Annotated in this window: 52 protein-coding genes and 1 pseudogene (1 of these 53 cut by a window edge); 37 read left to right on the top strand and 16 right to left on the bottom strand. The window is 72.0% G+C overall.

The features are described 5' to 3' along the window. From ACWPOB_RS20445 to ACWPOB_RS20465, 5 genes are all read left to right on the top strand, one after another. Positions 1-3,565 (top strand): non-ribosomal peptide synthetase (locus ACWPOB_RS20445; protein WP_455401918.1); only part of this gene is annotated, 3,565 nt, incomplete at its 5' end. A gap of 32 nt (positions 3,566-3,597) precedes the next feature. Further along, positions 3,598-4,560, top strand: coding sequence for an ATP-binding cassette domain-containing protein (locus ACWPOB_RS20450; RefSeq protein ID WP_100058057.1), 963 nt, complete (start codon positions 3,598-3,600; stop codon positions 4,558-4,560). Continuing rightward, entirely contained in the window at positions 4,557-5,342 is a 786-nt protein-coding gene (locus ACWPOB_RS20455; protein ID WP_455401919.1) for an ABC transporter permease, read from the top strand. The genes ACWPOB_RS20450 and ACWPOB_RS20455 overlap by 4 nt, the downstream gene beginning before the upstream one ends. Further along, positions 5,339-6,130, top strand: coding sequence for an ABC transporter permease (locus tag ACWPOB_RS20460; RefSeq protein ID WP_455401920.1), 792 nt, complete (start codon positions 5,339-5,341; stop codon positions 6,128-6,130). The genes ACWPOB_RS20455 and ACWPOB_RS20460 overlap by 4 nt, the downstream gene beginning before the upstream one ends. Before the next feature lie 134 nt (positions 6,131-6,264). Further along, positions 6,265-6,522 carry a chorismate mutase gene (locus ACWPOB_RS20465; protein WP_455401921.1) on the top strand — a complete coding sequence of 86 codons (258 nt, stop codon included), beginning with the start codon at positions 6,265-6,267 and terminating at the stop codon, positions 6,520-6,522. A gap of 63 nt (positions 6,523-6,585) precedes the next feature. Here ACWPOB_RS20465 and ACWPOB_RS20470 read toward each other — a convergent pair whose 3' ends face one another. Beyond that, a complete protein-coding gene (locus ACWPOB_RS20470) occupies positions 6,586-6,975 on the bottom strand; it encodes a hypothetical protein (protein WP_455401922.1) in 390 nt (129 codons plus the stop codon). A 326-nt stretch (positions 6,976-7,301) separates the two neighbouring features. Here ACWPOB_RS20470 and ACWPOB_RS20475 point away from each other — a divergent pair, with 326 nt between their 5' ends. Then, the gene (locus ACWPOB_RS20475; RefSeq protein WP_455401923.1) at positions 7,302-7,547 is read left to right on the top strand and encodes a hypothetical protein; all 246 of its coding nucleotides are present in this window, start codon (positions 7,302-7,304) and stop codon (positions 7,545-7,547) included. An 80-nt stretch (positions 7,548-7,627) separates the two neighbouring features. Here ACWPOB_RS20475 and treY read toward each other — a convergent pair whose 3' ends face one another. Both treY and glgX read right to left on the bottom strand, forming a co-directional pair. Next, positions 7,628-9,988, bottom strand: a complete 2,361-nt coding sequence (treY, locus tag ACWPOB_RS20480) for a malto-oligosyltrehalose synthase (protein ID WP_455401924.1) — start codon at positions 9,986-9,988, stop codon at positions 7,628-7,630. Then, positions 9,985-12,378 carry a glycogen debranching protein GlgX gene (glgX, locus tag ACWPOB_RS20485; RefSeq protein ID WP_455401925.1) on the bottom strand — a complete coding sequence of 798 codons (2,394 nt, stop codon included), beginning with the start codon at positions 12,376-12,378 and terminating at the stop codon, positions 9,985-9,987. Before glgX ends, treY begins: the two co-directional genes overlap by 4 nt. A gap of 103 nt (positions 12,379-12,481) precedes the next feature. Here glgX and ACWPOB_RS20490 point away from each other — a divergent pair, with 103 nt between their 5' ends. The 6 genes from ACWPOB_RS20490 to ACWPOB_RS20515 all read left to right on the top strand — a co-directional run bounded on the left by ACWPOB_RS20490 (position 12,482) and on the right by ACWPOB_RS20515 (position 18,228). Continuing rightward, complete coding sequence (locus ACWPOB_RS20490; RefSeq protein ID WP_455401926.1) at positions 12,482-13,762, top strand: adenosylmethionine--8-amino-7-oxononanoate transaminase; 1,281 nt, start codon at positions 12,482-12,484, stop codon at positions 13,760-13,762. Positions 13,763-13,889: 127 nt separating this feature from the next. Continuing rightward, positions 13,890-15,029, top strand: a complete 1,140-nt coding sequence (locus tag ACWPOB_RS20495; RefSeq protein ID WP_455401927.1) for an 8-amino-7-oxononanoate synthase — start codon at positions 13,890-13,892, stop codon at positions 15,027-15,029. Further along, positions 15,026-15,721, top strand: a complete 696-nt coding sequence (gene bioD, locus ACWPOB_RS20500) for a dethiobiotin synthase (RefSeq protein WP_455401928.1) — start codon at positions 15,026-15,028, stop codon at positions 15,719-15,721. The genes ACWPOB_RS20495 and bioD overlap by 4 nt, the downstream gene beginning before the upstream one ends. Before the next feature lie 248 nt (positions 15,722-15,969). Then, entirely contained in the window at positions 15,970-17,259 is a 1,290-nt protein-coding gene (locus ACWPOB_RS20505; RefSeq protein ID WP_455401929.1) for a PP2C family protein-serine/threonine phosphatase, read from the top strand. A gap of 62 nt (positions 17,260-17,321) precedes the next feature. After that, positions 17,322-17,711: an STAS domain-containing protein gene (locus ACWPOB_RS20510; protein WP_100057091.1), complete on the top strand. Its 390-nt coding sequence runs from the start codon at positions 17,322-17,324 to the stop codon at positions 17,709-17,711. Positions 17,712-17,778: 67 nt separating this feature from the next. Next, positions 17,779-18,228 carry an ATP-binding protein gene (locus ACWPOB_RS20515; RefSeq protein WP_455401930.1) on the top strand — a complete coding sequence of 150 codons (450 nt, stop codon included), beginning with the start codon at positions 17,779-17,781 and terminating at the stop codon, positions 18,226-18,228. A gap of 109 nt (positions 18,229-18,337) precedes the next feature. Here the strand turns inward: ACWPOB_RS20515 and ACWPOB_RS20520 are convergent, their stop codons facing one another. Both ACWPOB_RS20520 and ACWPOB_RS20525 read right to left on the bottom strand, forming a co-directional pair. Beyond that, positions 18,338-18,766, bottom strand: coding sequence for a hypothetical protein (locus ACWPOB_RS20520; RefSeq protein WP_455401931.1), 429 nt, complete (start codon positions 18,764-18,766; stop codon positions 18,338-18,340). 35 nt (positions 18,767-18,801) lie between these two features. Continuing rightward, complete coding sequence (locus ACWPOB_RS20525) at positions 18,802-18,954, bottom strand: hypothetical protein (protein WP_455401932.1); 153 nt, start codon at positions 18,952-18,954, stop codon at positions 18,802-18,804. 268 nt (positions 18,955-19,222) lie between these two features. Between ACWPOB_RS20525 and ACWPOB_RS20530 the strand changes: the two genes are divergently transcribed. The 6 genes from ACWPOB_RS20530 (at position 19,223) to ACWPOB_RS20555 (ending at position 24,152) form a co-directional block, all read left to right on the top strand. Next, a complete protein-coding gene (locus tag ACWPOB_RS20530; RefSeq protein WP_006946170.1) occupies positions 19,223-19,507 on the top strand; it encodes a hypothetical protein in 285 nt (94 codons plus the stop codon). Then, positions 19,504-20,319: a hypothetical protein gene (locus tag ACWPOB_RS20535; protein ID WP_455401933.1), complete on the top strand. Its 816-nt coding sequence runs from the start codon at positions 19,504-19,506 to the stop codon at positions 20,317-20,319. Before ACWPOB_RS20530 ends, ACWPOB_RS20535 begins: the two co-directional genes overlap by 4 nt. 58 nt (positions 20,320-20,377) lie before the next feature. Then, on the top strand, positions 20,378-22,294 hold the full coding sequence (locus tag ACWPOB_RS20540) for a fumarate reductase/succinate dehydrogenase flavoprotein subunit (RefSeq protein ID WP_455401934.1): 1,917 nt from the start codon (positions 20,378-20,380) through the stop codon (positions 22,292-22,294). Positions 22,295-22,296: 2 nt separating this feature from the next. After that, a complete protein-coding gene (locus tag ACWPOB_RS20545; protein ID WP_455401935.1) occupies positions 22,297-23,043 on the top strand; it encodes a succinate dehydrogenase/fumarate reductase iron-sulfur subunit in 747 nt (248 codons plus the stop codon). Between the two features lie 99 nt (positions 23,044-23,142). Continuing rightward, positions 23,143-23,586 carry a hypothetical protein gene (locus ACWPOB_RS20550; protein ID WP_455401936.1) on the top strand — a complete coding sequence of 148 codons (444 nt, stop codon included), beginning with the start codon at positions 23,143-23,145 and terminating at the stop codon, positions 23,584-23,586. Then, a complete protein-coding gene (locus ACWPOB_RS20555) occupies positions 23,583-24,152 on the top strand; it encodes a hypothetical protein (protein WP_455401937.1) in 570 nt (189 codons plus the stop codon). The genes ACWPOB_RS20550 and ACWPOB_RS20555 overlap by 4 nt, the downstream gene beginning before the upstream one ends. A gap of 83 nt (positions 24,153-24,235) precedes the next feature. On the opposite strand, the gene ACWPOB_RS20560 is transcribed toward ACWPOB_RS20555, so the two are convergent. Beyond that, the gene (locus ACWPOB_RS20560; RefSeq protein WP_100057085.1) at positions 24,236-24,898 is read right to left on the bottom strand and encodes a TetR/AcrR family transcriptional regulator C-terminal domain-containing protein; all 663 of its coding nucleotides are present in this window, start codon (positions 24,896-24,898) and stop codon (positions 24,236-24,238) included. Between the two features lie 132 nt (positions 24,899-25,030). On the opposite strand from ACWPOB_RS20560, the gene bioB reads away from it, so the two are divergent. The 4 genes from bioB (at position 25,031) to ACWPOB_RS20580 (ending at position 32,453) form a co-directional block, all read left to right on the top strand. After that, positions 25,031-26,044 (top strand): biotin synthase BioB, encoded by a 1,014-nt coding sequence (gene bioB / locus ACWPOB_RS20565; RefSeq protein WP_100057093.1) that lies wholly within the window; start codon positions 25,031-25,033, stop codon positions 26,042-26,044. A gap of 9 nt (positions 26,045-26,053) precedes the next feature. After that, positions 26,054-26,248: a biotin synthase auxiliary protein BsaP gene (gene bsaP, locus ACWPOB_RS20570; protein ID WP_455401938.1), complete on the top strand. Its 195-nt coding sequence runs from the start codon at positions 26,054-26,056 to the stop codon at positions 26,246-26,248. A gap of 83 nt (positions 26,249-26,331) precedes the next feature. Beyond that, positions 26,332-27,630, top strand: a complete 1,299-nt coding sequence (locus ACWPOB_RS20575; protein ID WP_455401939.1) for a patatin-like phospholipase family protein — start codon at positions 26,332-26,334, stop codon at positions 27,628-27,630. Between the two features lie 404 nt (positions 27,631-28,034). Next, positions 28,035-32,453 carry an HAD-IC family P-type ATPase gene (locus tag ACWPOB_RS20580; protein WP_455401980.1) on the top strand — a complete coding sequence of 1,473 codons (4,419 nt, stop codon included), beginning with the start codon at positions 28,035-28,037 and terminating at the stop codon, positions 32,451-32,453. Here the strand turns inward: ACWPOB_RS20580 and ACWPOB_RS20585 are convergent. Beyond that, the gene (locus ACWPOB_RS20585) at positions 32,446-33,915 is read right to left on the bottom strand and encodes a CYTH and CHAD domain-containing protein (RefSeq protein ID WP_455401940.1); all 1,470 of its coding nucleotides are present in this window, start codon (positions 33,913-33,915) and stop codon (positions 32,446-32,448) included. The two genes, ACWPOB_RS20580 and ACWPOB_RS20585, sit on opposite strands and share 8 nt — an antisense overlap. 391 nt (positions 33,916-34,306) lie before the next feature. Here ACWPOB_RS20585 and ACWPOB_RS20590 point away from each other — a divergent pair, with 391 nt between their 5' ends. Then, a complete protein-coding gene (locus tag ACWPOB_RS20590; RefSeq protein ID WP_455401941.1) occupies positions 34,307-34,762 on the top strand; it encodes a hypothetical protein in 456 nt (151 codons plus the stop codon). A 42-nt stretch (positions 34,763-34,804) separates the two neighbouring features. Here the strand turns inward: ACWPOB_RS20590 and ACWPOB_RS20595 are convergent, their stop codons facing one another. After that, positions 34,805-34,936: a hypothetical protein gene (locus ACWPOB_RS20595; RefSeq protein WP_276613861.1), complete on the bottom strand. Its 132-nt coding sequence runs from the start codon at positions 34,934-34,936 to the stop codon at positions 34,805-34,807. 62 nt (positions 34,937-34,998) lie between these two features. Here ACWPOB_RS20595 and ACWPOB_RS20600 point away from each other — a divergent pair, with 62 nt between their 5' ends. The 7 genes and pseudogenes from ACWPOB_RS20600 to ACWPOB_RS20630 all read left to right on the top strand — a co-directional run bounded on the left by ACWPOB_RS20600 (position 34,999) and on the right by ACWPOB_RS20630 (position 41,485). Beyond that, positions 34,999-35,313 (top strand): hypothetical protein, encoded by a 315-nt coding sequence (locus ACWPOB_RS20600; RefSeq protein WP_455401942.1) that lies wholly within the window; start codon positions 34,999-35,001, stop codon positions 35,311-35,313. 395 nt (positions 35,314-35,708) lie between these two features. After that, the gene (locus ACWPOB_RS20605; protein WP_455401943.1) at positions 35,709-36,545 is read left to right on the top strand and encodes a thermonuclease family protein; all 837 of its coding nucleotides are present in this window, start codon (positions 35,709-35,711) and stop codon (positions 36,543-36,545) included. 289 nt (positions 36,546-36,834) lie between these two features. Next, positions 36,835-37,728 carry a universal stress protein gene (locus ACWPOB_RS20610; RefSeq protein WP_455401944.1) on the top strand — a complete coding sequence of 298 codons (894 nt, stop codon included), beginning with the start codon at positions 36,835-36,837 and terminating at the stop codon, positions 37,726-37,728. 283 nt (positions 37,729-38,011) lie between these two features. Further along, complete coding sequence (locus tag ACWPOB_RS20615; protein WP_455401945.1) at positions 38,012-40,882, top strand: cation-translocating P-type ATPase; 2,871 nt, start codon at positions 38,012-38,014, stop codon at positions 40,880-40,882. Next, complete coding sequence (locus ACWPOB_RS20620; RefSeq protein WP_455401946.1) at positions 40,882-41,094, top strand: three-helix bundle dimerization domain-containing protein; 213 nt, start codon at positions 40,882-40,884, stop codon at positions 41,092-41,094. The genes ACWPOB_RS20615 and ACWPOB_RS20620 overlap by 1 nt, the downstream gene beginning before the upstream one ends. Positions 41,095-41,274: 180 nt before the next feature. After that, positions 41,275-41,337 (top strand): annotated as a pseudogene (locus tag ACWPOB_RS20625) (three-helix bundle dimerization domain-containing protein); the annotation flags it as partial. 70 nt (positions 41,338-41,407) lie between these two features. Next, positions 41,408-41,485 carry a three-helix bundle dimerization domain-containing protein gene (locus ACWPOB_RS20630; protein ID WP_455401981.1) on the top strand — a complete coding sequence of 26 codons (78 nt, stop codon included), beginning with the start codon at positions 41,408-41,410 and terminating at the stop codon, positions 41,483-41,485. A gap of 279 nt (positions 41,486-41,764) precedes the next feature. On the opposite strand, the gene ACWPOB_RS20635 is transcribed toward ACWPOB_RS20630, so the two are convergent. Beyond that, positions 41,765-42,289 carry a hypothetical protein gene (locus tag ACWPOB_RS20635; RefSeq protein WP_455401947.1) on the bottom strand — a complete coding sequence of 175 codons (525 nt, stop codon included), beginning with the start codon at positions 42,287-42,289 and terminating at the stop codon, positions 41,765-41,767. A gap of 771 nt (positions 42,290-43,060) precedes the next feature. Here ACWPOB_RS20635 and ACWPOB_RS20640 point away from each other — a divergent pair. Next, entirely contained in the window at positions 43,061-44,047 is a 987-nt protein-coding gene (locus ACWPOB_RS20640) for a GNAT family N-acetyltransferase (RefSeq protein ID WP_455401948.1), read from the top strand. Between the two features lie 199 nt (positions 44,048-44,246). On the opposite strand, the gene ACWPOB_RS20645 is transcribed toward ACWPOB_RS20640, so the two are convergent. Continuing rightward, positions 44,247-44,951, bottom strand: a complete 705-nt coding sequence (locus ACWPOB_RS20645; RefSeq protein WP_100058040.1) for an NUDIX hydrolase — start codon at positions 44,949-44,951, stop codon at positions 44,247-44,249. 79 nt (positions 44,952-45,030) lie between these two features. Here ACWPOB_RS20645 and nadA point away from each other — a divergent pair, with 79 nt between their 5' ends. The 5 genes from nadA (at position 45,031) to ACWPOB_RS20670 (ending at position 50,417) form a co-directional block, all read left to right on the top strand. Beyond that, entirely contained in the window at positions 45,031-46,065 is a 1,035-nt protein-coding gene (gene nadA, locus ACWPOB_RS20650) for a quinolinate synthase NadA (RefSeq protein WP_050035344.1), read from the top strand. Between the two features lie 2 nt (positions 46,066-46,067). Further along, the gene (locus ACWPOB_RS20655; protein ID WP_455401949.1) at positions 46,068-47,666 is read left to right on the top strand and encodes an L-aspartate oxidase; all 1,599 of its coding nucleotides are present in this window, start codon (positions 46,068-46,070) and stop codon (positions 47,664-47,666) included. Next, positions 47,667-48,536, top strand: coding sequence for a carboxylating nicotinate-nucleotide diphosphorylase (nadC, locus tag ACWPOB_RS20660; protein ID WP_100059068.1), 870 nt, complete (start codon positions 47,667-47,669; stop codon positions 48,534-48,536). A gap of 164 nt (positions 48,537-48,700) precedes the next feature. After that, positions 48,701-50,104, top strand: coding sequence for a WS/DGAT/MGAT family O-acyltransferase (locus ACWPOB_RS20665; RefSeq protein ID WP_407107163.1), 1,404 nt, complete (start codon positions 48,701-48,703; stop codon positions 50,102-50,104). A gap of 16 nt (positions 50,105-50,120) precedes the next feature. Continuing rightward, the gene (locus ACWPOB_RS20670) at positions 50,121-50,417 is read left to right on the top strand and encodes a DUF2470 domain-containing protein (RefSeq protein ID WP_006941289.1); all 297 of its coding nucleotides are present in this window, start codon (positions 50,121-50,123) and stop codon (positions 50,415-50,417) included. A 7-nt stretch (positions 50,418-50,424) separates the two neighbouring features. On the opposite strand, the gene ACWPOB_RS20675 is transcribed toward ACWPOB_RS20670, so the two are convergent. From ACWPOB_RS20675 to ACWPOB_RS20700, 6 genes are all read right to left on the bottom strand, one after another. Then, positions 50,425-51,060 carry a LysE family transporter gene (locus tag ACWPOB_RS20675; protein ID WP_455401950.1) on the bottom strand — a complete coding sequence of 212 codons (636 nt, stop codon included), beginning with the start codon at positions 51,058-51,060 and terminating at the stop codon, positions 50,425-50,427. Positions 51,061-51,089: 29 nt separating this feature from the next. Further along, positions 51,090-52,280, bottom strand: coding sequence for a family 1 glycosylhydrolase (locus tag ACWPOB_RS20680; protein ID WP_455401982.1), 1,191 nt, complete (start codon positions 52,278-52,280; stop codon positions 51,090-51,092). A gap of 92 nt (positions 52,281-52,372) precedes the next feature. After that, a complete protein-coding gene (locus tag ACWPOB_RS20685) occupies positions 52,373-53,497 on the bottom strand; it encodes an esterase (protein ID WP_455401951.1) in 1,125 nt (374 codons plus the stop codon). 76 nt (positions 53,498-53,573) lie between these two features. After that, on the bottom strand, positions 53,574-53,990 hold the full coding sequence (locus tag ACWPOB_RS20690) for a hypothetical protein (protein ID WP_100057643.1): 417 nt from the start codon (positions 53,988-53,990) through the stop codon (positions 53,574-53,576). Positions 53,991-54,074: 84 nt separating this feature from the next. Beyond that, positions 54,075-55,763, bottom strand: a complete 1,689-nt coding sequence (locus ACWPOB_RS20695; protein WP_100057644.1) for a PHA/PHB synthase family protein — start codon at positions 55,761-55,763, stop codon at positions 54,075-54,077. A 174-nt stretch (positions 55,764-55,937) separates the two neighbouring features. Continuing rightward, positions 55,938-56,321 carry a helix-turn-helix domain-containing protein gene (locus tag ACWPOB_RS20700; RefSeq protein ID WP_100057648.1) on the bottom strand — a complete coding sequence of 128 codons (384 nt, stop codon included), beginning with the start codon at positions 56,319-56,321 and terminating at the stop codon, positions 55,938-55,940. Between the two features lie 130 nt (positions 56,322-56,451). On the opposite strand from ACWPOB_RS20700, the gene hisD reads away from it, so the two are divergent. Beyond that, a protein-coding gene (hisD, locus tag ACWPOB_RS20705) for a histidinol dehydrogenase (RefSeq protein ID WP_455401952.1) crosses the window boundary here: on the top strand, positions 56,452-57,025 show its start. Its footprint extends 821 nt past the window's final position; the window shows 574 of its 1,395 coding nt (coding positions 1-574); it begins with the start codon at positions 56,452-56,454; the stop codon falls past the right edge of the window.

Raw genomic sequence — 57,025 nt, forward strand, 5'->3', positions numbered from 1 at the left:
GGAGCACGTGCTGGTGCTGGTGTTGCACCACATCGCCGCGGACGGGGTGTCGGTGGCGCCGCTGGCCCGGGACCTGATCGCCGCGTACGCCGCCCGCACCGCGGGTGCGGCCCCGGCGTGGGCGCCGCTGCCGGTGCAGTACGCCGACTACACGCTGTGGCAGCGCGACATCCTCGGCGACGAGACCGACCCGCAGTCGACGGCCGCGCAACAGCGCGAATTCTGGGTGGAGACCCTCGCCGAGCTCCCGGACCGGATCACCCTGCCCACCGACCGGCCGCGCCCGGCCGTGCAGTCCATGGCGAGCGCCGACGTGGACCTCGCCGTCGACGCCGACGTGCACGCCCGGCTGCGGGCCGTCGCCGCCAGCGAACACGCCACGATGTTCATGACCCTGCACGCCGCGCTCGTGGCGCTGCTGTCCCGCCTCGGCGCCGGCGACGACATCGCGGTGGGCACCGCGGTGGCCGGCCGCGGCGCCGCCGAACTCGACGACCTGGTCGGGATGTTCGTCAACACCGTGGTCCTGCGCGCCACGGTGCGCCCGGACGTCGCCTTCGCCGACCTGGTGGCGCAGGTGCGCGAGGCCGACCTGGCCGCCTTCGCCCACGCAGACCTGCCGTTCGACCAGGTGGTCGAGGCGGTTCGCCCCGCCCGGTCCACCGCGCACCACCCGCTGTTCCAGGTCTCGCTCGCGCTGGCGAACTTCGAGGAGCCCGAGCTCGAGGTCGCGGGCCTGCGCATCGAGCTGCAGGACGTCGCCCACGAGGCCTCACCCTTCGACCTGAGCCTGACACTGCGCGAACGCACGACCGCCGACGGCGAACCCGCCGGTCTGGAGGTGACACTCGGTTACGCCACCGACCTGTTCGACGACGTCACCGCGCGGACCCTCGCCGCCCGCTTCGGCCGGCTGCTGACGGCGGTCGCCGAGAACCCGCACGCCGCGATCGGCGACGTCGACCTGCTCGACGCGCAGGAGGCCGACGACCTGCGCGGCAGCGCGGGCCCGCAGCCCGTCACCCCGGTGACCCTGCCCGAGCTGCTGCACGCCGCCGCGGCCGCGCGACCCGACGCCGTCGCCGTGGTCACCGACGACCGGCAGGTCACCTATCGCGAACTCGACGCCCGCGCGACGCTGCTCGCCGACGCGCTCACCGCGCGCGGCGCCGGTCCCGGCACCCTCGTCGCCCTGGCACTGACCCGATCGTTCGAATCGGTGCTCGCGGTCTGGGCGGTCGCACGGACCGGAGCGGCGTTCGTGCCCGTCGACCCGCGGCACCCGCAGGAACGGATCGAGTACATGCTCGCCGATTCCGGGGCCGCCCTGGGCGTGACCGTGACCGCGCACCACGACCGCCTGCCCGGCTCGCTCGGGTGGCTGGTGCTCGACGGCCCCGAGGCCGACACGCGCCTCGCGCTCGTCCCGCAGCGGCCGCGCGCCGCGGCCGTGCACGTGGACGATCCCGCCTACCTGATCTACACGTCCGGCTCGACCGGCACCCCGAAGGCGGTCACCGTCACCCACCGCGGACTGGGCAACCTCATTGCCGCGCAGCGGGAAACCCTGGCGCTGACCGCGCAGGCCCGGATCGCGCACATCGCCTCGCCGAGCTTCGACGCCGCGGTGTTCGAACAGCTCGCCGCGTTCGCTGTCGGCGCGCGGCTCGTGGTCGTACCGCCCACGGTGGTCGGCGGCGCCGAACTCGCCGACCGGCTTCGCGCGGCCCGGGTCAGCCACCTCGTCGTCACCCCCGCCGCGCTGTCGACGCTGGAGCCGGCGGCATTGACGTCGGTCGAGGTGCTGGCAGTGGCCGGGGAGGCGGTCGGTGCGGAGTTGGTGGACCGGTTCGCCGTGGGCCGGACGATGCTGAATCTGTACGGGCCGACGGAGGCGACGATCTGGGCGACGGCGTCGGCGGCGCTGACGCCGGGACGGGCGGTGACGATCGGATCGGCCGTGCGCGGAGTGACCTCCCTGGTGCTCGACGGGCGGTTGCGGCCGGCCCCGGTGGGGGTTGTGGGGGAGTTGTACCTGGCCGGGGACGGGCTGGCGCGGGGCTACCACGGGCGGGCGGGGTTGACCGCGAGCCGGTTCGTCGCGCATCCGCAGGTCCCGGGGGCGCGGTTGTATCGCACCGGCGACCTGGTGCGGTGGGTGCGGGCCGGAGGCCGGCTCGAACTCGAGTACCTCGGCCGCGGCGATCATCAGGTCAAGGTCCGCGGGATGCGGGTCGAGGTCGGGGAGATCGACGCGGCGCTCACGGGACTGCCCGAGGTCGACTATGCGGTCACTGTGGGGCGGCCCGGCCCGTCCGGCGCCCAGGTGCTCGTGTCGTACGTGCTCCCGGCTCCGGGGCAGGAACTCGACCCGGCCCGGGTGCAGCGCCGGACGGCCGAACGGCTGCCCGGACACCTGGTGCCCGCCGCGGTCGTCGTGCTCGACGCGCTGCCGCTGACCCCGGTGGGCAAGCTGGACCGGGCGGCGCTGCCCGAGCCGGTCTTCGCGGCCGGCTCGGGGCGCGCTCCGCGCACACCGACGGAGGAGGCGGTGGTCGCCGCGTTCGCGCAGGTGCTCGGCCTCGCGCAGGTCGGGATCGACGATTCGTTCTTCGACCTCGGCGGCAACTCCCTCGACGCCACCCGCGTCTGCGATCGGCTCGGCGCCGCCCTCGGGATCGCCGTGCCGGTGATCCAGCTGTTCTCGGCGCCCACCCCGGCGGCCCTGGCCGCCCGCATCGAGGACGCGGACACCGCCGGGCAGCCGGACTCACCGTTCGCGGTGCGGCTGCCGCTGCGCACCGAGGGCGACGGCGCCCCGCTGTTCTGCGTGCATCCGGCGGCCGGACTGGCCTGGTGCTACGCCGGGCTCGCCGCGCAACTCGCCCCCGGACGGCCGGTGTACGGACTGCAGTCCCCGCATCTCGACGGCCTCGAGGACGCCCCGGAAACGATCGCCGCGTACGCCGAGCGGTACGTCGACGAGATCCGCGCGGTCCAACCCACCGGCCCGTACCACCTGCTCGGCTGGTCCCTCGGCGGATTCATCGCGCACGCCGTCGCCGCGCGGCTGCGCGAGACCGGCGAGGAGGTGGCGCTGCTCGCGCTGCTCGACGCGGACCTGATCGCCCGCGACGTCGCCGCGCCGGAACCGCTGACGGTCGGCGAGCTCGTCGCCACTCTCGGTTCGTCGCTGGGCCTGCCCGACGCCGATCCGGCGCTGACGGCCGCCGAGGCCGCCGCGCTGATCCGGACCCACACCGGGGCCCCCGTCGACGCCGGTCACCTCGACCGGATGACCGCCGCCTACAACGGCTCGGCATCGCTGCTCGCCGGGTACCGGCCACCGCTCTACGACGGCGATCTCGTCTTCGTCACCGCGACGGCCGACAAGACGCACCACGCCGGGGGCTTCGCCGGCTGGCGGCCCTACGTCACCGGCGCGATGCACAACCACCTGCTCGACGTCGCGCACGACCGGATGACCGCCCCCGACGCGGTGCCCGCCCTGGCCACGGTGCTCGATCGGCACCTCGGCGACGACCGGTACCTCGCCGCGTCCTGATCCCGCAGTCCACCCCTTCCGAACGGAGCACCATGCCCCCCTCGACCCCAGCCGTCCTCGTCGACGCCGTCACCAAGAGCTTCGGGCCGGTCCCGGCCCTGTGCGGCGTGAGCTTCACCGCCGAGGCCGGTGAGGTCCTCGGCGTCCTCGGCCCGAACGGCGCCGGCAAGACCACCACCGTGAACATCCTGTCCACCCTGCTGCGGCCGGATTCCGGTCGCGCCGTCGTCGCCGGCCACGACGTCGTCGCCGACGCGGCCGGGGTGCGCCGCGCCGTGATGCTCACCGGTCAGTACGCCGCCCTCGACGACATGCTCACCGGCTTCGAGAACCTGGTCCTGTTCGCCCGGCTGCTCGGGCTGCGGCGCCGCGCGGCCCGCGCCCGGGCGCGGGAACTGCTCGCAGAATTCGACCTCGAGGACGCCGCCGACCGGCGGGTCGGCAAGTACTCCGGCGGCATGCGCCGCCGCATCGACATCGCCTGCGGGCTCGTCGTCCCGCCCCAGGTGGTGTTCCTCGACGAGCCGACCACCGGGCTCGATCCGCGCAGCCGCCAACGGGTCTGGGACCTGATCGCCGGCTTCAAATCCCAGGGCGTCACCACGCTGCTCACCACGCAGTACCTCGAGGAGGCCGACCTGCTCGCCGACCGGATCGTCGTCATCGACCGGGGCACCGTCGTCGCCGAGGGCACCCCCGCCCAGCTGAAGCAGCGCGTCGGCGCCACCTTCTGCGAGGTCGTCCCGGTGCGGGTGGCCGACGTGCCGGCCGTGGCGCACGTGCTCGGCCGGTTCGCGCCGGCCGCGGCGATCGAGGTCGCCGCCGACCGCGTCACGATCCCCGCCCCGCACGGCGCCGGCACCCTGGCGCAGGTCGCCACCGCCGTCGCCGCCCACGGCGTCGCCGTCTCCGACATCGCGCTGCGGCGACCGTCGCTGGACGAGGTCTTCCTCGCCCTCACTGCGGCGCGGCCGCGATTCGAGGTGGTGGCATGACCACGGCGACCGTCGCACCGGTTCCCTCGCCGCTCTACCAGTGGTGGGTGTTGTCCGTGCGCACCCTGATCCCGGCGATCCGCGGCGGCGAACTCGTCACCGCGCTCGTCGCGCCGCTCGTGTTCACCGTCGGGTTCTACGTGCCGCTGCAACGCGTGATCGCCCTGTTCACCGGCGGAACCGTCGATTACGGGCAGTTCCTGATGCCACTGATCGCGTTGCAGGCCGTGTCCTTCACCGCGATCTCCGCCGCCTTCCTGGCCGCGACCGACGCGGTGCACGGCATCGACCGCCGCTTCGCGACGATGCCGATCGCGGCGGCCGTACCGCTCGCCGCGCGCCTGTCGGCGAGCGCCGTCAAGTGCGCGCTGTCGCTGGCGGCGGCGATCGGCTGCGGGCACGTGATCGGGTTCCGGTTCGCCGGAACCGCCGCAGCCGTCGGGTTCTGCGCACTCGCGCTGACCGTCGGGATGGTCCTCACGCTCGGCGCCGACGTGATCGGCACCCTGTTCCGCAGCCCGGAAGCCACGACCCAGGCACTGATGCTGCCGCAGCTCGTGCTCGGGATGCTCTCCTGCGGCTTCGTCCCGATCGACCAGTTCCCGGCCTGGATCCAGCCGTTCGTCCGCAACCAGCCCGTCTCACAGTTCGCGTCGAGCCTGCGCGGTCTCGCCGACGGCACCGCCACCGCCACCGCGCTGACGCCGACGCTGCTGTGGCTCGGCGGGATCCTTCTGGTCGTCGTCCCCCTGGCGACCCGCACGAATCGGAGACAGCGATGAGCGCCACCGTGACCGCACCCGAGAATTCGGTACCCGCTCTCGTCAGGCACACCTGGCTGCAGGCGGGGCGCCTGCTCACCCGGTGGCGCCGGGATCCGATGACGATGCTGCAGAGCCTCGCCTACCCCGTGCTGCTGCTGCTCATGCTCGAGGCGGTGCTCGGCCGGCAGGTCTCGGCGTTCGCCGGGCACGACGCTCTGTACGGGACGGTGCCGATGGTCGTCGTGATGAGCGCCCTGCTCGGCTCGCTGGCCGGCGCCGTCACGCTCGGCCGCGAATGCGCGGCCGGGCTGCCCGCGCGGCTGTGGGTGCTGCCCGTTCACCGGGCGTCGGCGCTGGCGTCGCGGTTCCTCGCCGAGGCGGTGCGCATCGCCGTGACCACCGTCGTCATCGTCGCCGCCGGCTTCGTCCTCGGCTTCCGCTTCCAGCGGGGCCCGCTCGCCGCGATCGGCTTCCTCGCGGTGCCGGTGCTGTTCGGGGTGGCGTTCGCCGCGCTGGTCACCGCGGCCGCGCTCATGGCCGCGAAAACCGTGGTCATCGAATCGATCTCGCTGCTGTGCACGCTGATGCTGTTCTTCAACCCGGGTTTCGTGCCGATCGGTGCGTACCCGGAGGTGCTCGCGCCGGTGATCCGCAACCAGCCCATGACGAGTGCCGTCGAGACGATGCAGGCGCTCGCCCTCGGTGGCGCCGTCCAGGGGCCGCTGTTGCGCACCGTGGCCTGGTCGGTCGCCCTGCTCGCGGTGTGCGCCGTGCCGGTGATCCGCGGTTACCGGCGGGCACTGTGACCGGCTCCGTCGGGCGCGCCGGTGACCGTGACCCCGTCGGGGTGGCGAATCCGCCACCTGGGGTGGCTGTTACCCGCCGCGCCCGCGCGGGAGTATCGATGCAGCGAACACACCGAATCCCGAAGGGAGGCATCATGACCGCCGTTGCCGAACCAGGCACCACCGACTCCGAACTGCCCCGTCTGCGCGCCGACATCGACGGCCTCGACGCCGAGATCCTCGCCGTGGTGCGGCGCCGCATCGCGCTCGAACGACGGATCGGGCAGGTCCGGGTCGGGACGGGCGCGCCCCGCGTCACCCACGCCCACGACATGAGCGTGATCCGCCGATACGCCGCGGAGCTCGGCGAGGACGGTACGGCCCTGGCCCTGGTCCTGCTGCGCCTGCGTTAGCGGTGCGGAGCCCGCCTCGACGGTGCCGCGTGACACCCCTCGTCCCGGGCGTCGACATGGACCTCATTCGGTCGGCCACCGGCGGGGCAATCCCGGCTCCACACCCACAATCCGCAGGGCCGCCCGCTCGCCGTCCGAGAGATCACCCACCGTCGCGCCGCGCGCAAGGTCTTTCGCCGCTCGGAAGGCAACGCCCCGCACCGTGATCATCTCCAGCTCGTCGAAGCGCCGGCGCTTGCCGGACTCGAGGAGCCGGTGCACCCGCTCGGACCGGAGCAGGTCCGCATGCTCCTCCTCGAAACGCCTGGCTTCGCTCCTGGCGCACCGCCGAACTGCTCGGACGGCCTTGCGGGCGAGCAGCTCACAGACCCAGTCCGGCATGGGCTCCGCGCCGCGGAGCCAGCGCCCGGCGGTCGCGACGTCGAGTGGCCCCGCAACGGCGTGTGCGCGCATCGCCGCCGCCACATCAGCGACCCGAAGCCCCAAGGTGGCTGATACCGCGACCGGGCACAACGCGCGATCGGCACGGGCTTTCGCTTTCCGGGCAGACCGACGATCTCCCGTGGTACCCATCGGTTACCTCCTGCCCCTGCCGGAGAGCGAGGCCGACAATGCCACGACGTCATCCGTCAGCTCCTCTACCAGCGCTTTAGCGCCCCTGTCGCGCAGTACCTCGACGGTAGCCCCGACCGGTGACAAGCACCGCTCGGTCCGGGCCACGCCACGCCGAAGGGGGTCGACCCCTTCCGCCACACGATCCTGGGGTAACCCCAGGTCTGATGACCCAGACGTACGAGGGGATCGCATATCGAGTTCCGATGGTCACGGTCTACGAGTTCGATCGGTCGGCCCCGATCCGCCGGCTCCGCTCGTACTACGACAAGCTGGCCATCGAAGATCAGATCGCCGCGAGTCTTCCCAGGATCAAGGGATGGCTGTTGCGGAAGGCGATGCGCGTCCTCGTCGCGCAAGGACGCACAGGCCTCGAGACCCCCACGGGGCAACCTTCGACCGGCGTGAGCTGAACCGACGGCTCGTCCCGCCCGCCGTGTGCCCTCGGCCGGCGTCGCCGGCCGAGGGCTGTCCACCTCCGGGAGGAGAAGTCCTAGTCGCGGGCCAGCGCCGCAACGGGAAGATCCGCGAACACCTGCGCCGGCGACACCGTTCCCGACAGCCGCCGCCCGGTGAGCCGGTCCACCCAGAGTCCCGGCGGCAGGTCGAGCGTCGTGTCGCCCCACCCAGTTTCCTCCAGCGTGACAGTGTGCCGCGACGCGAGCGCCACCACGTCGACCTCGTCGGCCGCCGGGCCGCGCCCGAACCCGATCAGGTGACCGGCGGCCGGGCCCGACGCGGACAGCGGAACGTAGGCCCCGCCGACGAAGCTCGCCGGCCGCTCGCGGCGCAGGCGCAGCGCCGTCCGCACCACGGCGAGCTTCGCGGTGCCGGCGTCGTCCACGGCCGGCGGCGCGTCCTGTTCGAGCAGCCGGCGTCTCGTGGCGAAGTCCACGGGCCGCCGGTTGTCCGGGTCGACGAGCGAGTCCTCCCACAGTTCGGTGCCCTGGTACACATCGGGGATGCCGGGTCCGAGCAGTTGCAGCAGCTTCTGCCCGAGCGAATCCGCGGAGAAGTGAGGGGTCAGGGACGAGACGAACTCGGTCAGTGACGCGCCGACCGGCCCGTCGCACACCGCGTCGAGCCAGGCCGCCACCGCGCCCTCGAACTCCTCGTCCACCTCGGTCCAGGTGGTGCGCAAGCCGTTCTCCCGCAACGCCTTACGGGCGTATTCGCGCAGCCGCGACCGCAGTTCCCCGGTCACCACGCCGTCGCGCGGCCACGCGCCGAACAGGTTCTGCCACAGGAACAGCCCGGTGGCGGCGTCCGGCGGCGGGGCGACGGATTCCCATTCGGACAGGCACGCCGCCCACAGCTGCGGCACCTGGGAGAGCACCCCGATGCGGGCGCGGACGTCCTCGCCGCGCTTGGTGTCGTGCGTCGACAGCGACGTCATCGCCCGCGGCCACCGCCGCGCCCGCTCCGCCCACGCCAGGTGGAACTCGGCGACGGGCAACCCGAACCGTCCCGGGTGGCCACCGACCTCCTGCAGCGACACCAGCCGCGCCGCCCGGTAGAACAGGCAGTCCTCGACGGCCTTCGCCGTCGCGGCGCCGCACACCTGGCCGAACCGGGCCGCCGCCTCTCCGCCGCGGGCCAGGGCCCGGGCCAGCACCTCGAGGGCGGGTTCGAGCGCGGCGTCGGCGCGGGCGCGGTCACCCAGGATGCGGGGCAGCATCCCGCCCAGCGGCGCATAGTCCGACCGGTAGACGGGCAGTTCCGCCGCCACCGCGATCACCGCGTCGCGCAGCCGCTCGTCCGGGCAGGTCGCGTCGGCGGCATCTCGCCGCACCGCCCGCACCAGCCGCCGCACCTCCGGCGCCAGCCCCGCCTGCAGCACCGCGCGCTTGATCTGCTTCTCCTGCGCGTGCAGCCACTCCGCGTCGCCGGGGGTGCCGGTGCGGTCGAGCGACAGCGCGCTCAGGTCCTTCTCGCCCCGCGGATCGAGGAACACCGCACCGACCTCGCCGAGCGCGTCGTAGCCCGTGGTGCCGTCGACGGGCAGGGTTGCGTCGAGCGGTTCGCCGTCGCCGAGAATCTTCTCGATCACCAGCCACCGGTCCGGGCCGACGAGTCCGCGCAGCCGCTGCAGGTAGCCGGTCGGGTCGGCCAGGCCGTCCGGATGGTCCACGCGGACGCCGTCGGTGAGGTCGTCGTCCATCCACGACGCCACCTGGGCATGCACCGCGTCGAACACCGCGGGATCCTCCACCCGCACCGCGGCGAGGTCGTCGACGGTGAAGAACCGGCGGTACCCGATCAGGCCGCTGTCCCACGGCACCAGCTGATACGCCTGCCGCGCATGTACTTCCGCGCCGGTCCCGGCGTCGGTGCCCGGGGCGACGGGGAAGCGCCGCTCGTAGTAGGCCAGCGTCGGCTCGTCGCCGGTGCGGTCGAGGGTCAGCTCCTCGACGTCGGCCGCCGAACCCAGCACGGGCAGGGCGATCCGGCCGTCGGTGCCGTTGTCCGCGGCCCAGTCGACGTCGAAGTAGGTCGCGTACCGCGAGTCGCGGCCGTGCCGCAGCACGTCCCACCACCACGGGTTCTCGCGGGGATCGCCGACGCCGACGTGGTTGGGCACGATGTCGATCAGCAGACCCATCCCGCGGGAGCGGACCTCGCGGGCGAGGGCCTCGAGGCCCGCGCGGCCGCCGAGCGCCGCCGACACCGTGGTCGGGTCCACCACGTCGTAGCCGTGGGTCGATCCGGCCGCGGCGCTGAGCACGGGGGACAGGTACACGTGTGAGACCCCGAGCGCCTCGAGGTAGTCCACGAGCGCGATCGCGTCCGCGAAGGTCGTCCCGTCGCCGGTGAGCTGCAGCCGATACGTCGACGACACCGGGCGCGGGCTCATGCGGTCCTCCGCAGCACCAGCAGCGAACGGGCCTGCACCCGCACCGACCCCCCGGCGGTCACGAGCTGTTCACGCAGTCCGTCCGGCACGTCCGTGTCCAGCGCCACCGACCATTCCTGTGCGTGCGGACCGTCGGGGGTGACGAAGTCGATCGGCTCGTCGTGGGCGTTGAAGCACAGCAGGAACGAATCGTCGACGACGCGTTCGCCGCGCTGGTTCGGCTCGTGGATGCCCTCGCCGTTGAGGAACACCGACAGCGACTTGCCGAACCCGCTGTCCCAGTCCTCCGGGGTCATCTCCTCGCCCGCCGGGGTGCGCCACGCGATGTCGCGGGACTGCTCGCCGCTGCGGATCGGCCGGCCCTCGAAGAACCGCCGCCGCCGGAACACCGGGTGCGACCGGCGCAATGCGATCACGTTGCGGGTGAAGCCCAGCAGGTCCGCGTTCGTCTCCGCCAGCGACCAGTCCATCCAGGACAGCTCGTTGTCCTGGCAGTAGACGTTGTTGTTGCCCTGCTGCGTGCGCCCGAACTCGTCACCGTGCGCGATCATCGGGGTGCCCTGGGACAGCATCAGTGTCGCCAGGATGTTGCGGCTCTGCCGCTGCCGCAGGGCCAGCACCTCCGGGTCGTCGGTGGGGCCCTCGGCGCCGCAGTTCCACGAACGGTTGTGCGACTCGCCGTCCATGTTGTTCTCGCCGTTGGCGTCGTTGTGCTTCTCGTTGTAGGAGACGAGGTCGGCGAGGGTGAAGCCGTCGTGCGCGGTGACGAAGTTGATCGAGGCGCTCGGGCGGCGGCCGGTGGCCTCGTACAGGTCCGACGAGCCGGTGAGCCGGGAGGCGAACTCGCCGAGAGTGGCCGGTTCACCGCGCCAGTAGTCGCGGACCGTGTCGCGGTACTTGCCGTTCCACTCGGTCCACAGGCCGGGGAAGTTCCCCACCTGGTAGCCGCCCTCGCCGACGTCCCACGGTTCGGCGATCAGCTTGACCTGCGAGACGATCGGATCCTGCTGCACCAGGTCGAAGAACGCGGACAGCCGGTCCACGTCGTGCAGTTCGCGGGCCAGGGTGGAGGCCAGGTCGAAGCGGAAGCCGTCGACGTGCATCTCGGTCACCCAGTAGCGCAGCGAATCCATGATCAGCTGCAGGGTATGCGGGTGGCGGGCGTTGAGGCTGTTGCCGGTGCCGGTGTAGTCCATGTAGTAGGACTTGTCGTCGTCGACCAGCCGGTAGTAGGCGGCGTTGTCGATGCCGCGGAAGGAGATGGTCGGTCCCAGGTGGTTGCCCTCCGCGGTGTGGTTGTAGACCACGTCGAGGATCACCTCGATGCCTGCCTCGTGGTAGGCGCGCACCATCGCCTTGAACTCGGCGACGACGCCGCTCGGGTTGCTCGCCGACGAGTAGTCCAGGTGCGGGGCCAGGAAGCCGAAGGTGTTGTAGCCCCAGTAGTTCCGCAGCCCACGGTCCAGCAGGACCTGATCGTGCATGAACTGGTGCACGGGCATCAGTTCGATCGCGGTGACCCCGAGGCTCTGCAGGTGGTCGATGATCACCGGGTGTGCCAGTCCGGCGTAGGTGCCGCGCAGCTGCTCCGGCACGCCGGGGTGGGTCGCGGTCATGCCCTTCACGTGGGCTTCGTAGATGACGGTCTCGTAGTAGGGCCGGCGCGGGTGCCGGTCGGAGGCCCAGTCGAAGAACGGGTTGATCACCACGGTCGTCATCGTGTGCCCGAGCGAATCCAGCTGCGGGAAATCGGGATTCGCCGGTGCGGCGGGCTCGGGGGCGGACTCGGCCTCCGTGTCGCCCCCGGTCCCGTCGCCCCCGGTCCCGTCGCCCCCGGTCCCGTCGGAGTCGACCGCCTCGTCGGCGGCGGCACCGGGCGTGTCCTCGGCGGCCTCGGCGCCGGCGTCCTCCGCGGCCCGGGCCGCCGGCTCCGGTGCCGACCGGGCCTCCTCGGCTCCTGCCGAATGCTCCGGTTCGGACGGTGCCTCCTCGGCCCCGACCATCGCGTACGAGAACAGGGACGCATCGCCGTCGAACGCGCCGTCGTAGGCCTTGCCGTAGGGGTCGAGCAGCAGCTTGCTCGGATCGCAGCGCAGGCCCTGCGCCGGATCGTAGGGGCCGTGCACCCGATAGCCGTAGCGCTGGCCGGGGGTCACCGTGGGCAGGTAGACGTGCCAGACGTTGCCGTCGACCTCCTCGATCGGCACGCGGGTCTCGGTGCCGTCCTTGGCGATCAGGCACAGTTCGACCTTCTCGGCGACCTCGGAGAAGAGGGCGAAGTTCGTGCCCGCCCCGTCGTAGGTTGCGCCGAGCGGATATGCGCTCCCCGGCCACACCGGGATGTCGGCCGGGAGGGCCTCCGTGGACGTGCTCGGCTCGGTGGGTTCCATGACCGCAACCCTAACCGGATCGACGGTCGCGTACGGGGCGAGCAAGCCGCCCCGGCACAGGCGACGATCGGCCCCGGGGCAGGGACGCCTACAGTCGATCCCCGTGACCGTTCGTCGTCTGAGTCCCGACCGGGTCGCCGCGCTCGACGCGGCGCACCTGTGGCACCCCTACGGAGCCGTCCCTGCATCGACCGCGCCGCTCGTGGTCGACGAGGCGCACGGGACCCGGCTGCGGCTGGCCGACGGCCGGGAACTCGTCGACGGCATGAGCTCGTGGTGGGCCGCCGTGCACGGATACCGCCACCCGGTCCTCGACGCGGCGGTCACGCAGCAGCTGGGCCGGATGAGCCACGTCATGTTCGGGGGCCTCACCCACGAGCCGGCCGCGCGGCTCGCGGAGCTGCTCGTGGAGATCACCCCCGACGGTCTGGACAAGGTCTTCCTCGCCGATTCCGGGTCGGTGTCGGTGGAGGTCGCGGTCAAACTCGCACTGCAGTATCAGCGCGCGGCCGGCAGGCCGGGACGTCACCGGCTCATGACGTGGCGCGGCGGCTACCACGGCGACACGTTCGCGCCGATGAGCGTGTGCGACCCCGAGGGCGGCATGCACTCGATGTGGACCGGCGTGCTGCAGCGGCAGGTGTTCGCGCCGGCGCCGCCCCGCGAGTTCGATCCGGCGTACGTCGCCGAGTTCGAAGCGCGGCTCGAGGCCCATACGGACGAGCTGGCCGCCGTGATCGTCGAGCCGGTGGTCCAGGGGGCGGGCGGGATGCGCTTCCACGACCCCCGCTATCTGAACGAGCTGCGCCGGATGTGCGACGCACACGGCCTGCTGCTGATCTTCGACGAGATCGCCACCGGGTTCGGCCGTACCGGGGAGCTGTTCGCCGCCGACCACGCGGCCGTCGCGCCGGACGTCATGTGCGTCGGCAAGGCGTTGACCGGTGGCTATCTGACCCTGGCCGCGGTGCTGTGCACGTCGACCGTCGCCGAAGTGGTCAGCGCGGGCGAGGGCGGCGGCATCATGCACGGCCCGACGTTCATGGGCAATCCGCTCGCGTGCGCGGTTGCCGTCGCTGCCGTGGAGTTGCTGCTGTCGCGGGATTGGCGCGGCGAAGTGGCCGCGCTGGCCGCCGGCCTCGAGGCGGGCCTGGCGCCGGCGCGGGAGCTGCCGGGCGTGGTGGACGCGCGGGTGCTCGGCGGCATCGGCGTGCTCGAACTGGACCGGCCGGTGGACATGGGCGCCGCGACGGCGGCCGCCGTCGCGGCCGGTGTGTGGCTGCGCCCGTTCCGCAACCTGATCTACGCGATGCCGCCCTACGTCTGCAGCGCCGACGACGTGCAGCGGATCGCCGCGGGGATGCGCGCGGCGGCCCGGGCCTGATCCGGCCCGGCACGCCGGGTCACGAGCGGGGAACTCGCGGGGCGGCGGTCACCGCCGGCGGCCCCTGCACGGGGGAATCAGCCGCCCGGAGCGTCACTTGAACAGCGTTCAGGTATGGTCTGCCGACATGACCGCCTTCGCCAGCCTCCAGTGGCTCGACGACGTCGCCGACGCCCGTCGCGCGGCGGGCCTGCGCCGCACCCTGCATCCGCGCACCCCGGTACCGGGCACCGTCGACCTCGCCTCCAACGACTACCTCGGTCTCGTCCGGCACCCCGAGGTCCTCGCCGCCGCGACCGCCGCGCTGCGCCGGTGGGGCGGCGGCGCCACCGGATCCCGCCTCGTCACGGGCACCACCAGCGAGCACGAACTGCTCGAGTGTGAACTCGCCGAGTTCACCGGCGCCGAGTCCGGCCTCGTATTCGCCAGCGGCTACGCCGCCAACCTCGGCGCCGTCACCGCCCTCGCCGACCGCGACACCCTCGTGGTCTCCGATGCGGGCTGCCACGCGTCCCTGGTCGACGCATGCCGGCTGTCCCGCGCGCGGGTGCAGATCGCCCCGCACGCCGACGTCGACTTCGTGCGGACGGCCCTCGCCACCCGCACCGAGCGGCGCGCCCTCGTGCTCACCGACTCCGTGTTCAGCGCCGACGGAGACCTCGCGCCGCTGCCGGAACTGCATGCGGCGTGCCGCGCGCACGGCGCGCTGCTGCTCGTCGACGAGGCCCACGGGGTCGGAGTCCGCGGTGAGGGGGGCCGCGGACTCGTCCACGAGGCGGGTCTCGCCGGCGAACCCGACGTCGTGGTCACCGCCACGCTGTCGAAGTCCCTGGCCTCGCAGGGCGGCGTGGTCCTCGCCGACACCCGTGTGCGGGCCCACCTGATCGACGCCGCCCGCACCTTCATCTTCGACACCGGTCTCGCGCCCGCGGCCGTCGGCGCCGCCCGCGGTGCGCTGCGCGTGCTGCGCGACGAGCCGCAACGGGCCACCGCCGTGCTCGAGCGGGCCGCCGACCTGGCCCGGATCACCGGCGTCGCCGCCCCCACGTCGGCGGTGGTGTCGGTGATCCTCGGTGACCCGCAGGTCGCGTTCGACGCCGCCCAGGCGTGCCGCAGCCGGGGCGTCCACGTCGGCTGCTTCCGGCCGCCGTCCGTCCCCGAGGGCACGTCCCGGCTGCGGCTGACCGCGCGCGCGAATCTCGGCGCCGACGAGCTCGCCCGCATCGAAAGCGTCCTCACCGACGTGCTGGCCGGGGCGCGCGCATGACCGTCCTGTGTGTGACCGGCACCTCCACCGACGTGGGCAAGACCGTCGTCACGGCGGCCTACGCCGCCGTGGCCGCCGCGGCGGGCCTGCGGGTCGCCGTGTGCAAACCGGCGCAGACCGGCGTCGCCGACGACGCACCCGGCGACCTCGCCGAGATCGCCCGGCTCACCGGGCACCGGGTCCACACCGTCGAACTGGCCCGCTACCCGGAGCCGCTCGCACCGGACACCGCGGCGCGGCGCAGCGGCCGGCCGCCGCTGCACCTGCCCGACGTCGTCACCGCCGTGCGGGCACTCGCGGACGCGTACGACCTGGTGCTCGTCGAGGGGGCCGGCGGGCTGCTCGTCCGGCTGGGAGCGGACGGGTTCACCCTCCTCGACGTCGCCGCCGCGCTGAGCGCCCCCACCGTGGTGGTGGCGGCCCCCGCCCTGGGCACCCTGAACCACAGCGCGCTGACCGTCGCCGCGCTGCAGGCCGGCGGCGTCGAGTGCGTGGGCCTGGTGATCGGCGCGTGGCCGGAGCAGCCCGGTCTGGCCGAGCGGTGCAATCTGCAGGACCTGCCCGAGGTGACCGGCGTGCCCGTCGTCGGGCGCATCCCGGCGGGCAGTGGCGCCCTCGACGCCGTGGCCTTCGGCGAGCAGGCCGCACGCTGGCTGCCGGCCGACCGGATCGGGCTGCCGGTGCGATCCTGACGCCGCCCGTCGCGGTACGCGGTCGGCGCCCCGGCACGTTTCCTGCAGGTGAACGAATGTGCGAAGACGGCGAGTTCGGGTAGGGTGTCCGATGCGGTTGAGACACCAGCCGTAGTGCCTGTGAGGTACGCGTTCCGACTACGCGTCCCTACGTCAGTGCTACGCAGTGCTCGTCGCGTTGGGTGTCGACTGTTGCGTTTCACCGACCGAGGCAGGACCGGAAGTCGGTGTAGGAGACAGCGCAAGCGATGACGGTGCTCGATCACCAGCAGTGGGAGACTGCCCGCGTGCGGGCCGTCTCCCGCTACCACATTCTCGACACCCCGGCCGACGGCACGTTCGACCGGATCGCCCGGCTGGCTGCGTCCTGGTTCGGCACCCCGATCGCCACGGTGACGATCGTCGACGAGGACCGCATCTGGTTCAAGGCCGCCCACGGTCTCGAGGGAGTGCGGCAGATCGACCGCGCCCCGGGACTGTGCGTCTCTGCGATTCTCTGCGACCGCCCCTACGTGGTGGCCGATGCGCGGACCGACCCGCGGACCGCGCAGAATCCCCTCGTCCACGGCGAGCTGGGGGTGCGGTTCTACGCCGCCGCTCCCATCACCACCGCGGACGGCTACCGGCTCGGCACGGTCAACGTCCTCGACACCCGGCCCCGGGAGGTCTCCGCTGCGGACCTGTCCGTCCTCGAGGACCTCGCGTCGGTGGTGATGGACCAGCTCGAGCTGCGGTTGTCGGCGCTGACCACCGTCCGGGCCGAACGGGACCTGCGGCTGCAGGCCGAGCGCGACCGGCACGTGCTCGCCGAACTCGCCACGACCCTGCAGCGGACCCTGCTGCCGCCGTCGCTGCCGGCCATCGAGGGCATCGAGCTTGCGTGCCACTACCACGCGGCATCCAACCAGCAGGTCGGCGGCGACTTCTACGACGTGTTCCACCTCGGTGACGACCGGTGGGCGTTCTTCCTCGGGGACGTCGAGGGCCACGGCCCCGTCGCGGCGTCGGTCACCTCGCTGATCAGGTACACGCTGCGCGCCGCCGCCGTGCGATTCTCCGACCCGCGGCTGGCGCTGGCCGAACTCAACACCGTTCTGCTGCTCGACCCGCAGCAACACCGCTTCTGCACCGTGATGCTCGGGATCATCGAACCGAATCTCGAGGGTCGCGAGGGCGCCCGGGTGACCCTCGCCACCGGCGGGCATCCGCCCGCGCTGCTGCTGCGGCCGCGCTCGGGGGCGGTCTGCACTGCGGTCGGCGTCCGCGGCATGCTGGTGGGCGCCCTGCCCGAGGCCCGCTTCGGAGCGTGCACCGTCGACCTCGAGCCGGGGGAGACACTGCTGCTCTACACCGACGGACTCACCGAGGCCCGCCCCGACGGACGGGAGATCTTCGGGGAGGAGAGCGTCGTCGCATTCCTCTCCGCACGAGTGCCGGACGCCACCCCGATCCGCCTCGTCGCCGAGCTTTCCGAATTGATTCCCAGCCTGCGGGCGCAGGACGACATCGCCCTGCTCGCCGTGGGTGTACCCCGTTGACTTCCGATCCCAGGATCGGACCCGCTATCGCACAGGAGGACAGAGTCTTGCATGATGGACAGATGAACGAAGCGACTTCCGAACAGCCGATCATGGCCGTATCCCAGGCGTGGAGCGGCGACATCGCGGTGCTGTCGGTGGCCGGTGACGTGGATCTGGTCAGCGCCCCGCAGCTCGAGGAGGAAGCCGTCGCCACCCTGGGTAACGACAAGTGCCGGGGTCTGATCGTGGACCTGGGTGCCGTCAACTTCCTCGCCTCGGTGGGCATCGCCGTGCTGGTGGACCTGTCGAAGAAGACCGCCGGCACGATCCCCTACGCCGTCGTCGCGCAGGGCTCGGCCACCGCGCGGCCCCTGTCGCTGCTCGGGCTCGACGAGGTGTTCCCGATCCACAGCCGCCTCGACGAGGCGCTGGCCGCCCTGCAGGCCGACAAGGCCGGCACGGAGGCATGAGCCGGGCGGAGACCTGGTACGCGGGACACGAACCGGTCGGGGACCTGTCGACGACGAGGGAACGAGGATGCAGACGCGAGGCGTAGCACCAGCCTTTCTGACGACCGGACTGTACTACCGCGGCGTACGCGCGGAGGCCTCGCAGGTGACGATGCTGCGGCAGGCTCTCGATCGGTGGCTCAGCGGCCTGCGGCTCGCCGAGGCCGGCGGCCAGGACGTGCTGCTGGCCAGCTACGAGGCGCTCGCGAACGCGGTGGAGCACGCCTACGCCGACGGTGACGGCACGGTCGACCTCGAGGCGAAGTACTCGCCTCAGGACCGGTGCGTCGAGATCGTCGTCACCGACCACGGGCACTGGCGGGAATCGGCCACGCCGACGGCCGGGAGCTCGCGCGGGCACGGCCTGGCGCTGATCCGGAACCTGGCCGCGGACACCGACCTGGTCGTCAATCCCGACGGCACCGTGGTGGCGATGCGCTGGCACCTGCCGCAGGAGGCCTCGGCCTTCTCGGGTTGATCCGGGCCGCCCGGGCAGCGTCTCCTGCTCGCCCGACGGCTGCTCGACCGAACGGACTCCGGCCCCGGCGCACGAAGCGCCGGGGCCGGAGTCGATTTCGTGGACGGAGTCAGGCCGGTTGCGGGTCCCGGCGGGCACCGGCGCCACCGCTCAGGGCGAACACCGAGGTGCACACGGTCCCGGCGGGCACCGTGACGTCCTCGCGGGAACGGGTCACGGTGTCGCCGAGCAGGTCGTGCTCGGCGAGTGCCTCGAGGATTCGTTCGGGGGCGTCGTGCACGCAGACGCACGGGATGCCGGCGGCGCGCACGGACTGCATCGTCATCGCCTCGGCGGGAGAGCAGGCGCCGTCGAGCACCTCCTCGGTGACGATCGCGCACACCACCCGGTCCGCGGCGAACGTGTCGGTGAAACCGAGTCCGTGGTGACGCGCCCACGTCCGCAGCTCGGCACCGCGGGCGCCGTCGAGCACCCGGGAGCAGTCGCCGACGATCAGTAGTTCGCCGGCCGGTACCCCTTCGATCGATCCTGAACTCATCTGATCCCCTGCTTTCCACATCGACGTCGTCGACCTCATGCGCGCCCGGTGCTGGCCGACCGCTCGTCGGTGTGTGGTTCGGCGAACATCGCCTCGATGCGGCGCTTGATCTCCTCGGTGCTCATGGCCGAGCCGGCGGAGGCCATGGCGCGACGGGAGGCGGCGGAGGCGAACAAGGTGGTCTGCATGACGGTTTCGGTCCTTACTCTCTTCAGCGCGAGCTGTTTTCACACTGGCACCAAAGCTTTCCCGGATGCGGGATTTTCGAAACCTGTAGCAAAGATTTCACATTTCCTGGACTGAAATGTCCGGATCCGGGGCGGATCGGCCGCTCGGCAGGGTGTTTACGCGCCGATCGCCGGATTCGCGTGCGTCGCCGCGCGAATGTCGTACTGTGATAGCTGTCACATCGAGTCGGCAGGTGTCGACGTGCCGACCGCCCTCTCGGAGGTACGAATGTCCACCACCGAAATGCAGGAACTGCACCGCACCATCGGTCACCTTCGGCACTGCCTGACCTCGCTCCGGTCGAGGTACGGCGACGCCGCTGCGGTGCGCCGCCTGATCAACGACGTGGACCGGCTCGACATCGACGCGCAGGATCTGGCGGCCTCGCCGCCGCGCGAGACGTCCCGGCCGGCCGGCGAGCGGATTCCGATCCCCGACACCCCGTACGACGAGATCTTCCGCGGCGTCGACTGTGACGACGAGGGGCTCGGCGGCCTGCACGGCTCGCGGTGAGCGCCCCCGCGGCAGGCGCCGGCGTCCGGTCCTCGACGCGGGCCCGGATCGCGGCGCGCACGCTACGCACCGACCGGTGGTGGCAACCGCCTGTGCTGACCACGCTCGGGCTGGCCGTCTTCGTCGTCTACGCGACGATTCGGTCCTTCGTGCGCACCGCGTACTGGGTGGAGGAGTACCACTACCTCACGCCGTTCTACTCGCCGTGCGTCAGCGCGTCGTGCGTGCCCGGCGCCCGGCACTTCGGGACGTGGGTGGGCGAGCTGCCCATGTGGATCCCCCTAGCGTTCCTGTCGCTGCCGTTCCTGCTCGGATTCCGGCTGACGTGCTACTACTACCGCAAGGCCTACTACCGCTCGATCTGGCTGGCGCCGCCGGCCTGCGCCGTCGCCGAGCCGCACGCCCGGTACACGGGGGAGACGCGGCTGCCGCTGCTGATCCAGAACTCGCACCGCTACTTCTTCTACGTCGCGCTCGTCATCTCGGCGATCAACACCTACGATGCGATCGTCGCGTTCCACGGTTCCGGCGGCGGGTTCGGCTTCGGCCTCGGCAACCTCATCCTGGTGGGGAACGTGCTGCTCCTGTGGGCGTACACCGTCTCGTGCCACTCGTGTCGGCACGTCACCGGCGGCCGGCTCAAGCACTTCTCGAAACACCCGCTGCGTTACCGGATCTGGACGTCGGTTTCCCGGCTCAACACCCGGCACATGCAACTGGCGTGGACCACGCTGGGCACCCTGATGATCACGGATTTCTACATCATGCTCGTGGCGAGCGGCACCATCTCGGACCTGCGGTTCGTCGGCTGAGCCACGACGACGGCCCGGGCGCCGGCCACGGGCCGGCTCGGCAGCGAAGGAGGACTGGATGGCGGACGTCGAACGGCACAACTACGACGTGGTGGTCATCGGCGCGGGCGGAGCGGGGCTGCGCGCCGTCATCGAGGCGCGTCAACGCGGACTGCGGGTCGCGGTCGTGTGCAAGTCGCTGTTCGGCAAGGCGCACACCGTCATGGCGGAGGGCGGTTGCGCCGCCGCGATGGGCAACGCCAACCCGCACGACTCGTGGCAGGTGCACTTCCAGGACACCATGCGAGGAGGAAAGTTCCTCAACAACTGGCGCATGGCCGAACTGCACGCCCGCGAGGCGCCCGACCGGGTGTGGGAACTCGAGACCTACGGTGCGTTGTTCGACCGCACCCCCGACGGCCGGATCAGCCAGCGCAACTTCGGCGGTCACACCTATCCGCGGCTGGCGCACGTCGGTGACCGCACCGGCCTCGAGCTGATCCGCACGATGCAGCAGAAGATCGTGTCCCTGCAGCAGGAGGACCACGCCGCCACCGGCGACTACGACGCCCGGGTGCGGGTGTTCGCCGAATGCACCGTCACCGAACTGCTGAAGGACGCCGAGGGCCGCATCGCCGGTGCGTTCGGGTACTGGCGCGAGTCCGGCCGGTTCGTGCTGTTCGAGGCGCCCGCCGTCGTCGTCGCCACCGGCGGGATCGGCAAGTCCTGGAAGGTGACGTCGAACTCGTGGGAGTACACCGGCGACGGTCACGCTCTCGCCCTGCGGGCCGGGGCCGCCCTGATCAACATGGAGTTCGTCCAGTTCCACCCCACCGGGATGGTGTGGCCGCCGAGCGTCAAGGGCATCCTCGTCACCGAGGGTGTGCGCGGCGACGGCGGGGTCCTGAAGAACTCCGAGAACGATCGATTCATGTTCTCGTACATCCCGCCGGTGTTCAAAGGCCAGTACGCGGAGACGGAGGAGGAGGCCGACCGCTGGTACACCGACCAGGAGAACAACCGCCGCACTCCGGACCTGTTGCCGCGCGATGAGGTCGCCCGCGCCATCAATTCCGAGGTCAAGGCCGGTCGCGGCACCCCGCACGGTGGGGTGTTCCTCGACATCGCCTCGCGCATGCCCGCCGAGGAGATCGTCCGGCGGCTGCCGTCGATGCACCACCAGTTCAAGGAGCTCGCCGACGTCGACATCACCGCGGAGGCGATGGAGGTCGGCCCCACCTGCCATTACGTGATGGGCGGGATCGAGGTCGACCCGGAGACCGGTGCCGCGTCCGTACCCGGCCTGTTCGCCGCCGGCGAGTGCTCGGGCGGCATGCACGGGTCGAACCGGCTCGGCGGCAACTCCCTGTCGGATCTGCTGGTGTTCGGCCGGCGCGCCGGCCTCGGCGCCGCCGACTACGTGCAGGGCCTCGGGCACCGCCCGCGTGTCGCGGAGGCGGACGTCACGGCCGCGGCGCGCACGGCGCTGGCCCCGTTCGATCCCGCCGAGCCCGCGACGGCGGAGAACCCCTACACCCTGCACACCGGGTTGCAGCAGTCCATGCAGGACCTGGTGGGCATCATCCGGCGCGCCGACGAGATCGCCCGTGCCCTCGACGTCCTCGGCGCGTTGCGGGCGCGGATCCGGAACGTCGCCGTGGAGGGGCACCGGCAGTTCAATCCCGGCTGGCACCTCGCCCTGGACCTGCGCAACATGCTGCTCGTGAGCGAGTGCGTGGCCCGGGCGGCGTTGCTGCGCACCGAGAGCCGCGGCGGGCACACGCGCGACGATCATCCGTCGATGGACCCGAACTGGCGCCGGACGCTGCTGGTGTGCCGCACGGACGGTGGGGACGAGTCGATCCCGGATGTCACGGTGGCACCCGAACAGCAGGTGCCCATGCGACCGGATCTGTTGGCGCTGTTCGATTTCGAGGAACTCGCCAAGTACTACACCGACGACGAACTCGCGGAGCATCCGGGACGGAGGCCGTAGCCATGGGGTACCGGGCGGCATTCAAGATCTGGCGCGGTGACGGCGGGGGCGGTGAACTGCGCGACTACACCGTCGAGGTGAACGAGGGCGAGGTCGTCCTCGACATCGTCCACCGGCTGCAGGCGACCCAGGCTCCCGACCTGGCGGTGCGGTGGAACTGCAAGGCCGGCAAGTGCGGGTCCTGCTCGGCGGAGATCAACGGCCGTCCGCGGCTGCTGTGCATGACCCGGATGTCGGTCTTCGCCGAGGACGAGGTGGTCACCGTGACCCCGCTGCGCACCTTCCCGGTGGTTCGCGACCTGGTCACCAACGTGTCCTTCAACTACGAGAAGGCCCGGGAGATACCGGCGTTCGCGCCCCCGCCCGACCTGGCGCCGGGGGAGTACCGGATGCAGCAGATCGATGTGCAGCGGTCGCAGGAGTTCCGCAAGTGCATCGAGTGCTTCCTGTGCCAGAACGTCTGCCACGTGGTGCGCGACCACGAGGAGAACAAGGAGGCGTTCGCCGGTCCCCGGTACCTGATGCGGATCGCCGAACTCGAGATGCACCCGCTCGACGTGGCCGACCGGCGCACCGCCGCGCAGGAGGAGCACGGACTCGGGCTGTGCAACATCACCAAGTGCTGCACCGAGGTGTGCCCGGAGAACATCCACATCACCGACAACGCGCTGATCCCGATGAAGGAACGGGTCGTCGACCGCCGGTACGACCCGATCGTCTGGCTCGGCAACAAGCTGTTCCGGCGCTGACCCCACCCGCTCGGCCCGCCGGCGGCGCGTCGCGGCCCGGGGGGAGGCAGGCTCGGTTACGGTGTGCCGACCGGTCCGGGCAGCAGCGAGGAAGGCGGGGTGCGTACAGCCATGGCCCACGGCACATTCCGTCTCCCCGGCTACGGCGGTGCCGCGGTGTTCCTGCGGCCTCACGCCGCGGCGCGAACGCTCGGGTCCGACGCGCCGAATCTCGCCTTCGACGTGGGTCTGCTCGGTCCGGATCGGTTCGCGTGGTACCTGGGTCGGCCGGCGGAGGACGACTTCCTGCAGGGCTTGGCGACCTTCCTGTTCCGGGCCGCATCCGACTTCCATCCGGAGCGTTCCCTGCCCCCGTTCGAGGACCGCCGCATGGGTTTCGTCGCGGCCGTCCGATCGAGCACCGACCACCGCGTCGAACTCGACGTCCTGCTCGGGGAGGAGGACGGCTTGAACTTCGAGACGAGCCGCGTCGTGGTCGGTTCCGCGGCGCACGCGATCGTCGAACTCACCGGGGGCCGCGTCGAACTCGGATCGGGGCTGTGACAATGGCGTACCTCTTCGATGCCCTCGAGTTTCCGGACGCGAGCCGGATGACCGACCTGTGGAACAACACGTGGGCCGACGAGGCCGTGGGCGCGGAGATCGCCACCGGCCACCTGGTGGAACTGGGTGTGGACCAGCACGTCGACGTCGAGTCCGATTTCCTCAACAGTCACATGCCGTTCCACGTCGCCGGTTTCGGGGGTCTCTACCCGGACGGCAGACCGTGGATGTTCACGATGCAGACGGCGCCCGCCGACCTGGCCGTCCGGCTGCTCGGTGGTGCGGATCCCCATCGCATCCTCGGCGATTCGCTCACCCGGGCGCTCGACTTCAATCCCGAGGCCCGGCTCGTCGATGCGCTGGCGTGGACCCGGCACGATCTCGTCGAGGTGTACGCGGACGAGGGAAATCGGCCCCGGCGCAGTCGACCGGTGGAGCGTGGCGGACCTGCTGCGGGGCCTGCTCGCGCAGTGCACGTCCGTCCCGCTCGCCGACATTGTGTCGGGCTACCCGGGCTGCGCATTTCCGGACGTCGCGCATGCGTGCGCGGCCGACGTCTTCGGTGACGCGTACGCCGCGTGGGGACGCCGGCAGTAGACCACCGCCCGGCCGACCCCCGTCGATCCTGGTGGCCGAATGTCACATGCGTTCAGTTCGGTTGCACCGGTGTGACATTCGGTCTCAACGCGGCGCGATCGCCCTCGCGCAGGCGGCTGCGGATGCCGTCGACGAACAGGGTCAGGCCGAAGTCGAACCGCACGGACGGATCCCCGTCGAGCAGGTCGTCGTCCGAGCCGGCCGCGGTCTCGGTGGACACGTCGGGGGAGACGGGCTTGCGGGTCAGCGCCCCGAGCTCGGCGAGCTGCAGACGGGACTGCTCGTCGACGGTGTGGCCGAGGACGTAGTGCAGCAGCGCGTACCCGGCGAGCTCGGCGTGGGCACGGGACAGCCGCGCCCGCAGGCCCGCCGCGACGAACGCCTCCCGTACGCGCGACGTGGTCAGGCGCGACGCGTAGGTCGCGGCGACGAGTTCCGCGCCGTCGCGGTGGGCGAGCAGTGCGGCGCGGAAGCGGTGCGCGAGTTCGGTGAGTGCGCCGTCCCAGGCGGGGGCGGTGGACGGGGCGTCGACGCCGTCGAGGATGCGGTCGGCCATCGCGCCGAGCAGGGTCTGCTTGTTGGGGAAGTGCCAGTACAGGGCCCCGGGCTGGACGCCGAGCGACGTGGCGAGCTTGCGCATCGTCAGGTCGCCGAGACCGTACTCGTCGAGGATCGCCATCGCGCCGTCGAGGACGTCGCCGCGTCGCAACTGCACCGTTCGCTCCCGTCGTACCTGGTTCCCGACCATCCGTCGCGTTGACAGTAGACCACCGCCACCCTAGCCTGAACGGCGTTCAAGTGAACGGTGTTCAAGTTCGCCGTGACCCGCACCCTCCAGGAGACGACCGTGACCCAGGCCCCCGCCCGTGCCGACATCCTCACCCTCGCCCGCGAACAGGTGCTGGGGCGGGGCGAGGGACTCGACCGTGAGCAGGTACTCGAGGTGCTGCGGCTACCCGACGAGCGGCTCGAGGATCTTCTCGGCCTGGCCCACGAGGTCCGCATGACCTGGTGTGGCCCCGAGGTCGAGGTCGAGGGCATCATCAGTCTCAAGACCGGCGGCTGTCCCGAGGACTGCCACTTCTGCTCCCAGTCGGGGCTGTTCGCCTCCCCGGTCCGCTCGGCCTGGCTCGACATCCCCAGCCTCGTCGAGGCCGCCAAGCAGACCGCCAAGACCGGTGCCACCGAGTTCTGCATCGTCGCCGCCGTCCGAGGGCCCGACGCGCGGCTCATGGCCCAGGTCGCCGCCGGGGTCGAAGCGATCCGCAACGAGGTCGACATCCAGGTGGCCTGCTCGCTCGGCATGCTCACCCAGGAGCAGGTCGACCAGCTCGCCGCGATGGGAGTGCACCGCTACAACCACAACCTCGAGACCGCCCGCTCCTTCTTCCCGCAGGTCGTCACCACCCACAGCTGGGAGGAGCGGTGGGAGACCCTGCGGATGGTCCGCGAGGCCGGCATGGAGGTGTGCTGCGGCGGCATCCTCGGCATGGGGGAGACCCTCGAACAGCGTGCCGAATTCGCCGCCGACCTGGCCGCGCTCGAGCCCGACGAGGTGCCGCTGAACTTCCTCAACCCGCGCCCGGGCACCCCGTTCGGGGATCTGGAGGTCCTGCCGGCGGCGGAGGCGCTCAAGGCCGTTGCCGCGTTCCGGCTCGCGCTGCCGCGCACCATCCTGCGCTTCGCCGGCGGCCGCGAGATCACCCTCGGCGACCTCGGCGCCAAGCAGGGCATCCTCGGCGGCATCAATGCCGTCATCGTCGGCAACTACCTCACCACCCTCGGCCGGCCGGCCGAGTCCGACATCGACCTGCTCGGCGAGCTGAAGATGCCGATCAAGGCGCTCGGCGAGACCCTCTAGGAGGCCGGCGTGTTCAACCCGTTCACCGGCCGGCCCGTCGACGAGGACGCCCCGGTCCCGGCCGCGGCCCGGCTCGGTCTCGAGCCGCCCCGGTTCTGCGAGCAGTGCGGGCGCCGGATGATCGTGCAGGTCGCCCCCGACGGCTGGTGGGCCCGGTGCTCCCGGCACGGGACGCTCGACTCGAGCCTGACGGAACATCGCTGAGCGTGCCCGCGCCCGCCGACCGTGGCGGGTGCGGCCGGGGAGCGACCGCCGCGCCCGGGGCCCGCGCGGACAGGCGGCCGGAGATGCGACACAATCAGCGCGACGTCCCCTCCGGAAGGATCAACGTGTCGGTGCAGTCCGTGCGGCGCAAGAAGATCGCCATCGCCTGTCAGGGTGGAGGCACGCACGTCGCCTTCACCTGGGGTGCGCTCACCTCGATTCTGCGGGCCAAGCAGCGATGGGACGCCGACGGCGGCACCTCCTTCGATCTGGTCTCGCTCAGCGGCACGTCCGCCGGCGCGTTGTGCGCGCTGGCGACCTGGTACGGCCTGGCCCCCAACGGATCCGACCCGGACTGCGGCACCGTCGACAAGGCCGTCGAACGACTCGACCACCTGTGGACCGTGTTCGCGGCGACAAACCCCGCCGAGACGCTGCACAACCTGGCCGGGCAGGTGCTGCTGCGCTGGAAGGCCGCGGGCGTGGCCCTCCCCGAATCGAGTCCGTACGCCGCGGCGGGCCGCCTCGGGCTGCTCGGCCTGGGATCGGTGGGTGCCCGCCCGGAGTACCTCGGATTCCGGGGTCTGCTCGCCTCGCTGTGCCCGGACTTCGACTCGGTCGATTGGAAGCTCCTCGCCCAGAACAATGTCCGGGTCATCGCCGGGGCGATCGAGGTGCTCAGCGGCAACTTCGAGACCTTCGACTCGGACAAGACCCTGGAGGAACTGGGGCTCAAGCCCCCGCCGGAGCGCGACCAGTACGGCGCGACGCGGTGGCGGATGCGACGCGCGCTGTCGCTCGACGGTGTGGCGGCGTCGGGCACGCTGCCCGAGCTGCTGCCCGCACAACCGATCGAGAACCTCGAGTTCCCCACCGCGGACGAAGGCACCACCGTCCGGCGCACCGGCTACTACTGGGACGGCCTGTATTCGCAGAACCCGCCGGTGCGGGACCTGCTGGACACCGAGACCTGCGACGACAAGCCCGACGAGATCTGGGTGGTGCGGATCAACCCGCAGGAGTACTCGCCGACCTCGTTGCGCGTCGGTCTCGAGGAGATCCGCGACCGGGAGAACGATCTGGCCGGCAACCTGTCGCTGAACCAGGAACTCGACCACATCCTCACCGTCAACCGGTGGATCGACAAGTACGGCAACGACACCCCGCCCCTGACGGACCGCAAGACCGTCGTGGTCCGCACGATCAAGATGAGCCGGGACTCGGCGTGGACGCTGGACCACGCCTCGAAACTCGACCGGAGTCCACGGCACCTGGCGGCGTTGCGGGCCGAGGGCACGGAACTCACCGAGCGGTGGCTGGCCGACTGGCGCGCGGCCGGCGACGGCTTCCCCCGATACCCGGCCGACGCCCGGTATCCGTAAGGGCCGGCATGTGCCGGACCCCGGTGTAGGTTTTCGCGGAACTCGTCACCCATGGGCGGCCGGCCGGTGTCACAGCGGTGTGAACCCGGCGCTGCCGGAGTACGGCAATCCTGACTGCTGGCCGCGGCGGCGCTAAGCTCAGAACCTGGCGGTCCTGCACGGTGAGCGCGCGGCGTGGGTCTAGACGCCCCCGAGGCGGGTCCGCACCGGCATCGACGTGTGGCCGCCGAGGAGGACACCGTGCAGTCTTCTTTCCGCCCTCTTTTCCTGCGCACCGGCGCGCCGGATGCGCCATGACCGCCGCGGCCGCGACGTCACCTGCCTCGCGTACTGGGCACACCGGATGGCTGTCCGCGGTGACGTCGGTGCCCCGGCGGGGAGCGCAGACGGGCACCCGACTGGCCATGGCCGGCGCCGGGGCGGGGGTGAATGCGGCGATCGTGGGGGCGGCGACGGCGGCCGGGGTCGGCACCGCCCTACTACGGGCCCCGGCCGCGGCGGTGACCGCACCGTCGACCACTGCGGTCCGTTCCGTCGCCGAGGTGGTGCGCGAGAGCCCGCGAGGGGGTGCGCCGCGGCGGCACGGGGCCACCTCGCAGCGGATCTGGCTCGAGGTGCGCGGGCTGAACAGCCCGGACGGGGACCGTGTCGCCGAGCAGATTCGGCGGGCGGTGCGTGCCGCACCCGGCGTCGAGCAGGCGCAGGTGCATCGGCCGTGGTCGCGGGTGGTGATCACCCCGGGCCCCGTCGGCCCCGATCGGCAGGTGTTGCGCCGGATCGTCGACGGCGTCGAACGGGACTGCGCCCTCGACCTTTCCGGGCGTGGTCGTGATCTTCCCGGCGACGACATCGTGCTGACCCGCCGGTTGGTGGCGGCCGCGGCGGCGGCGTCGGGACTGGCGGCGGCGCTGGCCGGACGGTATCTGCGGCTGCCGCGGCTGCCCGGCGTGCTCGCGGCCCCGGTGGTCGCAGCCGACTACCAGCCGCGGATACGCACAGCCGTGGAGACCGCGGTCGGGTCCGATGCCGCGGATCTGTTGTTCGCCCTGGCCTCGACGGCCGTCTACACCGCCACGCTGGCTCCGCCGTCGCTGGCGGTCGAGACTGCGCTGCGGGTGCTGCTGGCCGCCGAGGCGCGCGCGGGCCGCCGCGCCTGGCAGGCGGTGGAGCCGGTGCTCGCCCGGCATGTCAAGTCGGCCCGGGCCCTGCCCCGGGTGAGCCGCCCGACGCCGCCGCGGCCCGGGCCGATCGAGCGGCACGGCGACCGGGCCGGACTGGCCGGGGCGGGCGCGGCCGCGGCGCTCGGGGCGCTGACCCGCAACCCGGCCACCGCCGGTGCCGCGATGATGGTCGCCGCTCCCAGGGCCGCCCGGGCGGCCCGCGAGTCCTTCGCCGCCGTCCTCGGGAGTGGACTGGCCGATCGCGGGGCACTGGTGCTGCGTCCGGCGGTGCTGCGGCGCCTGGATCGGGTCGATGCGGTGGTGGTCGATCCGCGGGCCCTCTACACCTCGCACCTGAGCGTCACCCGCGTGCTCGAGGTGCCCGACCGCGACCGGACCCGGGTGTGGGACGCCGCCCGGACCGCCGTCGAGGGCGGCGCTCTCGGCCCGGGGTGGCATCCGGTCTCCGCCGTGCCCGGCCTCGCCGTCGAGACGGACAAAAAGGCCCGGGTACTGGTCGGCTACGTGCACGATCGGTTCGCCGCCGCGGTGCTCGCCGCCGCCCGCAGCGCCAGCACCCAGGTCGTCTCCGTCGAGGACGACGGGCTGCGGTCGCTGCGCACCGGATTCGACCGGCTCGACCCCGCGGCAGCCTCGGTGGACAAGGCGCTGCGCGCCGTGGTCGAGCGGCTGCAGGCCGACGGGCGCACCGTCGCGGTGCTCACCGCCGATGCTCCGGAAACGGTGGCGGTCGCGGACGTCGCCGTCGGTGTCCTCGACGGCGGTCCGCCGCCGTGGGGCGCCGATGTGCTGGTGCCGGATCTGACCGGAGCGTGGCGGCTGTTGTCCGCACTGCCGGCTGCCCGGGCGGCGAGTCGCCGCGGGGTGGACCTCTCGCTCGACGCCTCGGCGCTGGGCGCGTTGCTGATGCTGCCCGGGGTGCCCGGCAGCGGCCCGGAGTCGGTGACCGCCAGCGCCGTAGCGGCACTGTGGACCGGGCGCTCGCTGGCCCGCGCCGTACTCGCCGAGCCGCTGCCGCAGCCGCGGTCCGGGCACGACTGGCACGCCCTCTCACCCGCGGCGGTGCGGCGGCTGCTGCCCCCACCCGACGGAGACCGACCCGCACCGCGACCCCGCGGAAAATGGGTCCCGGCCGCGGCCCGGCCGCTGCGCCTCGCCTGGCGCACCGGCGGCACGCCCGTGCGGTCGGTGCGGGGCTTCGCCCGTGCGGTCCGGACCGAGCTGGCGGATCCGTTGACGCCGGTGCTGGCGACCTGCGCGGCGGCCAGCGCCGTGCTCGGCTCGCCGCTCGATGCGATCCTGGTCGGGTCGGTGCTGCTGGTCAACGCCGGAATCTCGGCCACCCAGCGGCTGCGGGCGGAGAAGGTGCTGCGCGAGCTGTTGCAGGAGCAGGATCCGCCGGCCCGTCGACTGACCGGCGCGACAGGACACCGCCGTTATCTCGGGGTCCCGGCGGGCGCGCTGCGCCGCGGGGATCTGATCGAGGTCCGGCCCGGCGAGGTCGCCCCGGCGGACGGGCGGCTGATTCTGGCCGCCGGAGTGGAGGTGGACGAGTCCTCGCTGACCGGAGAGTCGCTGCCGGTGGTCAAGCAGACCGACCCCACGCCCGGGGCGCCGCTGGCCGAACGGACCTGCATGCTCTACGCGGGCACCACCGTGCTGACCGGCACCGCCGCCGCCCTCGTCACCTCGGTGGGCCGGGACACCGAGACCCGCCGCGCCACCGCCATGGCCCCGGGCAAGATCCGCGAAGTGGGCCTGCAGAGCCAGCTCGGTGCCCTGACCCGGCGGGCCCTGCCGGTGAGCTTCGGCGGCGGCGCGCTGGTGACCGCGTTGGGATTGCTGCGCGGCACCGGGGTGCGGGCTGCGGTGACCAGCGGGGTCGCGGTGACCGTGGCGGCGGTCCCGGAGGGGCTGCCGCTGGTGGCCACCCTGGCGCAGATGGCCGCGGCCCGCCGGTTGACGAGCTCCGCGGCGCTGGTGCGCACCCCCCGCTCGGTCGAGGCCCTCGGCCGGGTTCAGGTCGTGTGTTTCGACAAGACCGGCACGCTCAGCGAGAACCGGCTGCGGGTCACCGTGGTCGAACCGGCCGAGGGGTTCACCCGCGAGCAGGTTCTCGCCTACGCCGCCCGCACCGGCCACTCCGCGAACGGCGGCCCGCCCGATCACGCCACCGACGTCGCCGTCGTCGAGGCCGCCGACGGCGCCGGCGCCACCGACGGCGACGGCGACCGGATCGCGTATCTGCCCTTCCGCTCCGGCCGGGCCTACGCCGCCGCGGTCGCCGGCCGGCACCTGGCCGTCAAGGGCGCCCCGGAGGTGATGCTCGGCGCCTTCACCGCCCGCCCCGACGCGCTCGCGCAGCGGGTGCAGGCGATGGCCGCGGCCGGGCTGCGGGTGATCGCCGTCGGCGGGCGCGAGCTGTCCGACGAGCAGGTGCGCGCCGCCGCCGACGACCCGGACACCCTGGCCGACCTGGCCACCCGGCAGCTGGCACCGGTAGGGCTGATCGGGTTGGCCGACACCCCCCGCGCCGACGCCGCCGGGTTGTTGCCGGCGCTGCGTGAGCAGGGCATCGGGGTGCGGTTGATCACCGGCGACCACCCGGTGACGGCGATCGCCATCTCGAGGGAGCTGGGACTCGACGTCACCGCCGAGCAGGTGCTCGCCGGCAGCGAGTGGGAGGCGATGTCCTCGGCCGAGCAGCAGCGCGCGGTCGGCGAGCGGCTGGTATTCGCCCGGATGTCGCCCGAGCACAAGGTGCAGATCGTGCAGACCCTGGAAAAATCCGGGCGGGTGTGCGCGATGGTCGGGGACGGCGCCAACGACGCCGCCGCGATCCGCGCCGCCAGCGTCGGCATCGGGGTGGCCTCCCGCGGCAGCGACCCGGCCCGGGGCGCAGCCGACGTGGTCCTGCTCGAGGGGCGCGTCGGCGCGCTGCTCGACGCCCTCGCCGAGGGTCGCCAGCTGTGGCAGCGGGTCCACGCCGCGGTGGCGGTGCTGCTCGGCGGCAACGCCGGCGAGGTGGCGTTCGCGCTGATCGGCAGCGTCCTCACCGGGCACTCGCCGCTCAACGCACGGCAGCTGCTGCTGGTGAACATGCTCACCGACGCCCTGCCCGCCGCCGCGCTGGCGGTCAGTACCCCACGCGGTAACGGCAATCACCCCGCCGCCGCGGCAGTGGCGGATCAGTCGGCGCTGCTGCGCACCGTCGCGGTGCGCGGGACCACCACCGCCGTCGGCGCCACCGCCGCCTGGTTGATGGCCCGGGGCACCGGAACCCATCAGCGGGCCTCGACCGTGGCGCTGATCGCGCTGGTCGGCACCCAGCTCGGCCAGACCCTGCTCGACTCGCGCAGCCCGCTGGTCGTCGGCACCGCGCTGGGGTCGCTGGCCACCATGGCGGTGCTGGTCAGCACCCCCGGCGTCAGCGGGTTCCTCGGCTGCGTGCCGGTCGGGCCGGTCGGCTGGACTCAGGGTCTCGGCAGCGCCGCGGTCGCCGCCGCGCTGGCCGCGCTCGCCCCCGAGACGGCGGCGCGGATCCCGGGGATCGGCGCGGTGGTACGCACGGTGACCGAGGCCGGCAGCGTCGACGAGGTGCGCCGCCGCCTCGACCGGATCGAGGGGCTGCCGCTCAGGTAGCCAGGTCGGCGGCGTGACGACGGGCCCGCTCGGCCGCCTGCAGTTCGAGCCCGTACAACAACCCGAAGGTGAACCCGTTCTCCCCGGGTGTGGTTCCGGCCCGGGCACCGAACTCGCGCAGCAGGTCGGTGGCGACAGCGCTGTCCTGATGCTCGCCGAGGACCTGCTGGATGTTCGTGTACCGGGCGATCTTCCTCTTCGCGCGTGTGCGGCCGAGCAGCGGGGCAGCCAACTCGACGGCGTAGCGGGCCCGCTTGGCGGCCTTGCGAGCCCGATGCACGGCCTCTTCGTCATCGCCGGCCGCGGCGGCCCGCACCCGGCTCAGGGCCTTGCGTTCGGCTGTGCGGACCGCCTTCTCGATCGCCCGCGCACCGTCTACCTCCCCGGTCAGCGGTGGCTGCGTGCGCCAGCGTGCCAGCGCGGCGAGCAGCATGCGATACCGGTCGGAATCCAGGGCGCGCAGCACCTCGTCGAGATGGCGGCGCTGGTCGGCGAGCAGATCGGTGTCGATCCGCGACGCCACCGGGCCCATCACCAGCTCCGGCGGCAGGGCCCCGAGCGCGTCGGCGAACCGGGAACGCTGCACCTGCCGATCCCGAACGTGACCGAGAATCCCGGCATACCAGGACAATTCGGAATCGAGCCAGGTGCGTTGCGCGGGCTCGAACAGGTCCTGCCACACCCGCAGTGTGCTGCGCAGCCGCCGGATACCGACCCGGATGGGGTGTATCGGGTCCAGACCGCGGCGCAGCCACACGTCCCCCGCGCCGATCGCCTCGATCTGGGTGTCGAGGTAGGCGCCGAGCACCCGCCGTGCGGTCGGGGCCTCCTCGGTGCGAGTGTCGGGGCCCGGGGCCGGGTCGGTCGCGGCGAGGGCGTGCTCGAGCTCGCTGCGGTGCGACGCCGGTGCGGCGCCGGCGCGGGCCAGGGCCGCGGCGAGCGCGGTGCGGTGCTTCTTCGAGGCGACCGTACCGACGTCGAGGTGGATCTGGTGCCACTGTTCGACGGTTGCCACCTGGCCGATCACGGTGGCCTGGACCGTCTCTACGATGATCTGCGCGAGCAGCCGGTCCTTGCGGTCGTACCACTCGTGCCGGTGCTCGCCGATACCGAGGGTGACCGAGCGCCGCAGCGCCCGCCCGCCCGTCAGGCCCGCTACCGCCACGGTGAGTTCGTCGGGCACGAGGTCGCTGTCGTCGGAGGAGAGGTGCAGCTCGGTGCCGAGCTTGCCGCCCGGAACGACCAGTTCCCAACCGGCCTCGCCGTCGGGTCCGGGATTGCGGTACCGGAGCACGCACCCCCAGCGCCGCAGATCGCGCTCGTCGGTATCGAGGTAGATGCTGTGGCGCTCGAGGCCGGGGCGATCGACGTGCCGTGCCCTCGGCAAAATGTCCTGCCATCGCGGCAGGTTCGTCGGGGGCGAGGCGAGATACGTGGTGCCGGCGGGCGCGGACGAGGTCATGACTTCGAGTCTGTCGCATCCGGCCGGGCGTCGGCTGGGAATGTGGCGTGTTCCCGCTCCCGCAATGGTGCTCGGCGGCGGTGCGACCCTCGTCGAGGATGACTGCGCCTCGTCGTCGACGGGGCTACAGTGAGGAATCAGCCCTCGAGTGCCGTGGAGCACCCATCCCCGTCTCCGATCGAGGTCACCGTGGACCTACCGACGTCGCCGGCATCCCGGTCCGGCGCCGGCTGGGGCAGCCCGGATCTCGAGACCACGGCACCGTCCGGCCGGCACCACCTGCGGCGGCCGGGCTGAACCCAGGGGTCCGGGCTGAACACAAGGGGCCGGGCGACGAAGGCCCTGCTCGCCGGGTTGCGCCCGGGACGCCCGCACCGATCAAGGAAACGACATGGGAATTCGCGATACATCCGCTCGTCTTGCCACCGACTCCACCCGCCTGGTGACCGACTCCACCCGCCTGGTCGCCGACACGGCCAACGCCACCACCAGCATCGCCGGCGCGGTCGGCGGGGCCGCCCTCGGCGGGGTCGTCGGCAGTGTCCGCGGCGCTGTCGGCGGCGTGCGCACGGGACTGAGCAAGGGATCCGGCTCGACCCCGGCGGCCGCGGCGACACTGGCCGCCCTCGGCGTCAGCGGGCTGGTCGAATGGCCCGTGCTGGCCGCCGTCGGGGGCGGGGCACTGGCCGTGAAACTGCTGACCCCGCACCGGCCCACCGCCCGAGTCCAGTCCGGTACCGCCACCGCTGCGACAGCGCGGTCGTCGACGCAGCCGAAGGACGCGGGGACGACCGCACCGAAGGCCGTGCCGACGCCGGCGACGGACCGGACGGCCCGGCCCCGCTAGAGGTGTCTCGACGGCACTTCTACCCCTCGGGAAGCGGACGAGTCAGTCGTCGACGACGACCACCACGCCGGCGCGCATCAGCACGGCATACAACTCGCACAGCGGCGGAGTGAGCAACCGGACCACCGCGCCGACCACCGCATCCGGGCCGGCAATGGTCATAGGATTCGACATGGCTCAAGGGTACGAGCCTCGGGTGCGCCCCACGAGGCGCGCAGCTTACGACAGGGGAAACCATGGCCGACGAACAGTCTTTCTGGCAGTCGCACCGCACCATGGCCGGCGTGGCCCGCGACGCCGAACGTTTCGCGGTGCGCCTACCGCTGGTGGGCCACCTCGGAATTCCCCGGCCCGAGCAGGTCGCCTACTTCGCCGGCCTGGGGGCGCTGGTGGCGTTGGATCTGCTCGAGTGGCCGGCGGCAGTGGCGATCGGCGTCGGGCAGCTCCTGCTCACCGAGCATGCCCGGGCCGACGCCGGCGATACCCGGGCATCTGCCCCGGACGCGGAGCCGGAGCACCGCACGGCCCCCACAATCGCCCCCGTGTCCTGACCGGCGCATCCGAGACATCGTCACCGTCATCGCAGCGTCGACCACCCCGGCGGCGCCGCTCCGGATACGCCCTGGGATGCAGCAGCATGGAACTGCCGGCCGCGGCGCCACAGTCGGGTGTGGACCAGATGTGCTCCGGTGTCGAGGGTCAACGCCGCAGTGTGTCCCATCAGTTCCGTCGACGCAGGCTCCCGACCGCCGTGCCGTGGTGGACTGCATCGAATACGGCACCGTCGACGAGAATTCACCGAGCGTTGGTGTGTGCTTCTCCCGCCGTGCGAGACAATGTCGAGTGGACCTGTCGGTACTACCGAACGGGGCGTGAGGTGAGCGAGACGATGCCGATGGTGCGGCCGTCGCCGGGGGCACCGCTTGTCTCCCGGACAGCCCGAGTCGTGTGGGATACCGCGGCGGACAGCGTCCTGACCGTCCGGACATCGGTGCGCCTCCTCCACGTCGACGTCCCCGAGGTCACCGCCTGCACCGTCGGCGGTGCCCGCAGGATCGACGGGCGGTTCGCCCGGCTCGCGCGATGGCTCGAGCAGCGTCCCGATCTGCCGGTCACCGGGTTCCTCGCCGAATACCTGCTGCCGAAGCTCGGCACCGGCCGGGCCGGCACCGTGCACGTCGAACAGGGACGTGCCGCTGCCGCCTTCGCGCACGCGAACGCCGCCGCGCGGTTGATCCGTCCGGACGGCACCGAGCGCCCGTTGTTTCTGCGCACCGCCGGAACCCCATTCGACCACCGGGGTCGGCTGTGGGCCTACGTGGCCCCGTACTACAGCGCAGCCGAACGCCGCGGGATGACCCGGGCACAGCGCTCGACGTTCAACCTGGACATGGTGCGAGCCGGCTGGGCGGTGCCGTTCCTGGTGTATCCGAACCTTCCCGCGACACCCGATCTCGCGGTGCTGCTCGACGACACCGCCGGGGCGAGGGAGGCCGGCCGAGGTATCTGGGCCGACCCGGACACCCTCTTGCCCTTCGAATACCGGGCGGTGGAGCGGCTGTACACGATCGCCGAGAGCATCGTCACCGGGGGGCCGCCGCCCGATCCGGCCGCCTGGCAGGTGCTCTACTGCGCCGACATGCGTACCCGCGTGCTGCACGGTCCGTTCGACTATGTGGAGGTCCCGCTGCTCGACCGGCTGTGGTTGTGGCCGGCGGACGTCCCCGAAGCCCTCGGTCGACTCAAGCTCACCTTCTCGCCTCGGTTGCTCGACACCCACTGACCGCTGCCTGCGTGGGCCTCCGCGGCGTGCGTCAGGTGCTGTACCCGACGGTGCAGCCGCGGACCGTCGCGGTGCGGCGGCGATGCGCGGTGGGTGGCAAGTCGACGGGCACCGGGCGAGCGGGCGAACGACACACCAACAGCAGATTACGGCTGGCGGCATCCTCTTCTGCCCGCCCAGGCCCGAGCGCGAGAATCGAAGCGCTGCGCCACCAGCGGTGCAGACCCGGCCGGTCCGCGTCGCCGCGGCGCAGCCAGCAAGCCCCGGAGGGGCAGCCGAAGGGATCGACATGACAGCCAGCCCGGTGATCACCGTGGACGTGGACGGCACCCTCGAGGCCGACGGGGCCGCGGTGTGGGCCGCGACGGTCGCGCATCGGCATGGCTGGGAGCTGCGGCTCGTCCACGCGCTGCCCGAGGCGTTGTATCTGATGAGCGATATCGAGGTGGTGCGCCAAGGCCCCGCCATCGCCCGGATCCGCACGGGCGGCGAATCGATTCTCCACCACGCTGCCGAACTGGTACGTGCCAGGTATTCCGGGCTGGAGGTCGGCACCGAGCTGTTGCTCGGGCCGCCGGAGGCGGCGGTGGCCGCGGCGGGTGCGCGGGCCCGGATGATCGTCCTTGCCCACGAACGGGGCGGTCTCATCGACCGGATCCTCGGCTCGCCGGCACTGGACGTGGTCAGGAGGGCATCGTGCCCGGTCACTCTCTGGTGCGGAGCACCCGGGCAGCTGCCCGACCGACGGCCGGTCGTCGTCGGGGTGGATGGCAGTGCCCTCGGCGACACCGCGCTGGTCGAAGCGTTCGAGTTCGCGTCCGTGTTCGGTGCCCCGCTGACCGCCGTGCATGCCTGGTCGGTGCAGAACGAGGCCGGGGGTGTGACGAACCCCCTGCTCATCGACACCGACGTGCTCGCCCACGAAGCGAAGACCAGACTCGACGCGCATCTGGCTACCCTGCGTGAGTTGTTCGCTGATGTTCCTGTCGCCGAGGTCGTCACCCAGGACGAGCCGGCCCGGGCTCTGTTGTGCGCCGCCGAAGGTGCCCAGTTGCTCGTTGTAGGCACCCACGGACACGGACGCATCGCGGGTGCCTTTCACGGGTCGGTGAGTCGGCACCTGCTGCGGCACAGCCCGTGCCCGACCATGCTGTGTCGCCCCAGTTCCCACCCGGGGCGCTGAGCTAGGAGACGATGCCGAGGTACGCGCTGCACCGATCTTCGACATCGGGGCGGCCGGGCGAGATGCCGGCCGGTTCGGATTGTGTCGCCGCCTCGGTGGGCGCCGTGGCGATTCACACCCGGCCCGAGGCCGTCCAGAACCGTGAAAGAGGGGCTTGTGTGGTTCATCGCCACGGCCGGATGTGTCATACACTCTCGGCGTTACCTTTCGGCGATCGCGCCGCTCTCTTCTCCGGTGGCGGCCGCCGTCAGGCTGTGTTCGGCGCCGACCGGAGGGAAGCTCCATGGCGAGCGTCTCGACCTATACCGATCCCTCGCTGGTGGACGTCGGCACGATCGTCGACATGCTCGACGCCGACCCCGTACGGGGCCTGAGCACGCCCGAGGTCGCGCGCCGGCTGGCCGCCGGCGGGCCCAACGAGCTCGCACCGTCGCCGTCGGTGCCGGCGTGGCGCAAGTTCCTCGCGCAGTTCCACGATCCGCTGATCTACCTGTTGTTCGCCGCCATCGGCGTCTCGCTCGTGGTGTGGGCGATCGACGGAGCCGCGGGGTGGCCGGTCGATGCGGTGGTGATCACCGTCATCGTCGTGCTCAACGCCGTCCTCGGCTTCGCGCAGCAGGCCCGCGCCGAGCATGCCGTGCAGGCCCTGGCGAAGATGAGCGCGGTGACCGCGACGGTGCTGCGCGACGGGGTGCGCCGGCGCGTGCCGACCGCCGAACTCGTGCCCGGCGACATGCTCGTGCTCGGTGAGGGCGACGCCGTCGCGGCCGACGCGAGGGTGCTGTCGGCCGTCTCGTTGCAGATGTCGGAGGCCTCGTTGACCGGGGAGAGCGAACCGGTGTCCAAGAGCGCGGACACCCTGAGCGAGCCCGCTGTCCTCGCAGAGCGCGGCGACATGGTTTTCGCCGGCACCGCCGTCACCCAGGGCTCGGGCCGGGCGATGGTGACCGCCACCGCGATGGACACCGAGCTGGGCCGGATCGCGGATCTGCTGCACACCACCCGCCAGGCGCCGACCCCGTTGCAACGCGAGATGGCCCGGGTCGGGCGCACACTCGGGATCGCCGTGCTGGTGATCGCGGCGGTGGTGATCGCCACGACCGTGGTGGTCTACGGGGTGCACAGCCCCGACGAGGTGGTGACCGTGCTGCTGCTCGGGGTGTCGTTGGCTGTGGCCGCCGTCCCGGAAGGTCTGCCGGCGATCCTGTCGGTGGTGCTGGCCGTGGGGGTGCAGCGCATGGCTGCCCAGCACGCCATCGTCAAGACCCTGTCCTCGGTGGAAACCCTCGGTTCGGCGTCGGTGATCTGCTCGGACAAGACCGGCACCCTCACCAAGGGCGAGATGACCGTCAGTCGCGTCGTTACCCCGCTCGGGCAGGTCACCGTCACCGGCGTGGGCTACCGGCCAGACGGGCAGCTCCTGCACGACGGAGCGCCCCTCGACGGCGACAGCGACCTGGGACACCAGACGGCCTGTGTGCTCACCGGCGGCAGCCTCGCCGGCAACGCCGTCGTCCAGGAGATCGGCGGGCACTGGACCGTCCACGGTGACCCCACCGAGGCGGCGTTCGTGGTGGCCGCGATCAAGCTCGGCGCCGCGGCGCCGCCGGCGGGCCGGTTCCGCCGGATCGGGGAGATCCCGTTCACCTCCGACCGCAAGATGATGACCGTCGTGGTGCTAGACACCGCCCGCGCCGACACCCCGATCGTGGTGAGCAAGGGCGCCCCCGACGTGCTGCTCGAGCGGTGCTCGCACGTGCAGGTGGGCCGGCGGATCGATCCGCTCGATCCGCTGTCGCGGCGGCGTCTGCTCGAGCAGGTCGAGCAGCTGTCGGATCAAGCCTTCCGCACTCTCGCCGTCGCGCACCGGCGGCTCGACCCGGTCACCGCGTCGTCACCGTTGAACGACTCGATCGAGCACGACCTCGCCTATACCGGCCTGGTCGGGATCCTCGACCCGCCCCGGCGTGAGGCCGCCGCCGCCATCGCCGAGGCCCGCCGCGCCGGCGTGCGGGTGCTGATGATCACCGGCGACCATCCGCGCACCGCGACCCGCATCGCCCACGACCTCGGCCTCGTCGGCGACGGAAGTCCGGCGGCCGTGTCCGGTCGCGAACTCGCCGCACTCGACGCGCCGGGTCTGCGCGAGACGGTGCGCCGCTGCTCGGTGTATGCACGTGTCACCCCGGCGGACAAGTTGCGCATCGTCGAGGCCCTGCAAACCGATCACGAGGGTCCCCGCGAGGTGGTGGCGATGACCGGGGACGGCGTCAACGACGCTCCCGCGCTCAAACGCGCCGACATCGGCATCGCCATGGGCCGCTCCGGCACCGAGGTCAGCAGGGAAGCAGCGGCGATGATCCTCGCCGACGACAACTTCGCCACCATCGTCCGCGCCATCCGCGAGGGCCGCGGGATCTTCGCCAACATCCAAAAATTCCTGCGCTATCTGCTCTCGTCGAACATGGGCGAGGTGCTCACCGTCTTCCTCGGTGTGGTTCTCGCCGGGGTCATCGGCCTGTCCGATGGCAGCGGCGCGATGGTGCTGCCGCTGCTGGCCACCCAGATCCTGTGGATCAACCTGCTCACCGACAGTGCCCCGGCCCTGGCGATGGGGGTCGATCCGGACACCGAAGACATGATGCGCCACCCACCCCGGTCGACCTCCGAACGGGTGATCGACGCCCGCATGTGGACCGGGGTCGTGCTGATCGGGGTGGTCACCGCCGCCGCGACGCTGGCCACCGTGGACCTGTATCTGCCGGGCGGTGTACTCGACGGAACCCGGTCCCTGGACAACGCCCGCACCGCCGGATTCACCGTGCTGGTGCTCGCGCAGCTGTTCAACGCGTTCAATGCCCGCTCGGAGACCACCACCGCCTTCCACCGGCCGTTCGCCAACCGCTGGCTGTGGGCCGCGGTCACCCTCTCGGCGCTGCTGCAGGTCGCCGTCGTGCATGTCCCGGTCCTCAATGACGCGTTCTCCACCGAGCCGCTGTCGGTCCGGCAATGGGTGGTGTGTGTGGCCATGGCCAGCGTCGTGCTGTGGGTCGGTGAGCTCCGCAAACTGATCCTGCGCCGTTCGCACCCGAAACCGACGACCAGTTCGGCGAATACGGCAAGCGCATGCGGAGATGGTGCTGTAGTGAAGTGATGGACGCCGACGAACAACGCCACATCGACGAGGTCCGCCGGCGCTTGAGGACACGTTTCCCGCAGGCGGATCCGGGTAGCATCGACGAGGCGATCGCATCCGCTCACCACCGCCTCGACGGCCGGCCGATCCGCACCTTTGTTCCGGTGCTGGTCGAACGCGCAGCGCTCAACGCGCTGCGCGGCACCCACAGCGACACGCGCGACCTGTAGAACACCTTCCCGCGGGGTCCGCCGGCGCACACCCGAGTGTGGAGTCGGTCGCGCCACGCCATAACCTGTGCTGCCGCTCACCCGCATTGCCCCCAGTAGACGGTGCATATCGGACAGGGCGGCGCCGCCCGAAACAGACAAGCTGTCTGTACCTTTCCGGGCGGATGCGACACTGCCACGGTGGCGACCTCCTCGGAAGAACAGAACATCGACCGAGCGATCGAGCACCTGAGCACACAGTTCCCGCACATGCCGCCGACCCGTATCGCGGCGGTGGTCAGCGACATCCACGCGGAGTACGACGACCGCCCCCATCCGCGATTTCGTGCCCCTGTTCGTCGAACGCAAAGCGCGCCACCGGCTGCACACCTTCGCCGCCTCGCACGGCTGACCGAACGGTCCGCCTGCCATCCCGCGCCACGCTGGCGGAGCAGCCCGGCAACCCCCGGGCCTGGGGCTTACTGCTGGAGCGGCCCGGAGTCGTCGAGGACGTTACCGCGGGACGAAGAATGCGGCGTCTGACATCAGGACCACGATTGCCTGCGATCTCCTCCGGCGTGGCTGCCGGTCTTCCGCCTACATATCGGCGTACCGCTGCCGCAGTTGTACAGGCCGGGACTCCACACGGTATGGCGGCCATGCCGTGAGCAACAGCGTTGACCCGTTGCGGCTAGGGGTTGTTGTCCGGGGTCGTGGGCTTGGCGTCCGTCGTCGTGGGCTTCGCCTTCGCCTTGGCCGCTGCCGGCGCCGTCGGCTTTGCGGTCGTCGCCGTCGGCCTGCTCGTCGTCGCGGCCGGCCGCGGCTCGGCGGGGGTGGTGGTCGGCGCCGTCGGTGCGGCCTCGGTCGAGACGGCCTCCAGGGCTCCGGTGGGTTTTCCGGTTGACCTTTCGGCCGCCGTTGTCGCCTGGCGCGGGGTGAGCATCCGGATGGCCAGGGCGGTGGCACCGAGTCCGGCCAGGATCGGGCCTGCGGCGATTCCGGTGGCCAGTCCCGTCGCCCCCAACGCGGCGATCGTCATCGCCGCCGCCGGCGTCGAATGGGCGCCGCTGCCGATGCCGGAGCGGACACCTTCGGCGGCGCCGCGCACACTGCCGATCAGCGCGCCCACCACCGCTCCGCTGACGGCACCGGCTGCGCTGGTTGTCGCGTACGCCGCATCGGTAACCACCCGGGTGGTCGTGTCCAGGATCTCCATCACTGCTTCCTCACTTCGATCGGTTGAGTCGGCACCGCCGATTGAGTGCTCCGAAACCGCCAGCGGTTACCTGGTTTTCCGAGTGCCCGCAGCGGCGTCCGTCGGCACTACCGCAGCAGAAACGGATCGACCCGCTGACGCGCGAGTGGGCCATCGGTGGTCGATCGGACTCGAGTTGCCGGGGCACGCCCGCCGGCTCAGGCTCGTGTGCCGGCTGGGCGTATGTTGTGTCGAGAGCATCGGCACATCCATGGGGTCCCCGCGCCATCGGTTCCGCGTCCCTGAGTGCGTGCGGCGGCATCCTGCGGCTGCGCAGCGAACCGGCGCCGACATCGGGTCAGCCCGGCTTCCGAACAGAATTCGTGGACTGATCCGGTGTGATGTGCGCCGGACCGATGTTCACGGGGCCGACCACAACCGGTGATCCGGGGAAAAGTGCGGACCCCTGCGTCCTGAAGTACCGTAACCGGCTCGCAAACAGGCACTTTCGCACCAACACCCCATATGGGTCGACCGCCCAGGGAACATGATCACGATCCCACCGGACCGACATGAACGAACCATGTCCGTTGTGCGAACCTGTTGCGTCGGTCTGCTGAATACTCGTTCGGAGTAAGGGTTCGCGACTCGGGTAGCCACCGTCGCGCGCACGCCCACCGCGGCGGATGCCAAAGATGATGTGGGGACGGGCATGTCGCGGTGCTAGATTCCGTGTTGTCTGCAGTTGCCGTGTTGTCTGCAGTTGCCGCGCTCGCACCCACGGAGGTGCCGATGTTGGTGATCGCTCGTCATGCCCATGCCGGCAGCAAGAAGCTGTGGTCCGGAAACGACGCCGACCGCCCCCTCAGCCCCCTCGGGCGGGACCAGGCCCGCAACCTGGTCACCGCACTCGACGGCACGGAACTGCACACGTTGCTGTCGAGTCCGACCGCCCGCTGCCGTCAGACCCTCGAACCCCTCGCAGCGGCCCGCGACCTGTCCATCGACGAACACCATCTCTTGGCACCCGATGCCCGGATCGAGTCTCTGTTCGATCTGGTGACCACCCGGGATCTCGACGGTGTGGTGCTGTGCACCCATGGCGAGGTGCTCACCGCCCTGGCCACCCTGGCACGCGCGACCGGCGTGGCGCCCTTGCCTCCCCCCGGAGGCACCGAAAAGGGCGCGGCGTGGCTGATCGACCTGCGGGCACCCGCTGCCGGCCAACTACGCTATCTGCCGCCGGAGCCTCCCTCGGACGGCGACGGCACCGACTTCGGACCGGTGGTGATACGGCCGCTCGCCCCCGGCGACGAACCCGAGGTTCGGCGGTTCCACGAACATCTCGGTGAACGCGACGCGCGCCTGCGATTCTCTGCCGAGCCTCCGAACCGGCTCGGCCGGCTCGCCGCAGCCCTGTGCCACAGCGACGAGAGGCACCGCGGACTCGGCGCGTTTGCCGGCACCGACCTCGTCGGGGTAGCGCACTACACGCTCGCCGCCGCCACCCACTCGGCCGGGCCGGTTGCCGAGTGTGCTGTGCTCGTGCCTCACCGGGCCCAGCACCACGGCGTGGGTACCGCACTGATACAGCACCTCACCGAGACCGCTCGCGCCCACGGAATCGCCCGACTGAACGCCTCCGTGCCGGCCGAGAACACTGTGATGCTCGAGGTGCTGCACACGCTCGGCTGGACACGCACCGGCCCACTCGGGACCACCGTGCAAGCCGACATCGTGCTGAGGGCCGGCCCTGTGGACACGAATGGGGGCAGATGAGCCGCAGCTGACGACGGCGGCAGGTGCCGAACCTGCTTGTGGTCGCTGCGTCACCGGGCACGGTCGACGTGGTTTCGCCCGACGGCGCACCCGCCCGCCGAGCACATCCAGGTGAGAGGGCGGATTATCCGTCTCCACGGAGGAGCCGGCGAAGTGCTCCTGCAGTTGCTGACACGGAAGCAGGGAACCACACCAACTGTCAGCCCGGCGGGCGCAGGGCGGCGAACTCGTCGGTGACCCGCAGGCGCGACTCGGTGAAGCGGAACAGTGCCGGGGGACGGCCGCCGGCACGTCCCGGCGGGGCGGTGGTGCCGGTGGCGGTCAGGACGTCGCGGCGCTTGAGCACGCGCTGCAGGTTCGTGGCATCCACCTGGTATCCGAGTGCCGCGCAATAGATCTCACGTAGCGTGGACATGGCGAACTCGGCGGGGGCCAGCCCGAAGGCGATGTTGGTGTACGAGAGCTTGGCGGCCAGGCGGGTGCGTGCGTTCTCGACCATGACCCCGTGGTCGAAGGACATCGCCGGCAGGTCCGACACGGGATGCCAGGCGGTGTCCTCGGGCAGGTGGGGATCGGAGGTGATCGGCACCAGCCCGAGGTAGGTCGAGGCGATCGTGCGCGGTCCCGGCACCCGGTGCGGATCGGAGAACACCGAGAGCTGCTCGAGGTGGGCCACCTCGCGCACGTCTACCTTCTCGGCGAGCTGGCGACGGGCGGAGGTGGTGAGGTCCTCGTCGTCGCGGAGGCGGCCGCCGGGCAGCGACCAGGTGCCCGCCTCCGGGTCGAGGGCGCGCTGCCACAGCAGCACCCCGAGCTCGGTCTTCGTGCCCCCGTGGGTGTCCGGGAATCGGCGAACCTGGAACACGACGATGAGCACTTCGTGAAGGGTGCTACCATGTGTCATGTTTTCGATCCTAAGTCGAAAACCCCCGAATACGGAAATCCGGGCAAAGCCCGCCCGGTGCACGGCGAAGGAGCAGGCCATGACCACTACGACGTGGGCGGGCGCGCACACCCCGATCCAGGACGGACCCGGCGGTTACACCGGCGTCGAGGCGACCCCGGAGTGGGCCGAGGAGATCCGGCGACTGGCGCGCGAACGCAACGCCACGCTGCTGGCGCACAACTACCAGCTGCCCGCCATCCAGGACGTCGCCGACCACGTCGGCGACTCCCTCGCCCTCTCGCGCATCGCCGCCGAGGCAGAGGAGGACACCATCGTCTTCTGCGGCGTGCACTTCATGGCGGAGACCGCCAAGATCCTCAGCCCCGCCAAGACGGTCCTCATCCCCGACGAGCGGGCCGGGTGCTCGCTCGCCGACTCGATCACCGCCGACCAGCTGCGTGAATGGAAGGCCGACCACCCCGACGCGGTCGTCGTCTCGTACGTCAACACCACCGCCGAGGTCAAGGGCCTGACCGACATCTGCTGCACCTCCTCGAACGCGGTCGACGTCGTCGCCTCCATCGACCCCGACCGCGAGGTGCTGTTCCTGCCCGACCAGTTCCTCGGCGCCCACGTCAAGCGCGTGACCGGGCGGCAGAACATGCACATCTGGGCGGGCGAGTGCCACGTGCACGCCGGGATCAACGGCGACGAACTCGCCGCCAAGTCCAAGGCGCACCCCGACGCCGAGCTGTTCGTCCACCCCGAGTGCGGCTGCGCCACCTCCGCGCTGTACCTCGCGGGTGAGGGCTTCGTCGCCGACGACAAGGTCAAGATCCTGTCCACCGGCGGCATGCTCGACGCGGCCCGCGCCACCGGCGCCAAGCAGGTCCTCGTCGCCACCGAGGTGGGGATGCTGCACCAGCTGCGCAAGGCGGCGCCCGGCGTGGACTTCCAGGCCGTCAACGACCGCGCGTCCTGCCCCTACATGAAGATGATCACTCCGGCCGCGCTGCTGCGCTGCCTGCAGGAGGGCAAGGACGAGGTCCACGTCGACCCGGCCGTCGCCGAGCGGGCCCGGCAGTCGGTGCAGCGGATGATCGCGATCGGCAACCCCGGCGGCGGGGAGTGACGATGTCCTCCGGCGTCGGCGCGGGTCGAGCGGAGCGGCGGGACATGATCCGCTGGGAAGCCCGCGCCGACCTCGTGGTGGTCGGGGGCGGCGTGGCCGGCCTCACCGCCGCCCGCGCCGCGTCCCGGCGCGGGCTGCGGGTACTGACCGTCAGCAAGGGCGGCCCCACCGACACCGCCACCCAGTACGCGCAGGGCGGCATCGCCGTCGTCGCCCCGGGGCCGGCGGATTCCGTCGACTCCCACGTCGCCGACACCTGCGCCGCCGGCGCCGGCCTGTGCGACGAGACGGCCGTGCGGTCCATCGTCTCCGGCGGGCAGGACGCCGTCGCCGCCCTCACCGACCTGGGAGCCGTGTTCGACCGCGGCCGTGACGGCGGCATGGCCCGCACCCGCGAGGGCGGCCACAGCACCCGCCGCATCATCCACGCCGGCGGCGACGCCACCGGTGCCGAGATCCAGCGTGCCCTGGGCGCGGCCGGACTGCCGGTGCTCTTCGGTGCCGCCGCCGCCCGCGTCCTCACCGACACGCGCGGCGTCACCGGCCTGCTCGTCCTCGACGACCGGGGCCTCGGTGTCGTCCACACCCCGGCCGTGCTGCTGGCCACCGGCGGCCTCGGCCAGCTGTACGCGTGCAGCACCAACCCGCCCGGCGCCACCGCCGACGGTATCGCGCTGGCCCTGCACGCCGGCGCCGCCGTCGCCGACCTCGAGTTCGTCCAGTTCCACCCGACCGTGCTGTTCGCGGCCGGCTCCGTCGGCCGCCGCCCGCTCGTCAGCGAGGCCGTGCGCGGTGAGGGCGCCCGCCTCGTGGACAGTGCCGGCCGCCCGGTCACCGCCGGGGTGCACCCCCTCGGCGACCTCGCGCCGCGCGACGTCGTCTCCCGTGCCATCGCCACCCGGCTCGCCGAGCTCGGCGACGACCACGTCCTGCTCGACGCCCGGCACCTGGACGGCTTCGCGCGGCGCTTCCCGACCGTCACCGCCTCCCTGGCGCAGGTGGGCCTGGACCCGGCCCGCGACCTGATCCCCGTCGCCCCGGCCGCGCACTACTCGTGCGGCGGGGTCGTCACCGACGTGTGCGGCCGCACCGGTGTGCCCGGGCTGTACGCGGCGGGCGAGGTCGCCCGCACCGGCCTGCACGGCGGCAATCGGCTCGCCTCCAACAGCCTGCTCGAGGGCCTCGTCGTCGGCGAGCGCGCCGGTCTGGCCGCGGCCGAGGAGCGCGGGGGGCTGCGCGTCGAGACCACCGATGCCGACCTGCCCGTCCGGCCCCGCGCGGACCGGGCGGCGTTGCAGCAGCTGATGACCCGGCACGCCTCCGTCGTCCGCGACGCCGCCGGGCTCGCCGTCGCCGGGGCGGGCCTCACCGCCGTCCCGACCGGCCGGTGCACCGACGCGGCGGCGCTCGAGGACGCCGCGCTCACCGTCGCGGCCCGGGCCCTGACCCTCGCGGCCGGCGCCCGCACCGAGAGCCGCGGTTGCCACACCCGCGACGACCATCCCGAATCCGACCCCGCGCAGCGTCGCAGCCTCGAGACGCGTCTCGACGCCGACGGCGAGATCACGCTGCGCACACCACAACTCACAGGAGCACACTGAATGGCCAGCACCGAGCTGCCCGCCGGACTCGATCGGGACGAGACGCTCGCGCTGGTGCGCGTCGCCCTCGACGAGGACCTGCGCTACGGCCCGGATGTGACCACCGCCGCCACGGTGCCGGCCGACGCAGTGGCCACGGCGTCGGTGGTGCCGCGCAGCCCCGGCACCGTCGCCGGGATCGACATCGGTCTGCTGGTGCTCGACGAGGTCCTCGGCGCCGGCAACTACGAGGTGCTCGACCGTGCCGTCGACGGGCATCGCGCCGCGGCGGGGGAGACGGTGCTCACGGTGCAGGCCCCCACCCGGGGTCTGCTCACCGCCGAGCGCACCATGCTGAACCTGATGTGCCACCTGTCCGGGATCGCCACCGCCACCGCGCGGTGGGTCGACGCCGTCGCCGGCACCGACGCGAAGATCCGCGACAGCCGCAAGACGCTGCCGGGCCTGCGGGCACTGCAGAAGTACGCGGTGCGGGTCGGCGGCGGTGTCAACCACCGGATGGGCCTCGGCGACGCCGCGCTGATCAAGGACAACCACGTCGTCGCCGCCGGTTCGGTGGTCGCGGCGCTGCGGGCCGTGCGGGCCCAGGCCCCCGACCTCGAGTGCGAGGTGGAGGTCGACAGCCTCGAGCAGTTCGACGAGGTGCTCGCCGAGAACGTCGAGCTGATCCTGCTCGACAATTTCCCGCTGTGGCAGACGCAGATCGCGGTCCAACGGCGCAACACCCACGCGCCGCAGACCCGCCTCGAGTCCTCCGGGGGCCTGACCCTCGACGTGGCCGCGGACTACGCCCGCACCGGGGTCGACTACCTCGCCGTCGGCGCGTTGACCCACTCGGTGACCGTCCTCGACCTCGGTCTCGACATGTGACGCCACGCCGGGGCCGCGCTTGGCACCGGCCGCATCGATCGCGTACAACTGGCTACGTATCCGCCGCCGTGGGGCACCTCACGGCGGCGGCGCGCGTCCGGCGGGTCACAGGGGGTCCGCCACGAACGAGTTCCCCGTCTCGCCGGGGAACGGAGAGACCTCGCATGCGTTTGCCGATGTCACCGATCGACTCGATGTTCCTGCTCGGCGAGTCGCGCGAGCATCCCATGCACGTCGGGGGACTGATCCTGCTGCAGCCGCCGCCGGGCGGCGACGCCCGTTCCCTGCGCGCGCTGTTCGACGCGGCCCTCGCCGGTGACGACGTCGCGCCCCTGTGGCGCCGGCGCGCGGTCCGTTCCCTCACCACCCTGGGGATGTGGGCGTGGGAGGACGATCCGCACTTCGACCTCGAACACCACGTCCGGCGCGACGCCCTGCCGCGCCCCGGGGGCATCGCCGAACTGCGCGCCCTGGTCTCGCGGCTGCACAGCACCCTCCTCGACCGCAGCCGGCCGCTGTGGGAGATGCACCTGATCGAGGGCCTCGCCGACGGGCGGTACGCGATCTACACGAAGATCCACCACGCCCTCGCCGACGGTGTCGGCGCGATGCGGCTGCTGCACCGGGCCCTGAGCACCGACGCGGACCGCACCGACATGCCGGCGCCCTGGGCGCGCTTCCCGTCCGCCGACCCGCCGCACTCCGCGGTCGGGACCGCGCTCGACCTGCCGAGCATGACCGTGCGGGCCGTGCGCGGCGTCGTCGACGAGGCCGCCGGGATGGTGCCCGCGCTGGTGGGGACCGTGGACCGGGCCCTGCGGGGCCGCGGCGGCGCGGTGTCGCTCACGGCGCCGCGCACGATGCTCAACGTGTCCATCGCCGGTGGCCGCCGCTTCGCCGCGCACGACTGGTCGCTGACGCGGCTGCGGCGCGTCGCCGAGGCCGCCGGCGCCACCGTCAACGATGTCGTCCTCGCGATGTCCGCGGGAGCGCTGCGCGCCTACCTGCTCGACCACGAGGCCCTGCCCGACGACCCGCTCGTCGCGATGGTGCCGGTGTCGCTGCGTCGTGGGAAGACCACCGAGGGCGGCAACGACGTGGGCGTGCTGATGTGCCCGCTCGCCACCCACGTCGACGATTCCGCGGCCCGCCTGGCCGCCATCCGGGACGCGATGGTCGACGGCAAGGAGTCCATGCGGGGCCGGTCCCAGACCGCGCTGCTGGCCACGAGCGCCCTCGGCATGGCTCCGCTCGCGGTCGGGGTGCTCACCGGCAACCGGGCCGTGGTGCGGCCGCCGTTCAACGTGATCGTCTCCAACGTGCCGGGCCCGGCCGAGCCGCTGTACTGGAACGGCGCCCGCGTCGACGCCCTGTACCCGCTGTCGGTGCCGGTCGACGGGCAGGCCCTGAACATCACCTGCACCAGCACCGACGATCGGATCGCGTTCGGGCTCACCTCGTGCAGCCGCAGCGTCCCGCAGCTCGATCGCCTGATCGCGCACCTCGACGACGAGCTCGCCGCGCTCGAACGCACCGTCGGGGTGGCGGGCGCCGACGGCGATCGGTGAGGCTAGGCTCGCCGGCGTGACTTCCTTCGACGCCGCCGTCGTCGCGGCCGTGACCGGGCACATGAACGACGACCACGCCGACGACAACCTGCTCGTGGTCCGCGCGTTCGCGGAACCCACGGCGGGCGCCGCCCGCATGACCGGCGTGCACACCGAGTTCGGCGAGTGGGTCGTCGAGGTCGGCGGCATCGAGACGACGGTGCGGGTGCCGTGGCTCGAGCCCGTCTCCGACCGGGCGGGGATCCGTACCGCGGTGGTCGCCCTGTATCACGCCGCGTGCGAGCGGCTCGGTGTGGCGCCGCGGCCGCACTGACCGGCCGTTATGCCGCGGCGGCCGCGCGGCGCACGGAGGCCAGGAACGCGGCGGCCGTGAAGAACAGCCCGGAAAACACCCGGCCCGTGATGCGCTGCTGGCGCGGCGAGCGCATCAGCGTCAGCACCCGCGCCGCCAGGCCCGTGTAGCCGGTCATGACGATCATGTCGACGGTCACCATCGACGCCGCGATGATCAGGTACTGCCGCAGCAGCGGGGCTCCGGGATCGAGGAACTGCGGCAGCACGGCGAGCATGAACACCACCGCCTTGGGGTTGCTCGCGTTGACCAGGAACCCGCGCGCCACCAGCGCCGGCGCCGAGCCGAGTCCCGGCGCCGCGTCGGGGTCGACCGCAGTGGGGCGAGTGCGCCACTGGCGCACCCCGAGGTACACCAGGTAGGCCACGCCGAACCACTTGATCACCGTGAACGCCGCCGCGGACCCGGCGAGGACCGCGCCGACGCCGGCGGCGACCACCAGGATCTGCAGCAGCAGGCCGAGCTGCAGCCCGACGATGTTCCACCAGCCGCGCCGCAGTCCGTGGGCGAGGCCCGAGGACATGGACGCGATCGCGCCGGCGCCGGGGGAGAGGCTGATCACCCAGGCGGCGCCGAGCAGGGCCACCCACGTCTGCCAGGTCATCCGGCGATTCTACGACCGGGCCGGGCCGGTCACCCCGGCACCGGCACCGGCCACGGCTCACCGGTGACGGCCCGGTAGGCGTCGACCCCGTCGGTGGGACGGCGCGTCAGGTTCGGATCCGTGCGCACCTCGACGGTGTAGAGGCCGAAACGTGGTGTGTAGCTTCCCCATTCGTAGTTGTCGGTGATCGACCAGTAGTTGTACCCGAAGACGGGGGCGCCGTCGGCCGCGGCGCGGCGCATCCGGTCGACGTGCTCGCGCAGGTGTCGCGCCCGGGTCCAGCCGTCGGCGCGGGGCGCCCCGTCGGCGGTGGGCATCCCGTTCTCCACGACGTACAGCGGCAGCCCCGGGAAACGGCGGGTGTAGTGCATCAGCGCCTCGTACATCCCATCGGGATGCGGGACGATCGAGGCGAAGTCGTCGGTGAGCGCGTGGATCGCGCTCGGGTTGGCGAGGGTGGCCCCGTAGTAGTAGTCGAGCCCGAGGAAGTCGAGGGTGTCGCGGACCCGGTCGACGAACAGGGCGTCGAGTCCGGCCTGTACGCCGGGGATGTACGCGGCGTTGGACGTCACGCGCGCGCCCGGGTCCAGTTCGTGGATCCGGGCGTAGATCGAGCGGTGCGCGGCGACCAGGGCGTCGAACATGCGGGGGACATCGGCAGCGTCGATCCCGCCGAAGGCGAGCTCCTTCTGGACGTAGATCGTCGGTTCGTTGATCGTCACCCACATCGCGCCCAGCCCGGCGTACCGGGCGACGACCTGCTCGGCGTTGGCGAGCCACGCCCCGACCGTGGCGGGATCGCGCCAGCCGCCGCGGTCGGCGATCCACCCGGGGTACACCCAGTGGTCGAGGGTGATCATCGGGATCATGCCGTGCCCGCGCACCGTCGCGACGACGTCGTCGTAGTAGCGCAGTTCGGCCTCGTCCCAGCCGTGCGGGGTGGGCTGGATGCGGGACCACTCGACCGAGAACCGGAACACGTCCACCCCGAGGTCCGCAGCCGCGGCGATGTCCTCCCGGTAGCGGTGACGGAAATCCACCGAGGTGCCGACGGGTTCGTGGGTGCGGCCCGACGCGGCGTACCTGGTCCAGTTGCTGTCCGGCGGGGAGCCTTCGGATTGGAAGCCGGAACTCGACACGCCCCACAGGAACCCGTCTTCCGCCGCGTGGGCGGGCGCGGAGGGCCCCGCCGCGGCGGAGGCCGCGACGGCGGCCGTCAGCACCACCGCGACAGCGGCCCTCCGTACCACCGCGACAGCGGCCCTCCGTACCACCGCGACAGCGGCCCTGCGCACCACCGCAACGGCGGCCCTCATCGTGAGTGCGCGGCGATCCCGGCCGCGAGCCGAGGCCACAGCTCGGTGAGGGCGCGCCGGCCGACGAACAACCCGAGGTGGCCGGCGTCGACGTCGTGCACCGTGATGTCGCCGGCGGGGGTGCTCACGTGGTCGGCGAGGGCGAGGACCTGTCCCGGTGGCACCACGAGGTCGTGCCGGCCGAGGACGATGTGCACGGGGCACTCGATCGCGGCCAGGTCCACCGGACCGGCAGCGGTGGTGACGGCCCCGGCGACGAGGTCGTTGCCGACGAACAGGTGCTCGAGGATCCACGTGCGGAATGCGGCGGGGATCTCCTGGCGCCAGAGGAACCACCGTCGTTCGTCGATCACCTGTCCGAGGGTTTCGGGGTCGTTCAGCAGGCCCAGCAGTTCGAGGCTGCGCTGGACCTCGCTCACCGGGTCGGTGGGCAGCACCCCGAACAGCCGAGAGGCGTCGTACCACAGGTTCAGCACGGACGCGGACACCGATCGCGGCACGTGTTCGAGGGCGCCGGCACCGGGACGGTCGGCGTGGAAGTCGATCGGGGCCCCCGCGACGGTGAGGCTGTGCACGGTCCGCGGATGCAGTGCGGCGTGCATCGCCGCGAGCCAGCCACCCTGGCTGCCGCCGACCAGGTTGACCCGTCCGCCGAGCAGTTCGACGGCCTCGGCGAGGACGGCGAGATGGTCGTCGAGGGAGGCGCCGTCGGTGACCGGGCCGGCGGGCGCCCAGTCCAGGCAGTACAGCCGCGACACCCCGCCGCTGCGCAGGGCGGAGACCTGGCTGCGGTCGGAGGAGAGGTCGACGATGCACGAGTGCGATCCGGACTGCGGCGGCAGCAGCAGGGTGGGGACGGCCTCGGGGGCGGGAGCGTCGGTGTCGCTGCAGTCACGTAGCCGGGCGAGCGGCCAGGAGTGCGCGACGGGCCACGGATGGGCCCAGCGCGGGGGTTCGCGGTCGGTGAGGACGCGCCACCAGTCGGCGATGTCGCCGGCGACGTCGAGCGGGTGCGCGCCGCGTCGGCTCAGGGTGGCCAGGTAGGTGCTCCAACCGGCGATCGCCGCAGCCCCGAGACGGAACGGGGCGGCGGCGATCGCGACGGTCTGCAGGGCGTTCATGGGGTTCATTGAACCGGCGCCCGGTGCGTGGTGCCCCTCTTCCGACGCGATCGCGTCGGAACAGACGCACAATCGATCACTTGAGGAGATCGCGTGCGGTGGTGGTCACCGTGGTGGTGAGCTCACGGGCGAAGGAGACCTGCGCCTTGGTGAGGTCCTCGACCCAGGCGATCGGGGTGGCGGAGGCGAGCTTCTCCTGCAGGTCGAGCAGGCTGGTGACGGCGCGCTCGTAGGTGTCGACGGTGAGGTTGCCGCTCTGCTTGGCAGCGTCGACGACCTTGTCGTTGAACTCGCTCAGGCGGGCGGCGCTCTCGTCGAGAGCCTTGGTGAATTCGGCGGTGGCCTGGTTCGCGGCGGTGGTGGCCGACTCGGCGATCTTCTGAGCGGCGGCGGTAGCGTCCGCGGTGGCCTTGGCAGCAGCCTCGTTGGCCTTGGCGGTGTCGGCGGTGGTCTTGGCGACGGCGGCGTCGACGGGGGTCTTGGCGGTGGTCATGGCGTACCTTCCGTTCGGGTGTGTAAGGGCGCCTCGGAGGACGCTGTTAGCAGGTTAGCAAAATGAATGCTAACGCGCAAGTCCTCAGCTGAAGACGTACGTGCCCGGAGCGTCCTCGAGCGGCGGGTGGGCGGCGCTGCCCATCGCCGGCGGCGGCACCAGCTCCCCGGCGCGCTTGTTCGACCAGGCCGTCCAGTCCTCCCACCACGAGTGCTCGTAGCGGGTGGCCGCGTCGTCCCAGACCTGCGGATCCGCGGGCAGCGGTGAGCCGGTCTCGGCGTCCGGCGCCCCGACGGCCTTGAACCACACCTTCTTGCCGGGCGGGTTCACCGCGCCGGCGACGTGCCCGCCGTTGGTGAGCACGTAGCGCACGTCGCCGCCCAACAGGTTCACTGCCTGGTACGACGACGTCCAGGGCACGATGTGGTCGTTGATCGCGCCGACGACGTAGGTGTCGCACGTGATGTCGTGCAGGTTCAGGGGCTGTCCGTCGAGCACGTAGAGGCCCTCGGCCAGCTCGTTGCGGCCGTACAGCGACCGGAGGTAGTGCGAGTGCATCTCCGCGGGCATGCTCGTGCTGTCCTCGTTCCACGCGAGGATGTCGAAGGCCGCTGGCTTCTCGCCCTTCATCCACCGCGAGACCCAGTAGTTGAAGACGAGGTCCTTCGCGCGGATCATGTCGAAGCTGCCGGCCATCTCCTTGCCGGACAGGAAGCCCTGCTGCCGCATCCGGAACTCGACGAGGTCCAGCGTGGACGGATCGGTCAGCAACCCGAGTTCCCCGACCTGGCTGTAGTCGAGCAGGGTGTTGAGCATTGTGAACGCGGTCACGCGCTTGTCGCCGACGGCGAATGCGCGCGCGGCGGCCATCGCGGCCATCGCGCCGCCGAGGCAGATGGACAGCACCTCGATCTTCGGCGACCCGGTGATCTCCTCGACCACGTCCAGCGCGGCGGCAATGCCGTTGACGTAGTAGTCGTCCATGGTGATGTGCCGCATCGACTCGTCCGGGTTCCGGTACGAGATCATGAACACGGTGCGGCCGTGCTGGACCGCCCACTCGGCGAGGCTGCGACCGGGGGCGAGATCGAGGATGTAGTACTTGTTGATCCACGGCGGCGCGGCGAGGATCGGCACCGCGTGCACCTGCTCGGTCTGCGGCGTGTACTGGATCAGCTCGATCAGGTCGTTGCGATAGACCACCTTGCCGGGGGTGGCCGCGAGGTTCTCGCCGACGGTGAACGCGTCCGAGTCCACCTTCAGCGGCAGGCCGCCGCGGTTGAGCACATCGTGCACGGCGTATCTGGCGCCGCGCAGCAGGCTTGCCCCGCCCGTCTCGAATGCGCGGGTGAGCACGCCCGGATTCCACAGGAAGTTCGACGGGGCCAGCACGTCGAGCATCAGGTTCGCGAACTGGCGGGCCTTGCCGTCCTCCAGTGGATCGCCGGCGCCGGCGTCGGCGAGTTCCTCGACGTAGGCACGCGTGGCGAGATAACTCTGCAGGAGCGAGAAGTACGCGGGGTTCTCCCGCCAGGCGGTGTCGGAGAAGCGGCGGTCCCGCGGGTCGAGCGGCATCGGCGGCTTGGGATCGTCGGCGTTGAACACGCGGGTGGCCGCGGCGGGGATCTTCACCAGCCGGCCCGCGTACTCCGTCGTGGCGGCGGTGACGGCCTGGGGGTTGCGGACGGCGCGTCCGGCCACCGACTTCACCGCGGGACCCCAGCCGATCGGGTCCAGGGTCGACTTCAACTTCTTGTGCACGTGGTCGAGCAAGGGATCTCCAGACGAGGAAGAGGGGTGTGCCCCGAGGGTGACACCGCGTGCCGGGTCGCGCATCTTACCGCGAAGTACATGCGAGCTGCACGTGGAGCGGGTGGGCGGGGACGCAGCGCCTCACCAGCCGAAACATGAGGGTAGCTCACATTATGCCGTCCGATGTGAGTTTACTCACTCCGCATCGTCGTCGGAGCGCGCACCCCGGCGCCGCTTGCTCACCGTCACCTCCCGGAACGCCTCGTACATCTCCACCAGCGACCGCCGCTGCGCGTTCGTCAGATCCGGATCCTCCCGGATCGCGTGCACCACCGCGGACTCTCCCGGATCCGGCCGGCCCGCCTCGGCCGTCAACGCATCCGCCGACAGATGCAGCTGCTCGGCGATGGCCTGCAGCACGCGTTCGCTCGGCGCCCGCAGGTTCCGTTCGATCTGCGACAGATACGGGTTCGAGATCCCCACCATCGCGGCGAGCTGCCGCATGGGCAGCTCGGCGAGCTCACGTTGCCGGCGGATCAGCTCCCCCAACGTCGGGGGGTGCGACACATCGTCCTCCATGTGGTCAGCATAGGTCCGGCCGCCGGCCGCCCCGAGGCGCACGGACGGCGCGTTCGGGGACTGCCGTCGAGGGTGATCGCCGCCATCACGGATAATGGAACGGACCCCCGTTCGCGAGAGAGGACACCTCATGCTTGCCCGCACCGACCTGCGTGGTCGAACCCCCACCACTGCGGAGCTGAGGGGCGCGCTGCCCCGCGGCGGAGTGGATGTGGACGCGGTGCTGCATCAGGTGCGGCCCGTGGTCGAGGACGTGCGCGACCGAGGCGCCGCCGCGGCCCTCGACTACAGCGAGAAGTTCGACGGGGTGCGCCCCGACCGCGTGCGGGTGCCGAAGGCCGAACTCGACCGGGCCCTCGACGAACTCGACCCCGCCGTGCGCTCGGCGCTGGTCGTCGCGATCGAACGCACCCGCACGGTGCACCAGGACCAGCGCCGCACCGACACCGTCACCGAGGTCGTGCCCGGCGGCACCGTCACCGAACGCTGGGTGCCGGTCGAGCGGGTGGGGCTGTACGTGCCCGGCGGCAACGCCGTCTACCCGTCGTCGGTCGTGATGAACGTGGTGCCCGCCCAGGCCGCCGGCGTCGAGTCGCTCGTCGTCGCGTCCCCGCCGCAGGCGGACTTCGGGGGCCTGCCGCACCCGACCATCCTCGCCGCTGCCGCCCTGCTCGGCGTCGAGGAGGTGTGGGCCGTCGGCGGTG

The organism is Rhodococcus sp. 2H158 (assembly GCF_053764755.1).

Coding starts and splice junctions, on each gene's coding strand:
- ACWPOB_RS20450 (WP_100058057.1), top strand. CDS start 3,598: ATGCCCCCCTCGACCCCAGCCGTCCTCGTCGACGCCGTCACCAAGAGC.
- ACWPOB_RS20455 (WP_455401919.1), top strand. CDS start 4,557: ATGACCACGGCGACCGTCGCACCGGTTCCCTCGCCGCTCTACCAGTGG.
- ACWPOB_RS20460 (WP_455401920.1), top strand. CDS start 5,339: ATGAGCGCCACCGTGACCGCACCCGAGAATTCGGTACCCGCTCTCGTC.
- ACWPOB_RS20465 (WP_455401921.1), top strand. CDS start 6,265: ATGACCGCCGTTGCCGAACCAGGCACCACCGACTCCGAACTGCCCCGT.
- ACWPOB_RS20470 (WP_455401922.1), bottom strand. CDS start 6,975: ATGCGCGCACACGCCGTTGCGGGGCCACTCGACGTCGCGACCGCCGGG.
- ACWPOB_RS20475 (WP_455401923.1), top strand. CDS start 7,302: ATGACCCAGACGTACGAGGGGATCGCATATCGAGTTCCGATGGTCACG.
- treY (WP_455401924.1), bottom strand. CDS start 9,988: ATGAGCCCGCGCCCGGTGTCGTCGACGTATCGGCTGCAGCTCACCGGC.
- glgX (WP_455401925.1), bottom strand. CDS start 12,378: ATGGAACCCACCGAGCCGAGCACGTCCACGGAGGCCCTCCCGGCCGAC.
- ACWPOB_RS20495 (WP_455401927.1), top strand. CDS start 13,890: ATGACCGCCTTCGCCAGCCTCCAGTGGCTCGACGACGTCGCCGACGCC.
- bioD (WP_455401928.1), top strand. CDS start 15,026: ATGACCGTCCTGTGTGTGACCGGCACCTCCACCGACGTGGGCAAGACC.
- ACWPOB_RS20505 (WP_455401929.1), top strand. CDS start 15,970: ATGACGGTGCTCGATCACCAGCAGTGGGAGACTGCCCGCGTGCGGGCC.
- ACWPOB_RS20510 (WP_100057091.1), top strand. CDS start 17,322: ATGAACGAAGCGACTTCCGAACAGCCGATCATGGCCGTATCCCAGGCG.
- ACWPOB_RS20515 (WP_455401930.1), top strand. CDS start 17,779: ATGCAGACGCGAGGCGTAGCACCAGCCTTTCTGACGACCGGACTGTAC.
- ACWPOB_RS20520 (WP_455401931.1), bottom strand. CDS start 18,766: ATGAGTTCAGGATCGATCGAAGGGGTACCGGCCGGCGAACTACTGATC.
- ACWPOB_RS20525 (WP_455401932.1), bottom strand. CDS start 18,954: ATGCAGACCACCTTGTTCGCCTCCGCCGCCTCCCGTCGCGCCATGGCC.
- ACWPOB_RS20530 (WP_006946170.1), top strand. CDS start 19,223: ATGTCCACCACCGAAATGCAGGAACTGCACCGCACCATCGGTCACCTT.
- ACWPOB_RS20540 (WP_455401934.1), top strand. CDS start 20,378: ATGGCGGACGTCGAACGGCACAACTACGACGTGGTGGTCATCGGCGCG.
- ACWPOB_RS20545 (WP_455401935.1), top strand. CDS start 22,297: ATGGGGTACCGGGCGGCATTCAAGATCTGGCGCGGTGACGGCGGGGGC.
- ACWPOB_RS20575 (WP_455401939.1), top strand. CDS start 26,332: ATGCGACACAATCAGCGCGACGTCCCCTCCGGAAGGATCAACGTGTCG.
- ACWPOB_RS20580 (WP_455401980.1), top strand. CDS start 28,035: ATGGCCGGCGCCGGGGCGGGGGTGAATGCGGCGATCGTGGGGGCGGCG.
- ACWPOB_RS20585 (WP_455401940.1), bottom strand. CDS start 33,915: ATGACCTCGTCCGCGCCCGCCGGCACCACGTATCTCGCCTCGCCCCCG.
- ACWPOB_RS20590 (WP_455401941.1), top strand. CDS start 34,307: ATGGGAATTCGCGATACATCCGCTCGTCTTGCCACCGACTCCACCCGC.
- ACWPOB_RS20595 (WP_276613861.1), bottom strand. CDS start 34,936: ATGTCGAATCCTATGACCATTGCCGGCCCGGATGCGGTGGTCGGCGCG.
- ACWPOB_RS20600 (WP_455401942.1), top strand. CDS start 34,999: ATGGCCGACGAACAGTCTTTCTGGCAGTCGCACCGCACCATGGCCGGC.
- ACWPOB_RS20610 (WP_455401944.1), top strand. CDS start 36,835: ATGACAGCCAGCCCGGTGATCACCGTGGACGTGGACGGCACCCTCGAG.
- ACWPOB_RS20615 (WP_455401945.1), top strand. CDS start 38,012: ATGGCGAGCGTCTCGACCTATACCGATCCCTCGCTGGTGGACGTCGGC.
- ACWPOB_RS20620 (WP_455401946.1), top strand. CDS start 40,882: ATGGACGCCGACGAACAACGCCACATCGACGAGGTCCGCCGGCGCTTG.
- ACWPOB_RS20635 (WP_455401947.1), bottom strand. CDS start 42,289: ATGGAGATCCTGGACACGACCACCCGGGTGGTTACCGATGCGGCGTAC.
- ACWPOB_RS20640 (WP_455401948.1), top strand. CDS start 43,061: ATGTTGGTGATCGCTCGTCATGCCCATGCCGGCAGCAAGAAGCTGTGG.
- ACWPOB_RS20645 (WP_100058040.1), bottom strand. CDS start 44,951: ATGACACATGGTAGCACCCTTCACGAAGTGCTCATCGTCGTGTTCCAG.
- nadA (WP_050035344.1), top strand. CDS start 45,031: ATGACCACTACGACGTGGGCGGGCGCGCACACCCCGATCCAGGACGGA.
- ACWPOB_RS20655 (WP_455401949.1), top strand. CDS start 46,068: ATGTCCTCCGGCGTCGGCGCGGGTCGAGCGGAGCGGCGGGACATGATC.
- nadC (WP_100059068.1), top strand. CDS start 47,667: ATGGCCAGCACCGAGCTGCCCGCCGGACTCGATCGGGACGAGACGCTC.
- ACWPOB_RS20665 (WP_407107163.1), top strand. CDS start 48,701: ATGCGTTTGCCGATGTCACCGATCGACTCGATGTTCCTGCTCGGCGAG.
- ACWPOB_RS20675 (WP_455401950.1), bottom strand. CDS start 51,060: ATGACCTGGCAGACGTGGGTGGCCCTGCTCGGCGCCGCCTGGGTGATC.
- ACWPOB_RS20685 (WP_455401951.1), bottom strand. CDS start 53,497: ATGAACGCCCTGCAGACCGTCGCGATCGCCGCCGCCCCGTTCCGTCTC.
- ACWPOB_RS20690 (WP_100057643.1), bottom strand. CDS start 53,990: ATGACCACCGCCAAGACCCCCGTCGACGCCGCCGTCGCCAAGACCACC.
- ACWPOB_RS20700 (WP_100057648.1), bottom strand. CDS start 56,321: ATGGAGGACGATGTGTCGCACCCCCCGACGTTGGGGGAGCTGATCCGC.